The following is a 57,671-nucleotide window of genomic DNA, read 5'->3' as shown; positions in this document are numbered from 1 at the left end:
TTCAGGATTCACAATAAGATCCAGATAGCGCTGACGATAACGTTGTTCAACATCCTTCAAGCCATGAAACTTATCCGGAAGCGGACGCATCGCTTTAGAAAGAATGCTGAAATTGTTTACTTTTATCGAGAGTTCGCCAACATGTGTCTTAAATACCGTACCTTCAACACCGACAAAATCGCCAATATCAATATGTTTGAAAATTTCGTACTGCTCTTCTCCGACGGCATCTTTGCGAATATACAACTGAATCCGGCCACCGAAGTCCTGGATATCAGCAAAACCCGCTTTGCCTTTGCGCCTCTTTGCCATCAGCCGGCCGGCCATAACCACCGGCAGAGCTTCAGCCTCAAGCGTTTCCGCATCTTTGTCTGCGTATAACGAACGAATTTGCGCCGTATCATGCGTACGCTCATAACGGCCGCCAAACGGATTAATTCCTTGTTCAGTCAAAACCTTCAGCTTCTCGCGCCTGGCTTGAAGCTGATCGGTCAGATCTACTTCCTGACTCATTATTGTTCTACCTCCAGTTGTATATCCTGCAGCATCACAAAAGCCTAAATCCAATGATCTTCCAACTGCAGTATGAGAAAACTTAGCTTCGCCAAATCCCTCCAGCACAGGCGAAGTCTAAGTTACCTTGCGACAATCCTTAAAAGTTTCAGTATAAAGAAAACTGCCAGTAATACCACCGGCAGTTTGGATATCTAATCGAATTATAGAGAATTAAAAAATGACTGTCAACCTCAGACCGTTACCGGTAAATCATACGACAGCCGATCCCTGAAATCAATAAGAATCTGCCGCAGCTCAGCGGCTGTCCCACACTGATTAATCTGCTTGCGCACCTCATTGCCGCCGCGCAGTCCTTTCATATACCACGCAGCATGTTTGCGCATTTCAAGCGACGCAATGTGTTCACCCTTCAGTTTCGCCAGTTGATCGAAGTGGATCAGGCAGACCTCCGCTTTTTCCTTTGCCGTCGGTTCCGGAGGCAACACGCCGCTCTCCAAGTATTTTACTGTCCGATAGAGCAGCCATGGGTTACCCAGCGCGGCACGACCAATCATGACACCATCTACCCCGGTTTCATCAAGCAACCGCTTCGCGTCCATCGGTGTCCGAATATCTCCATTGCCAATCACCGGAATGCTTACGGACTCTTTAACCCGACGAATGATCTCCCAGTCCGCACGGCCTTCATACATCTGCACGCGGGTACGACCGTGAATGGCTACCGCGCTCCCACCCGCACACTCAACCGCCTGAGCGTTACGCACAGCATAGATATGATCGTCGTCCCAGCCTTTGCGCATTTTAACGGTTACCGGTTTTTCTACCGCATCAACTACCGCCGCAACCATTTCATATATCTTGTCCGGATCAAGCAGCCATCGTGAACCGGCATCACATTTTGTTACTTTCGGTACCGGGCACCCCATGTTTATGTCAATGATATCCGCATTCGTATGCTGATCCACATATTTTGCAGCCTGAACAAGTGTTTCTTTGGAACCACCAAAGATCTGCAGGCTGAGCGGTTTCTCACGTTCGTCAATGTAAAGCATATCCAAAGTCCGCTGATTATGATGAATGATGCCGCGGTCAGAAACCATTTCGGCACAGACAAGACCCGTGCCAAAGCGTTTGGCGATCAAACGGAACGCTGAGTTGCAGACGCCGGCCATCGGTGCGAGCACGACTCGATTTTTCATTTCAATTGAACCGATCTTTAGCATCAAATTATCCCTTCTTCATCGTTAATTCCTTCATTTCCTGAAGGGTTATTCCCAGCGTATCACAAATTTTGATCACAAGTTCTGCTTCGGGCTCCCGGCTTTCTCTTTCAATTTCTCCCAAAAGTGTCAGAGAAATGCCTAATTCCTTAGCAAGTGCGGCCTGAGTGTATCCTTTTAATTTTCGAAAAGCCCGAATTTTCCTCCCCCATTGTTCGTTCTCCATAATTGCACATCCTCTCCCCCATTGAGATTTTGCCACAAATCCATGACTGATCGATGGAGACCCGGAACGACCAAATGAGGCGCAATCTCAACAAGCGGTTTGAGGACAAATGCACGACGCGCAATTTCCGGATGGGGCAGTGACAACGCTTCAGAGCAGGTCACCTTTTGACCAAAAACTAAAAGATCAAGATCAATCGTTCTCGGTCCCCAATGCACTTCCCTCGCCCGGCTCAGCGCAGTCTCAATCTCCTGCAGTTTTCTCAAGAAAGGAAGCGGGGGAAAGAACGTTTCAACCTGCGCGACCATATTTAAAAAATCAGGTTGCCGGACCGGGCCATAAGGCTCCGTTTCATATATGGACGAGCAATGCACTACTCTAATCTTTTGTTCCGCTTGCAACGCCTCGAGCGCACGTTCCAGATAACTTTCCCGATTGCCAATATTTGATCCAAGTCCCAGATAAGCGGTCGTTCGGGAACGCTCAATTTCTACGGAAACTGATTCATAATGACCCGCAATCGGTGGATTCGGTTTCATGACTTTGACCAGGCATTTCGTTACTTTTGAAAAGCTGATCAAGACACGCTCTGCAATGTTTTCCGCCAGTGCCTCAATGAGCATAAACGGAGGTCCCTCGACAATTTCTTTCACCTGATCAAAAACAGCAGCGTAATTCACCGTTTGATCAAGCTGATCGGTTGTCCCGGCCTGATACAAATCGCAGCTCAATTCCAGATCGACAGCAAAAAGCTGACCCAGTTTCCTCTCCTCGGGCAAGACGCCGTGGTAACCATAAAACTGCATCCGATTTAAGCGTATTCTATCAGCCAATGTCTGCCTCCCGCATCATTGCGTCCATCATTTTCGCCATACGCGCAATCGGAAGAACATCATGCACACGCATCAGCTGACATCCCTTGGCAATTCCGAGGCAAACAGTCGCACCAGTACCCTCTACACGACGATCCACAGTTAAATTTAATGTTTTTCCGATAAATCCCTTACGTGATGTACCGAGCAGAAGGGGATAACCCAATTCATGAAAAGCCTCAAGATGATTCATGACATAGAGATTCTGCCTGTAATCCTTCGCAAAACCAATCCCGGGATCAAGAATAATTTTCTCAGGTGCAACACCGGCATTCAGGGCAATTGTAATACTTTCTCGCAGATCGCTTTTCATATCTTCAATAATATCCTGATAATGATTATCATCACGATTGTGCATGAGAATAATTGGTGCCTGAAACTCGGCAGCTACCTTCGCCATATTCGCATCAACCTTGGCTCCCCAGACATCGTTAATAATATCGGCACCGGCATCAAGCGCTCGTTCCGCCGTTTCCGCCTTATAAGTGTCGATCGAAAGCGGGATGTCGGTTGCCTTGCGAATCGCCTTAATCATCGGAACGACACGGGCAATTTCTTCATCCGCAGTAATCGGTGTATGTCCGGGCCGTGTTGATTCTCCGCCGACATCGATAATGTCAGCGCCTTCATGTTCCATCTCCAGCGCATGCTCCACTGCCAGATCTGCCTGGTTGAAACGTCCGCCATCGGAGAAGGAATCCGGAGTCACGTTCAATATGCCCATAATTACAGTCTTTTTTCGATAGTCAATCGTTTTATCTCTGATCTGAAGTAGATGGTAAGGTGAAAGATGAAAGGTATTCACAGGCTATATGATCCTCCTGAAATCTTCGCTTAATAAAAACAGTATAGCACAGATAGCTGACCAGCCTTAGCGAAAAAGACGCTTAATCAAAGTTAAAATGAATTTCCGGATGCACCAGGCTGCATCCTGCGGTACCTTTTTATTGTTCGTGCAGAAACCATTTTTCAACTGACTGATTCGCAAGGTTGACAACGAAAGCCATCCTGTACTTCAGCAGATCAGCGAATTGTTCAGCAGACCAAAAGGCATAAACAATCTGCATGTTCACTTATGAGCGTGGTAAAAAACGACCGGTCCCCCATCTCCGACTATGATTTATTGTTTTATGCCTGTTGATGCATTACCGCTACGACTGCTCACTTGCCGCGGGCGATCCGGAAGCCTCCGTGGGCAGGTAAATTCCTGCGGGGTCTTCCTAGGCTCGCTGATCAACAGGAATGCTCCGCAGGCGCCAGCGCACCTTCGCTTTGATTTTCGGTAAGACACTGGTTTATTGGTTTTCATATGGGTCAAAATCTTATACTTTATTTACTTGCTAGAAAACTTGGCTTTGCCAAGCCTCTGGCGAAGCCAAAGTCGCCATCGCACTTATACGATAATTTGCTGAATTTTAAACTTTCTTATAGTACAAGAAAAAAACCGAGCAACAGCGCCCGGTCCTTCAGAATTCTATATATTGTTCTCAGCTGATCCTGTGTGTTTAAGACGGCCCACACATTTTAATCTTCAACTTGATACAGCGGTGTACTCAAATAACGTTCTCCATTATCCGGGACAATGACAAGGACTTTTTTACCCTTACCAAGTTTCTTTGCTACCTGAACGCCACCGTAAATCGCAGCGCCTCCGGAAATACCGGCCAGAACGCCCTCTTTTTTGCCAGCCAGACGGGCATACTCAAATGCCTGTTCATTCGCTACATCAATCACTTCATCGTAGATTTCCGTATCCAGTGTATTCGGAATGAAGCCCGTACCGATGCCTTGAATCTTATGCGGACCACCCTTGCCTCCGTTTAATACCGGAGAATCTTTCGGCTCAACTGCATAGATACGAATGTCCGTGAATTTTTCCTTCAGGGCCTTGCCACTGCCGCTGAGCGTACCACCGGTTCCGACACCGGCCACAAAAGCATCTAACGAATCAAATGCTTCCGTGATTTCTTTTCCGGTTGTTTCATAATGTATTGTAGGGTTAGCAGGATTTTTGAACTGTTGCGGAAGGAAATACCCCTTTTCTTTTGCAAGTTCCTGAGCCTTCGCAATTGAGCCCTTAATCGCCTGTGCACCTGGCGTCAGAATAACCTCTGCCCCGTAGGCTTTAAATAATTTGCGCCGTTCAATACTCATCGTCTCCGGCATGACCAAAATGGCTTTATATCCCTTTACAGCCGCCACAAGTGCCAGACCGATACCTGTGTTGCCGCTGGTCGGTTCGATAATCGTATCATTTGGTTTTAGTTTTCCTTCTTTTTCCGCCGCTTCGATCATTGCCAGCGCAATGCGGTCTTTAACACTGCTGCCCGGGTTAAAATATTCCAGTTTTGCATAGAGTTCCGCATCATTTTCATCCGTCAAATGGTTCAAACGGACAATCGGTGTATTCCCAATTAATTCAGTAACCGAATTTGCAACAGTCATTTTCCATCCTCCTTATAATCCTCAGTTGTCAGATGAGATTTATATATTATATTATCAGTAAGTGTGCGGACCGTCAATAATAGTGATACGCAGAATTTGCGCACACAATGCAATCTGTTAGTGACTCGGGAGCAGTTTTCTTAATTCGTCAGCGGTAAAAGTGTAGTGCGTTTGGCAAAACTGGCAAGTGATTTGCGCTCCGCCGTCTTCATCGATCATCGCCTGAATTTCCTTTGCACCAATGCCGGCGATTGATCCGGCAAACTTTTCTTTAGAACACCCGCAGTGAAAGGCCACCGGTTTTTTTTGCAATACCTTATAGTCCCTGTCCGGAAAAAGGTCATCAAGCAGTTCTTCCGGAGAATGCCCGGCATCAATTAACTTGGAGATCGGGGGTATAGTGTTCAGTCGTTCTTCCAGCCTGCTGATTACTGCGTCCTCCGCTCCGGGCAGTACTTGAACAATGAATCCACCCGATGCCTTAACTGACTGGTCCGGGCTGACCAGAACGCCGACTCCTACTGCAGAGGGCACTTGTTCAGATCGCGCAAAGTAATAAGTGAAGTCATCACCGATTTCACCGGAAGTCATCGGCACGCGCCCAATAAAATTGTCTCTTAATCCAATGTCTTTGACAACACTGAGAAAACCGGTATTTCCGACTGCGCGTGCCACATCAAGCTTTCCATGCGCATTCAGTTGAAAATGGACTTCGGGGTTGGTTACATAGCCCCGCACCTGCCCCTCTGTATTGGCATCCGCAACAATCGCACCGATTGGCCCGCCACCTTGAACGGTAACAGTCACTTTTTTATCGCCTTTCTCCTGCGCCGCCATCATCATTGTTGCGGTCATTGTTCTGCCCAATGCTGCCGTGGCCGTTGGCCAAGTACCATGCCGCTTTTGCGCTTCTCCTATGGTTTCGGTTGTTATCGAAGTGATCACTCTCAGCTTCTCGTCACACGCCAGAGCCTTAATAAAATAGTCACCCATTTTATTCACCTCTTTCTTTTAGATTGACACCATTACTTTTGTTTTTCGATTTACTTTTCACAAGTCTCTGAACCCCGTGATGAAAACCGGCACTTTTCATGAGTGAGCCAGTGTCCATTCACATGGCCTTTTATAGATCAGCAATTACGTTGATAGATAAGAAAAAGTCCTTTGAGTGTTAACAGTGGGTCAACATGATCAATTATATCCGTCTCATGAGCAATCAGCGTGCAAAGCCCTCCGGTTGCTACCACCACCGGGTTGACCACTGCCTGTCTTTTCATTCGAGTGACAACACCTTCCACTTGTCCGACATAGCCGAAAAGCACACCGGACTGCATGGCATGAATCGTATTGCGTCCGATGATGCTGGGGGGTTTTACTATCTCAATTCTTGGCAGCTTAGATGCCCTTTCGTAAAGTGCTTCAGTTGCAATATCAATGCCTGGTGCAATCGCCCCGCCGATATACCCCTTTTGTTCATCAATATAGGAATAAGTGGTGGCTGTCCCGAAATCAATGACAATAATCGGTGCCTGGTATTCATGGACTGCCGCAACAGCGTTTACAATTAAGTCTGCACCGAGTTCTTTCGGATTATCATATTTTATATTCAATCCCGTCTTAATCCCCGGGCCAACAATGATCGGCTTCAGATGAAAATACTTTGTGCATAAACGTTCAAGTGCAAACATAACGGACGGAACTACCGATGAAAGAACAACTCCGTTAAAGTGGGAAAAAGAAAGCCCTGAATACGTGAAAAGTTCATGGATCAGCATACCGAATTCATCTTCTGTTCGCTCGCGATCCGTTGACACGCGCCAATGATGGGTTAGCTTTCCTTCGTCAAATGTACCGAGCACTATATGTGTGTTTCCAACATCACAAACAAAAATCATCGCCGTTTCCCCCTGTTTACCCGTTTGCTTATCAGAATTGTTGCCTGAACGGGTAAAAGCTTTTTTAACCTGCAAAAAGGAGGCACCCCCATCCAGAGAAGCCTCCTTTTATCACATATACGCTCAATCCGCTTAAACATTAAAGCTTATCGCCGTCATCATCTTTCTTCTCGGATTCAGACGGCTTCGTCGCTTCGGCCGTTTTTTGGATTGCCTCTTCATCTTTCGGATGGATCGTTACTTTAAGATTTGTCCCCGGTTCAGCCGCAGATTCAGATGGCTCTGATGAAGGGGCTTCTTCTTCATGATCCGTCTTCGAAGAAGCATAGCGATTTTTGCTTGGTTCAATGTATTTACCCGTTTCGTACAGTGATTTAATCTGCTCTTCTTCCAATGTTTCCACTTTAAGCAGCGTCTGGGCAATCAATTCCAGTTTGTCTCGATGCTCAAGAAGCAGTTGCTTGCATCGTTCATATTCATCCTTCACGATACGCTGTACTTCCTGATCGATTTCAAATGCAATGGCATCACTGTAGTTCTGTTCATTTTGAATATCACGCCCAAGGAAAACCTGGCCGCTGTCATTGTTCCCAAACTGCATCGGTCCAAGCTTATCGCTCATGCCGAATTCCGTCACCATTCGACGCGCTAAATTCGTTACGCGCTGCAGATCATTGCTTGCACCAGTCGAAATTTCACCGAAAGTAATCTCTTCCGCAACGCGTCCTCCGAGCAGTCCGCAAATTTTTTCCAGCAATTCCGGTTTAGTCATGAAATAGCGATCTTCTTTGGGAAGCGAGACTGTATAACCGCCCGCCTGACCACGCGGAATGACGGTCACCTTATGCACTTCATCAGCGCCTTTCAGTGCCAGACCGATAATCGTATGACCCGATTCGTGGTAAGCAACAATATTTTGCTCTTTTTTCGAAATAACACGCGATTTCTTGGCAACACCGGCGATCACGCGTTCAACAGCTTCGTCAATGTCTTCCATATTAATGACTTTTTTGTTGGCACGCGCAGCAACGAGCGCTGCTTCGTTCAACAGATTTTCCAGGTCAGCCCCGGAAAATCCCGGTGTCAGTTTTGCCACTGTCTTCAAGTCAATTTCTTTTGCCAGTGGTTTGTTGCGTGCATGAACGCGAAGCACAGCTTCACGGCCAATAAGATCCGGACGATTGACGGGAATCTGGCGGTCAAAGCGCCCCGGACGCAAAAGTGCCGGGTCAAGAATATCCGGTCGGTTCGTTGCCGCAATGATGATAATCCCTTCGTTTGCCCCGAAGCCATCCATTTCAACAAGCAGCTGATTCAAAGTCTGCTCACGTTCATCGTGACCGCCGCCGAGACCCGCACCGCGCTGACGGCCGACCGCGTCAATTTCATCAATAAAAATAATACATGGTGCATTCTTTTTTGCTTGGTCAAACAGATCCCGAACACGGGACGCGCCGACACCGACGAACATTTCAACAAAATCCGAACCGCTTATGGAGAAAAACGGCACACCGGCTTCGCCCGCAACAGCACGTGCGAGCAATGTTTTACCGGTACCGGGAGGCCCCTCAAGCAAAACACCCTTCGGAATTCTGGCACCAAGTGCAACGAACTTTCTCGGGTCTTTCAGAAAATCGACGATCTCCACCAGTTCCTGCTTTTCCTCATCTGCACCGGCAACGTCTCTGAAGGTCACTTTCTTTTTATCCTCAGAGTACAGCTTCGCCTTGCTTTTGCCAAAGTTCATCACTCGGCCGCCGCCGCCCTGTGCCTGGTTCAAAAGGAAGAAAATCAGGAAAAAAATAATGGCAAAGGGGATGAGCGAGGTCACAAATGTAATCCAGCCGCTTGTCCGTTCTGCGGGTTTCACATCCAGATTCAACTGGTTCGCCAGATCAGTCACCTGATTTACCGCTTTGTCGCTCGCAGGCAGATACGCTTTGAAAGTTGTATTTTTATCAGCACTCTTCAAATGCCCTGTTGCCGAGTAAACGCTGCCCTCCGGTTGTAAGGTGAGTTCATCCACGTTTCCTTTGCTTAAGTTGGTTTGAAAAGCGCTGTAAGTCATCGGTTTTACAGTTCTGTTGGTTTCTGTCAGCCAACTGACGATGCCGATGATCACTAAAGCAATAAATAAATATATAATAATGTTTTTAAAAAGTCGATTCATGCCTTACCTCCTCCCGCTCTAAAAGCAAATCATACTTTATAGTACCACATAGCAATGTAGCCGCCAAACCAATTGCATTGAGCAAACAGGTTGCAAAAATATTGAAAAACGCTTCATATTGATTGCTTATACACTAGCCTTAAAATTATATACATTCCCACAGTACAAAAAGATACTGTACAAAACGTTTTTTATTTCCTGTATATTTCAGGCTTCAGTATACCAATGTATGGAAGATTTCGGTATTTTTCCGCATAATCCAGTCCATAGCCCACCAGAAACGCATCAGGAACTGTAAATCCTGACAGGTCGGGAACAATATCCGCTTTCCTCCCGGACGGCTTATCGAGCAGCGTCACGATTTTAATTGATTTTGCCCTTCTCGTTTTAAATAATTCGACCAGGTAGCTCAGGGTCAGTCCGCTGTCAATAATATCCTCAATAATCAGAATATCTCTGTTTTCCACAGATGTATCCAGATCCTTAAGAATTTTCACTTCGCCTGAGGAAACCGTAGAATTCCCATAGCTGGAGACATCCATAAAATCAATTTCAATCGGGGTCGTAATACTCTTGATCAGATCCGCCATAAAGGGAAGCGCACCCTTGAGCACACCGATGACCAAGGGAAATGTATCTGCGTATTCCGCGGACAGCTTTGCCCCAAATTCATGTACCTTGCTCCGGATCTCCTCTTCCGTAATTAATATTTCCTTGATGTCTTCCTTCATCCCTGAGTCCTCCCAAAATCCGAAAACGGTATGAATTTAAGTTTTATATAATTTTTTTTCTCTGAATATGGAGGAGATGGAAACGGGACCCCCCTCTTCAACAATGGCAGCCAAAGCACACGCCCTTTTGCGTCCGTTATTACAGGCCACACCATTCGCTGCATACGATCAATTTTTTCATTTATAAATATGCGTTGCACTTTCTGAATACCCGTCATCCCGTTCGGACGCATACGGTCACCCTCGCGCCATGTCCGCACGTAAAGAGGGAAAACAGCATCATCTTCTTCAATAATGAGACTGTCACCACCTACCGAAGCACCACCCCGCACTGATTCAGTACTCACGTAAACGGTATCAAAGATACCAGTCAAAAATTCCGTCTGTCCCGGAACAAGAATGATCTTTTGCCTGGGTTCGATGTCGCGCTTCCGTGAAAACCCGATTTGGCAGCAATTATAGGATTTTCTGGCGACCAGACCATGCGGAAGAAAAATACAGCCTGACGAACGCTCAGAGCGCAGCAATTGTAATGATTGTTCTATATGTATTGGCTGGTGCATCGGCTGCAGCTTTTGATTTGTGTACAGATAACATAATAGTAGATGAATTATTCGTCTTTGTAAAGCCGGATGGATACTCAGAAAATCGGGTATAGAAAGCGTGCATTCTGTGTTTCTTTTGCTGAGCATCACGCTGGCAAGCTTTTCCTCCGCCAATTGTCGCAGCAATGCTTCATCCTCGGTCATTCGTTCGCTTTCATATTGAAATTTCAGATGAACCTCGGGATTCTCACGTTTCAGAAAGGGAAGTACGTATTTTCTGAAGCGATTTCTTGTGTGTGCATCCGAAGCATTCGATTCATCCTGGCGCGGATCAATGCCGTGTTCCACGCAATAGCGTGACAACTCTTCTTTAGTCAGTGCCAGGAAGGGGCGAATTAATCTCTTCCCATGAAAAGGTCGCTGCACAGGGATGCCTGCTCTTCCGGGGCCAACCGTCCCCCGCACCTGCCGCATCAGCATAGTCTCCACCTGATCATCCCCATGATGCGCCAAAACAAGCGCATCCGCGCGAAAGGAGTCAACAGCTTCAGCAAATGTTTCATAACGCAATTCACGGGCCGCTACTTCAAGGCTAATCTTTTTTTCACGGCTGCGTGCCTGCACATCCACGGTTTTCCCAATAAAAAGAATACCCCATTTGCGGCAAAATGATGCGACAAAATTCAGATCTTCTGCACTCCTCGCCCCTCTAAGCATGTGGTCAACCGAGCAAACAGCAAGAGTCAGATGCCATGTTTCTTTTTTCGAATTAAAAAAATGGAGGAGAGCCATCGAATCCGCTCCGCCACTGACACCCAGCACGAGCCTTGCGCCTGAGTGAACCAGATCATGCCTTTTAATAAACTGCGTGACACGCTCTGAAAAGTCCATTACTGATTTCTCCTATCGCCGCATGAATGATGTCGTATATTCACGATACCCCATTTTTTACATCACGTAAATAACGACGAAGACGATGTATGCTGTAATGATCATCGATGCTGCAAGCCAGGCAGGCGTCCAGCCATTTGATTTGCGCTTTGTTCTTGGACGCGGATAGCGGGCAGCTGCGGCATGAGAATTGTGCCGCTCATGTGATTCAACCGCCATCATCGCACGAACCAGTTCTTTTCTCATTTGTTCCGCACTTGTATAATCGCTACTCAGTGCGCTTAGAAGGAAATGCCGATACGGCACCAGTTTTCCCTGACTGTCAATAAAGTGTTTCAGTTGATTTTGAGGTTCAGACGAACGTGTTATTCTTCGTCCCGCCGCTGCATAAATAAGAATCATTGCACATGCAAACAGATCATAAGAAGGTTCTGCCCGTCTGCTTCCAAGCCCCCAGTAACCACGATCATAGAATTCGGTATACTCACGAACAGAGCGGCCGATTTTGGTCGCACCGCCAAAATCCAGACAGCGGATCGAGTAGCCTGGGCGTATGAGCATCAGATTTTCCGGTTTCAGATCACCAAATATATATCCGGTTTTGTGCAGCTGAGCCAGCTGTTTCAGTAATTGAAGTACATAAACCAGCGACCAGTCAAATGCTTTTTTTTTCAAAACTTCGGATAAAGAAGTACCCTCCAGGTACTCCATCACACAAAATCCAACCGTGCTGCCTCCGGTGACCCAATCATCGCTGTCATATAAAGATGGCCCCAAAGGGTCCCCCTGGAGCCGTCCGAACTGTTCAAGTATATGTGCTTCCGAGATGAGTGAGGAACGATCTTTGGCCAGCTTGATGGCAACTGGATGTGCGTCGCCAGAATGGCCTAAGTAAACCGTGCCCTGCGCGCCACTGCCCAGCAACCGGATCAGCTGATAGCGATTTCGGTGCCATTTGCCAACAATCATTGTACCTGGCGCGTAGCAAAGATTATCTGGGTCCGTCATCATAAGCCTCGTCGTCTCCATCATAAAATGCGCGCTTGTGGGCGATCGATGCGAAGCTTTTAATAGCTTCTTTAATTGCAGGTCCTGTCGGTGTCACACCATGCGAGCTGATTTTCTCAAAAACGCGCTCAATACTGTCCAGCTGCGGCGTCCATGCAATCACTTTTTGCACCGGCTTTCTTTTCCCGGGAAATAAAAACAGACAAAATTGGTTTTCACCCATTCGCGCAGACAGACTCAGCGACAGATCGGTCAACGCTTCTCGCACCGTCGGCAATTTGTTTTTCATACTGGCACTCGTATCAACAAGAATACATACATTCAAGTCAGCTGTTTCTCCAACCTCATCCACGACTTCCATCACTTTGCCGCGTTTTTCCGGAGGAAGATCCTCTACCGTTTCTCCATCGCCTAAGATATCCTGTAATTGCTGATTGATCACACCCTTGATCGTTTGTGTCATCGCCTGCTTAGTGACCATTTGCACCGTCTGCGCCAGCTGACGGGTCTGGACAATCTGACTGATGCCCCCGCCTGACTGCGCGATTCCTTCCACTTCCTGTAATCCATGCCCACCCTCAGAATCATACTGATCGAGCACACCAATGACATTGACCGTGATGCCCTGTTCCCGTGCAAGGGCTGCCATGGCAACAGGATCTTCACCCTCATTCGAACAACCGTCCGTGATTAACAGAATCTGCTTTAAAGTGCCTTTCTTCATTAAATCTTTCAGCTCCTCCCTGAATCTAGCATCATCATGGACAGAAAAGCTAGATTCTATACCGCCCCCCATGTAAAATTTGTTGCAGAGCTGCCTTGCTGGCCAAAATTCAAAAGGTTGTTCAGGCTCTGGATGCGCGCCGATCATTTTGCTCAGAGGAAAAAGCAGACCATTCTGGAATATGGTGGTTGATTCGGGCAGCAATCACCGTCATGTCATCCTGGATGCCGCCATCTCCAGCACGGATCACTTCCTCAAGCAGAAGATCAGCAATTTCCTGAGGATCATTAGTCTGCAATTCTTTTATTTTTCGCTTTACCCACGCTTCCTTGTTTTCAATGTGTACCGGTGCATCAAAAATACCGTCACTCATCATAATAAGTAAATCACCCGATTTCAGTTGCTGTGTTTTGGCATCCACCTCAACGTGACGGATCATGCCAATCGGCAAATTGGCTGCATCCAGCATGATGACATGTCCTCCGCGTTTGATAAAACTCGGATTCGACCCTATTTTCAGAAATTTTGACTTTGCATTTTGCAGATCAATCAGCGCCATATCCAGGGTTGCATAGATTTCCTCCGTTGAGCGCAGCGACATAATCGAATTAATGGACTTGATCGCAAGCGTCTCATGAATGCCTGATCTCAGCACTTTATTCAGCAGCTGCAACGTGTCCTTGCTCTCCTGATCCGCTCGTGCCCCATGACCCATACCATCGCTGATAGCCATCACATATTTTTTGGAACCGATTTCAAAAAGGGAATAATTATCTCCGGAAATACTGCCGCCTCCACGCGCTGCGGTTGCAACACCTGTTTCAAGGTCATATGCTCTTGCAGAGATAAAAACAACGCGACTCGGTCCGCCCGGTAAATCAGATGCCTGCTTTTTCTCAACCACAATGCTTTCACCGAGAATATCCGATAAAAGCGGGGCAATCACTTTCTCACATGCACCGTAATGATCTACCGGCAGTATGGCCTCGATATCAATGGCACCGGATTCCAGATTATATATTTCAATACTCTCGACATGCACGCCGATCCCATTGAGCCTTGCTAAAATCATTTCTTCCTGCCACTCATGCAGGCCACGTTCACGTTTCATTTCACCAGCGAAATCACCCATTACTTGAGAAACACCTTTGAGCTGATCAGCAACAAGCCGCCGGCTTTCTATAACATTCCTTCGCATTTTTTCGTTGAGCTCCGCCAGTCGCCGCTCTCTTTGGATCGCTTCCAATGTATGATCTGCTTTAGAGCAGAGTCCGCGCCACTTATGTTCCAGACGGGCACAATCACTGCGCCCCCCATGATGAGATATATCGCGCAATTGCAGCATCATTTGCTGCGTCCGCTCAAAATTATTCACCCAGCAGAATTTCTTTTTAAAGCAATTCTGGCATGTTCTTGCGGTCACTTTACTTAGAAACTCGCGATCATCATCATGTATTTCGTTCTCTGCGGCTGGATAAAAGCTTTTTGCAAGCGTCTGGAAAAGCCCGGCAAACTGTTCCACTCGGCTGACCGTCACATCGCGGAGCTTGCGGACATATTGCTGTTGCTCCGCCTGATATTCACGCGTTCCCGGGATAAAGGAAGCCATTTGCTTAATCATGCTTTTCGGTGTCAAAAGAAACAGAATAATGGCCACAATCGAATCAAGTGTCTCACTGCCAAGCCCTGCGTACCCGCCCCCATAGACACCAATCAGCAGGGTAGAAATCAACAGCCCAGAAGAGACACCGATTTTCCCCGCTTCTTTCAATAAACCGCCAAGCACGCCCGAAAACGCGAGCAGGCTCATCTGGTAAAGGCTTGATACGCTGGCCATACCCAGAATCAGACCGATAACGACGCCGACCGTCGATCCGATCGCCGCCCCGCCTGCATAAGCAAACAGCAGGACAGCATATCGAGCAAGTACATGATCAACAGATAAATTATAGATATGCCACCCAATCGTGCCGGCAATCACGGATGAAATCAGAATCACGAAACAAATAATTTCTTCATTACGAAAAAGTTTATGGCTGACACGCGTCGACATGAGCGGAACACTCTGCATGAAAATCAGGGTGACCAAAGCCGAAAGTGATGCCTCCGCTCCGCCCGTCAATACATCGGTCCATACGAGATTCAATGAAAAAGCAGCCTGATAGAGTAGCCGTACAAGAAATCCGGCAATAAAAACGAGCGCCGGAAGCCAGTGTTCCTCCCGCAAAGAATGAGAAAAGGCCTTTAAAATTCGGCGCCCCGCCAAAAAAACAATCAGACCGAGCAGCGCATAAAATGCTTGCCCAACCGAAAGCGTCAGCCCACCGGCAAGTACCGCCATTGAATCTGCCCATCTGCGCTTGCGCTTCATCCAGAATACAGTTGCAAAGAAAGGAAGAACAAACGGAGTCAGACTGGTTATGATAACAGCTCGTCCCAATAAAAAACCGGCCGTCATGAAAAACAGATCGGTTCGAAAAAGCATGCCAAGCAAAAAGGTTTGGAATGAACGGTTCGTTTTCGCTCGTTCTTTAAGCGGGCCTTTTTGCAAATAGGAATCAAGCACACCTGCCGCTACACTGCCATTTTTTTGAATCATAACGCTCGCCGCCTTTAACTTATGATTGTATGATCCATTTAAGCACATCAGACATTCATAATTTGTCAGAATTGCATACGTGCTTTCAAAAAAACTTCGACGGCATTCATGCTGTTCGATCATAAATGACAGGTGATCAGCTAAAGAACGATCGGCAACTGGCTGTTTGCGTCTATAAAAAACGAAGAAGCAGGAGATTAGGGTCATTCATCGACAGGCTTTTTTGTCTGCGGATTTTCAGAGCGCTTTTCACGGAAAACAGCAAATAATGACGGCCAGTCACCTCAAGCGCTCATCCGCAACACTGCTTTATGAGTTGCTGCAGAGCCATTTTTCTTGCCAGCAAAAAACACTCAAATTCCCTTTCGGAACTTGAGTGTTGGCTTTTAAATCTGTATATAGATATGCGAAAGCAGCGTTCAGCCTCTGCGGGCACCGCGCCCTCCGCGTTTAGACTCTGTCTGGCGCTTAATGGTCGAAAGTCGATCCTCGCTGTCCTTCAAATATTGAGAAAGCTTATCTTCAAAACTGGGTTCGCGTGTAAACCGCTTCCCTCCGCCATACCGGGATCCCCTCGGTGACGATGCAACCTTTGGTTTATCGACAGCTTTTCGAATCGACAGACCGATCTTTCCGTCAGGAGCGACTTGCAGCACTTTAACGGTTACTTCATCTCCAACCGACAGAACATCATGAATGTCCTTCACGTACCGATCCGCAACTTCACTGATATGAACCAACCCTGTTTTGCCGTCCGGCAAATCAACGAAGGCTCCGAAGTTCGTAATTCCTGACACTTTACCCTTCAGCTTGCTGCCTGCTTCAATTGACATAAAAAAAAGCTTCCTCCTAAATTGGTATCAATAATTATAATATTATACAAAGCAAAAAAAGTGCCTGTCAATCCTTGCTGCGCTCGGGCTTTGCAAAAATAATCTCGCCTTTTTTGGACAGCAGATAATCACGTCTTGCAACTTCTCCAATATATTCTTTATTATGCAACAACTGAATCCGTTTTTTTAAATCAACAGCCTGAGACTTCGATTGCGTGAGCTGCTTTTGCAGACTAACTTTTTCCCGGCCGGCCTGGCTAAGCTTATGAGACTGGGAAAACAATGTTGTGATCATGAAAGTGCAGGCAAGAGCAAAAACGACGAAAAAAGCGATTAAACGCCGAATCAAGCCTCTTCGCCGTTTTCTTTTTCTCTTTTCATCCAGTTCATGCGTGTGTAGATACTGCGTCTGCAATCGTGTGACTCGCTCTGCGCCGGCACTTTCCATAGGGCTCCCTCCGATCATTTCCGCTTCACTAATAATGATAGCCATTGCCGAAACTTCTGCTGAATCCGGATCCTTTTCTTTGCTGCATAAATCAATAAGCGCTCTGGAATAATAAGCCGAACAACGCCTCTGAGCAACTTCAAAGGAATCAAAAACAGAAAGCGCATAATTTTCAGTAAGGTATATACTGTCATTCTACACAATCTATAGGCAAGCATCAATAGAAAAAAAAGCGGATAGATCAATAAATGATAGACAGTTTTTGCAATAAAACGCCCTGTTCGAACAACCGTTGCAACGCATTTGCCGAAAAAACGCATAAACGGTCTTTCAATGAGTGCCTTATAGAAGGAAAATCCCAAAGCAATGGCTAAAAAATAATAAAAGCGCAGTTGTCCCTGATTAACAGGCAGGAGCAGTGCAAAAAGAAGAACGGCCTGCAGGATCCAAAAAATGGGGTCTGAAATCAGCAAAAGCAAGCGACGCTTTTTTTTCGGATGCACAAAATACTGATACACCGAAAACGAAGCGCCAAACCATACACCCATGACAAGCATCAGCATCAGTGACATGGATTGCTGATGCAGTGTCATCGAAACAATTTGCTGAAGAAGCCCTTGTGTGCTTCCCCGCCCTGATCATCCAGATAGCTGATTTCAATGATTTGCCCCTCGATCAGCACTTGTCCCTGTTCTACGTTGAGATTCTGCATTTTCAGCCCGGATCCTCTCACGGCAAGATAGCCCAGCACGGTTTCAAGCAGAAATTCTTCATGATCAAAGCTTTCAACATGTTTCACGCCGGTGATCTCTATGGATCTCCGACTTTTAACGGTAATATTCTGGTTTTGCGCCGGCTTGTCTTTATTAGGGATCTGAGACGAATAGAATTGACTCATTGAATTCCCCTCCTCTGCTTCCTACATTATGAAGAAGCTGTCCTATTTAGAACAGGGAAGGAGATTCATGAGCAGATACACATTTCAACGATTAATTACTTGGCGGATCGTTAATAACCTCATAAAGCGATGCGGCTTCCTCTTTCTTGACCGTTTCCTTCAAAAGCAGCACGCGAACAACCATTGGTTTCTGACCGAAATGAAGCGTCAGGACATCGCCAACTGCCACACCTGAACTTGCTTTCCCAGGCTGCCCATTTATATCCACACGTCCCTGATCGGCCAGTTCCTTGGCCACCGTTCGCCGCTTGATCAGGCGGGAAATTTTCAAATATTTGTCCAGCCTCATTTTTTCACAGCATCCTTAAATTTATTTCCAGCTCTGAATCCAGGTACACGTGTAGCCGGAATCGTAATCGTTTCACCTGTTTGCGGATTGCGGCCGGTCCTGCTCGCGCGCTCGCGAACCTCAAACGTGCCAAAACCGACAAACTGAACCTTATCATTCGCCTCCAAGGCCTGGATCACCTGATCCAGTGTTGCATTGACCACTTTCTCAGTATCTTTTTTCGAAATGCCTGTCTTCTCTGATACTTGCTGAATCAATTCATTTTTATTCATGTTAATCATTCCTCCAAATAATAGTGATCATGACTCACAAAATCCCTAAGCAGTATTTTTTTTATTCTAACATAAGTCACTGGCGGTTCACAGCTTCCAGAAGCGCTCGGTATCCTTCTCATCATCAGCTCCCCGAGTCGCATGATGCATGAGCAAGCCCGACAATGGAAGGCGCTTCGCGTCGTGCCTGTCCAGAAAACGGACCCCATAAAGCAGCACCAGAAACACCGCACCTCCCGCAAAAGTACAGCATACAGCGGTCAATGCCGCGGCCGGCCGCAGTGGCATGGAAACGATAAAGCGACTTATAAACAATTTGCATACATAGACGGATGCCAACATTCCAATAACAGCAATACCGATTTTAACAATTACTTGAGAGGAGAGCCGTTTAATCAGATGCCGGCGATACATATAAATCAGACACAGCCACACCGCACATGCTGTACCTGCACATGTTGACGCAGCGGCACCGGCAATGGACCATTGCGGGACGAGAAGAATATTCAAAGCTGCTTTCACAATCGCTCCGATCACCAAAAAACAAACAGGCAGCCATGGCTTGCCATCTGCCTCCAAAATCCCTGAGGAAGTCAGAAGCACCGAAAGCGTCAGCATAGTCAGTGCAGCAATCGTGAACGCCCCTGTCCCAGCGTCATTCCGGAACAACATGATGTTCACTTCACGGCTGATTGCCATCAGCCCGGCGGCAGCAGCGGCACCGAATGCCACACTGATTTTGATGGCAAGCGTGCTCTCCATGCAAAAATCATGATGCCTGTGCAAAGCCGCCAGATGAGCAAGACGCGGAACGATTGCTGCTGTCAGCGAGGTGCTGGCGATCATCCCAAACTGTGTCAGGATATAGGCACGATCATAAATCCCCTTCATCGCTCGCGGATCATCAAGATGCATCTTCCCTAACAGGCGCAGCATGGTCATTGAATCAATAAACTGAAAGGCAAGCAGTGGCACGGAAAGCAAGGAAAACAGGCAGCCGGCAACCAGAATCGATTTGATGAACGACCAGTTGACCGCGACTTTCTTCGAAGAAATCAATCCGTGAAAAAAAGCCTTCTTTTCAGGAAGACAGAAGGTCAGAATGGCCACAGTGATCAGAGGTGCAAATACCGATCCCGATGTTGCGGCAAGCCCGAATTGATAGGCCGTACCGTGGTTAAAAAATAAATAAAGAGAAACGCCAAGAATCAGACAAACGCGTGTCACCTGCTCACCAATTTGTGATAATGCGGTCGGCAGCATATTTTCTTTTTCGCCTTGAAATGTGCCGCGCAAAAGTGAGATGAAGGGTACCAGCAGATAGATCAGCGCAGCCATGCGTATCAGATTTTCCAGATGGCGATCGCCCGCAAGCTGTGATAATGGCGCTGCAAAAAGAGTGAGCATCACAAAGAAAAAAGCACACAAAATAATGAGCGCGAGCAGCGCATGCCGCTGCACCGATTTTTTGTCGTTCTCCTGTTCCCCTGCCGCTGCCATATATTTTGAAATCACGATCGGAAAACCCGCGCCGCCGAGTGCAACCGCCAAGGCATAGAACGGATAGACCTGCTGATAAACATAGAACCCGACATCGCCGGCGAAATTCTGATAAGGCAGCCGGTACAGAGCGCTCAGCAGTTTGACCAGCAAAGCAGCTCCTGTCAATATTGCTGCACCTCTCCATACGCGGTGGCTGCCTCTTTTTTCATTCCCCATATGCTCGCTCGCTTTTCCCATCATTCTAAATTGGATTATAGCATATCTTGAGCAAAACAACGATCAGCCTGTAATTTTCAAGTTGCGAAATATCCGCAGTGTAACGAAGCCAAACGATGATTCCCCGCAAGCACTTCGTAAGTTTATCATTCACCACAGGGATCGGCCTAATAAAGTCGCAATGGCACGTATGGATTTGCCCAAAGTGACCTGTTCCAATATATTTTCCCGTTCCAAGGGATTAAGATGGTGATAGTGTCTCATTGCTGTTTACCTGTTTCAATAGTTTCCGCAGATCCTATTTGTACAGGGAAGGCTCAGCAATGAGTCCTTTTATTTTCTAAGTGTTGCACTTAAAGTGTAAATTCAAGAGTATAAAAAAAGGCGGTAATCCGCCTCTGTTTTCTTCTTTAATGCTCCATCTGTCTGCCGAGAAAGCCGGCCGCAGTTTCCGCAAGTTTTACTTCGATCTCGCTCATTGACTGCTTGTCTTTATCAATCAGAATAATCGTACCGATTGGATCACCGCCGGCAATAATGGGTGCTACAACATAAGGATCAGACATATTTTCATGGCCCTCCAGCAGTGGATCGCCATGATTTTGCTCCAGAATGGTCTGCCTCTGTTCCATAGAACGTTCAGGAACAGAAAGTAGCCGCTTCTCTAAATAATCCTTTTTTGGACCACCGGCAACCGCAATCACGGCATCGCGGTCACTAATTAAAGTCAGTTTCCCTGAATTTTCCGCTAATGATTCCGCATATTCTTTTGCAAAATCGCCGAGCTCGCTCATCGGCGAATATTTTTTTAGAATGACTTCTCCGTCATGGTCAACAAATATCTCCAACGGGTCGCCTTCACGTATACGAAGAGTTCGCCTTATTTCTTTGGGAATAACTACCCGCCCAAGATCATCGATTCGGCGGACAATACCAGTTGCTTTCATACAAGGATGTCCTCTCTTTCCGCTGTCGCAAAAATCTTTTACTCCTTGCATTATTATTTGCGCCCTTGGCCAAAGTATGCATTCCCCGCCAAATTTATCCTACCTTCTCTGAAAGCTTCTGCAACTGTTCCATGCGGCTCAGCAATTGGCTTACTTCCTCAAGCAGGGATGCCGCATTGCGTTTATTCTGCTTAATCGTCACCTTCATTTTCGATCCCTCTGTGCCAAGTCCAACTCCGGAACCCATTCGACTTATCGCCTTGAACATGGCTTCTCGATCCAGTGACTTCCAGCCTGTTTCCGAGAAAATAATTGTAGCCTCCGAACCACGCTGCTTAATTTCTTCAATCAACAGGCGATTGGCGGTCACGCGTACCTCGGCCACTTTAAACAGATCAGCAACTTCTTTCGGATAATCCCCGAAACGGTCGATCATCTCATCCTTCAATTCATCAATATCCTGAATCGATTCAGCAGCTTTAAATCGCTTGTACATATCAATTTTCTGCAGTGAATCTTCAATGTAAGCATCTGGGATATAGGCATCTGTATCCATTTCAATCGTTACTTTCGGTGGCTGCGGTACGGATTCAGTGCCATTTTCGTGATTACGCTTAGTGATCGCGTCCTGAAGCATCTGTGAATAGAGATCAAAACCAACCGAATCGATAAACCCGTGCTGCTGCGCACCAAGCAAATTGCCGGCACCACGAATCGACAGGTCGCGCATCGCGATCTTGAATCCAGAGCCAAGCTCAGTAAACTCTTTAATTGCCTGTAACCGTTTTTCCGCTACCTCGTTCATCACCTTGTCGCGCTGATACGTAAAATAGGCATACGCGACACGGCTGGACCGCCCTACGCGGCCGCGCAACTGATACAGCTGCGCAAGCCCCATCCGGTCCGCATCATAGACAATCAATGTATTGACATTTGGAATATCAACACCGGTCTCAATAATGGTCGTACTGACAAGAACATCTGCATTGCCATCGAGAAAATCAATCATTGCAGACTCCAGTTCCGACTCCTTCATTTGTCCATGTGCATACGTGACGGATGCATCGGGAACAAGGTTTGAAATCACGTCCGCCATACGCTGAATGGTTTCTACGCGATTGTACAGAAAGTATACCTGTCCGCCACGCGACATCTCGCGTTCGATTGCTTCACGGATCAGCGAAGCATTGTATTCCATCACAAACGTCTGCACCGGAAAACGGTTCTCAGGTGGCGTTTCAATCACCGAGAGATCGCGGACACCGAGCATCGACATATGCAGCGTACGCGGGATCGGCGTCGCCGTCAATGTCAGTACATCAATATTCGCCTTAAGCCGCTTGATTTTCTCTTTATGTGTCACACCAAAACGCTGTTCCTCGTCCACGATTAACAAACCAAGATCCTTATATTGCACATCTTTCGACAGCAGACGGTGCGTCCCGATCACTAGATCAATCGTGCCCGTTTTCAATCCCTTCAGCGTCTCTGTCTGCTCTTTGCGTGTTCGGAAACGACTAAGCAAGCCGATCGATACAGGAAAATCTTCAAACCGTTCACTTGCCGTCTCAAAATGCTGCTGCGCCAAAATCGTGGTAGGCACAAGAAACGCGACTTGTTTTCCGTCAGCAATCGCTTTAAAAGCGGCACGCAGAGCAACCTCTGTCTTACCATATCCGACGTCACCGCACAGCAAGCGATCCATCGGTTTTGGTTTCTCCATATCTTTTTTTATTTCTTCTATAGCCTGGAGCTGATCAACCGTTTCCTGATAGGGGAACGCGGCTTCAAATTCCTGCTGCGCATCCGTGTCCTTTGAAAAAGCATAGCCTTTGCTGGCTTCACGTTTTGCATACAGCTTAATCAAATCATCGGCAATATCCTGAATGGACGAACGTGCCTTACTCTTTACTTTTTTCCATTCGCCACCGCCAAGCGCATAAATTTTCGGTTCCTTGCCTTCGGAACTGACATATTTCTGGACTTGGTCAATGTGCTCTACCGGCACATAAAGCTTGTCGTTCCCTTTATAGATGATTTCCAGATAATCCTTATGCGTACCGTTCACTTCAAGGGTTTCGATGCCTGCATACCGGCCGATCCCGTGATCGACATGCACCACGTAATCCCCGACTTTGAGCTCATTGTAATTTTTCAGGCGTTCTGCGTTTGACAGCCTTTTCCCCCGGTGGCTCATTTTGGCAACTTTTTTGGTAAAAACTTCACGCTCAGTCACCACAGCCATTTTCTTCAGAGGCAATTCAAACCCGTTTTCAAATTGACCAACCGTAATTTGACTGATTCCCTGAACCGGGAGTGTATCCGGTGTCACGAGCTCTGCTGAAATCCCGTAATCAGACAATACCTGATCTAATCGCTTCGCACGCTCCTTGTCTGATGCAAGGAAAGTAACTGAAAAACCGCTTTTTTGCCAGCGTTCGACTTCTGTTTTTAACAGAGGAATTTGACCGTGAAAATTCTGCATCGCCCGGCATGTGATGCTGACAACATTCTGTGGCTGAAACTGGCCATGATACCTGAGAAATAAAGAAAGTAACAGAAGCGGATGCGACAGTCGGTCCGTCAGCCGTGTCCAATCCATTGTCAGCGGCAAATCGCCGACCAGCTCACCCCGCTGCAACAGATCAACGCGCCATTCCGCCTCTTCGCGATCCAATTGGGCGGACATTTCCTGAATTCTGCTGATTTCATCAAAGATGATTAACGCATTCGCTGGTAAATAATCGTTGATTGTTGTCCATTTATCATAGAACAAAGAAACGTACTTATTTATGCCGCTCACAAACTGCTTTTGTTTCAGCGCTTCAATGTCAGCCGCGCAGTGCTCACTCAGCAGCTCTTTCGCTTTTGCATCGCTCATTTTGTCCAAAGCGCGAGCGAGTTCCCGCCCCAGCCCTTCCGCCGCTGCCGTAAAATGTTCATCGTAGAGCACCCATTCACGTGCCGGTCCAACGAGCAGGCTTTCCCGGATCATGTCCAGAGAACGCTGGGTGTCGCTGTCAAAAAAGCGCACGGAGTCAATCTCATCATCGAACAGCTCGATACGAATCGGATGTTCCTCCGTTAATGGAAAGAGATCAATGATGCCGCCGCGAATGCTGAACTGTCCCGGGCCGGAAACCATCAGTTCACGCTCATAGCCGAGTGCCGTTAACTTTCTTGGAACCTCATCCAGATCCAGTGTCTGTCCGGTCTCAAAACGCATTAAGCTCGCCTTCCACAAGTAACGCGGAGCGAGCAGCTTTTTCAATCCGGCGACCGGTATGATCACAAGTATTTTTTGTTCCTGAACAAGCCGATTCAGTACATCGATCCGCTGCGCGAGCAGTTCCGGACTCGCAACAGCAAGTTCTGAAGCAATCAGATCATTTGCGGGATATAAAAATAATTCTGCTGTATCAATCAATCCCGACAGATCATTATAAAGCTTCTGTCCCTGATATAGATTATGGGTGACCACCACCGTGGTCTGCTGTCTCTTTCGATAAAGTGCCGCAATCCACAATGACTTCGCTCCGCCGGAAAGACCGGAAACGAACTGCTGCTTCATGCCCCGCTCATAACCTTCAAGCACCGCTTGAAGTTCATCTACTTTTTGCTGATAGTACTGGCTCAGACCAAGCATTGACTACCCTCGCTTTCTGAAAACCGAAAACCTCTGATACCTTCGAAGCTTTGCAGACATATTCCCCAAGAGCCGGTAAAGCGGGATAAAACTTCTATGATTATACCCTCGAGGTTTTCTACTTATTCGCATTATACCTATTCATAACCTGCGGAAACGGAACGGTCAGCCAGTCCTTCGCTGCATCAGCGGCACGCGTAATTGCCGAATCGATTAGAATCTGTTCATCATTCGAAAAGCCCTGAAGCACGTAACGAACAACCGATTCCCGCGTATGCTGTGGATGGCCGATTCCCACTTTAATTCGTGCAAATTCCTGCGTTTTGATGTGCTGAATGATCGACTTTATCCCGTTATGACCGCCGGAACTGCCCTTCTGGCGCAATCGGATTTTACCGACGGGAAGATCCATATCATCATGAATGACAAGCAAGTCACCTGCTGTCACTTTAAAAAATCGGAGCAGCGGTGCTACCGCTTCGCCTGAAGCATTCATGTAAGTAAGCGGCTTCACCAGCAGAAGTGTTTCTCCGTTCACTGTGCCTTTTCCAAACAGAGCGTTAAATTTATTCTTTTGCAAATGAATCCCGCTCTGCCCCGAAATAGAATCAATCACTTCAAATCCTATGTTATGCCGTGTATGTGCATATTCAGAACCGGGATTGCCCAATCCGACAATCACTTTCACCGTTGTTCCCCACTTTCACCGAAGCAAAATTCCTGCCGTACTGTAAACCAGCGCATGTGGTACTGCAAATCGCTAATAAGAACAATTGGCTTTGCCAGGCCTCTGGCGAAGTCAAAGCCGCCGTCGCACTTATACTATTTTCCTTAAATTTTATATACTTTCTTATAGTATAAAAAAGACGTAACACATAGGTTACGCCCTTTTCAACCCCGGTAATTCTTATTCTGCAGCATTTTCACCGGCAGGCTCAGAAGCAGCATTATCAGCAGCTTCTTCTGTCGTTTCGGCTTCTTTTGCCCCATAAGAAAGCGTAACGATAACGTCTTCCGGTTCACCAAGAATTTTATACTCTGTGTTATTGGTTGCCAGATCGCTCACACGAATCGCTTCGCCAACCTTTAATGAAGCAACATCGACTTCAATCGCACTTGGCAAGTTATTTGGCAATGCACGAACAGTCAGCTCTGAGATCTGGTGATTGAGCACAACATCGCCGGTCTCAACTTGCTCTGCATTTTTAAGAACGACCGGTACGACTGCATCGATGTCTTCATTCAAGTTAATTTCAAGGAAATCAATATGCCGAACTGTTCCCTTGATCGGATCATACTGCAGTTCGTGGGCCATGACCGTATATTTCTTTTCTCCTTCAATATCAAGATTAATAATTGCATTTCTGCCTTCGCTGTTTAAAAGTTTGTTTACAGCACTGGCTTCAACGGCTACGGATTGATTGCCAACTGTTTTACCATAGACTACAGAAGGAATCTTACCTTCTTTTCTCAGCTGCTTTGCGTAAGATTTTTTGAATTCTCTGCGAATAGTCGCATTTATTGTTGCCATGCGTCTTGCACTCCCTTTCAATTAAATCCGCCTTATTCATCAATATTAGACGGAAAATCTATCACCTAACCCTGCAAGGCATTCAAACCGATAAATCAATCGTTAATTAAACAGCCGGCTAACCGACAATTTTTCATGAATGCGAATAATCGCTTCGCCGATCAGCGGGGCAACAGACAATTGTACAATCTTATCACTTTTCTTTTCCTCAGGAAGCGTAATCGTGTTCGTCACCACGAGTTCGCTGATTGCAGATGTCTGAATACGTTCGATTGCGGGACCCGACAGAACAGGATGTGTACAGCAAGCATACACCTTTTTTGCTCCGCGCTCAACCAGCGCGTTGGCGGCTAATGTAATCGTTCCCGCCGTATCGATGATATCATCAACAATGATGCATGTCTTGTTCTGAACATCACCGATAATGTTCATCACCTCAGCAACGTTCGGCCGTGGGCGGCGCTTATCAATAATTGCGATCGGTGCTTTCAGTCGATCAGCCATCTTGCGGGCACGCGTGACACCGCCGTGATCCGGTGAGACAATGACGATATCGCTCAGCTGTTTGCTCATAAAGTATTCTGCTAAAGTCGGAACGCCAAGCAACTGGTCAACCGGTATGTCAAAGAAACCCTGAATTTGCGGCGCGTGCAGATCCAGAGTAAGCATTCGGGTGGCACCTGCCGTTTCCAGAAGATTCGCGACCAGCTTTGCGGTGATCGGTTCGCGGGCACGTGCCTTACGATCCTGACGCGCATAGCCGTAGTATGGAATGACCAGGTTAATGGTCTTGGCCGACGCACGCTTCAGTGCATCAATCATGATCAGCAGTTCCATTAAATGCTGGTTGACCGGATCACTGGTCGATTGAATCACGTAAACTTCACTGCCGCGAATACTTTCTTCAATGCTGATTTGAATCTCACCATCACTGAACGACGTAACCAGACATTTTCCGAGCTTAATGCCAATGTGCTCGGCGATTTGCCTGGCAAGATCAGGATTGGAATTGAGGCTGAATACTTTCAAATTTGGATCTAAATAACTGACCATCGAGTGGTTCCCTCCAGTTAATGGTTTACCTGTATCTATTATTTTGTGTTTATTGTCCGGATCTTGCGTTGGACTCGCCGATTGTCTTTAGCGTTCGGTCCCGCCCCGTTCTCCAATATCCATGTTCCCGGCATCGACAGAATGTCCCGCATTTACCCGACCATGGACCTTGGACAGCGGGCGAATATGGGCAAATGGACCGATCTGTACATCATTGCCTATGGTTACACCTTCAAGTACAGACTGGTCGATCTGTACACTGTTGCCAATGATACAGTCACGAATGTATGAATGCGCACCGATGCGGCAGCCGTTGCCAATGCGGGTGTTTCCCTCAATTACTGCGCCCGGATAAACAACAGTATCTCCGCCGATAACACAGTCAGCTGACAAGTACGTTGTACTCGGATCGATCAATGTGACGCCATTTTGCATCACCGCACGATTAATTCGATCCTGCATATATTTCCCTGCAGCAGCCAATTGCATTCGGTCATTGACCCCAACCGTTTCTTCAAAATGCTCCGTCGCGTAGGCGATCACTTTTTCAGACTTCTGAACCAGGAGCCCAATGACATCAGGGAGATAGTATTCCCCCTGAGCATTATGGTTAGTTACTTGTTTTAAAAGAGCAAATAATTTACGGTTGTCAAAGCTATAAATACCCGTATTAATTTCTTTTACTCTTTTTTCATCCGAATTTGCATCTTTATCTTCGACAATTTTCGCAACATGACCGGAGCGGTCCCTGACAATTCGTCCATAACCTGTCGGGTCTTCCAGATGAGCGGTAAGCACTGCCGCCGCCGCATGATGCTTTTCCTGGACCTGCATGAGTCTTTCGATGGTCTGATACGTAATCAGTGGTGTATCACCGCAGAGAACCACGGTTGTGCCTTCCTGCTCGGATAATCTGCCTGCTGCCTGTAGAACGGCATGACCGGTTCCCAGTTGCTCCCGTTGCGTCAGGCATTCAGCATCTGTGCCAACTGTAGCCTCTACTTGCTCAGCGCCATGACCGACAACCACATACACCTTTGAAAAATCGGCGTTTTTTACAGTGTCAACAACGTGGCGAATCATCGGTTTCCCGCAGACTGGATGCAGCACTTTATATAATTTTGATTTCATTCTCGTCCCTTTACCCGCAGCAAGAATGACCGCAAACCGCTTCGACATAACAAACCCCCATAGTTTCCACTGATCCTTGAACGTCCATTTTAGACTATAGCTTAAAAGCCCCCTATTTTCAAGACGGCAAAGATGAAATTTACATGCGCTGTTCCGTATCTTTCAATTTGCTGGAGCAGCGCCTCTGCAAAAGAAAAAAGAACCGATTCGGTTCTTCCTGATCCAAGCGTACGGCGGCAATGAGCTGTTAAGAAGCTCCTGCCTGTTCAAAAGTGGGATCACTCTCACATGCATGTTCATATTCATTAAGTATGGCGGACTGTATTTTCTCTCTGGTCTCCGGAGTAATGGGATGGGCAATATCCCGAAATTCTCCGTCCGGTGTCCGTTTGCTTGGCATAGCAACAAACGTGCCATTATTACCGTCGATGACACGAATATCGTGAACAACGAACTCTTTATCCAGCGTTATAGAGGCAATCGCTCTCATGCGCCCGTCCGTATGCACAAGCCGCAATCTGACATCCGTTATTTCCATTAATTAGACACCACCCTTTTCCCTAATGCGTCACTCGTAGCACATACTACTTGTTTCAACAAAATGGGTGGGAAATCCTGCTAGCAGTGAAAGAAATTTCGTTGTTTTTATTATTTTCGGATGTTTCATTCATATAGCATTATGTCCTTGATTCCAAGGTACCTGCTCCTGATAACCACTTATATACATTGCCGTTTTCGATGGACAGCATCTCTTTCTGCCCGGGTATGGATAGCTTAAGGAGCGACACATAGTGGTCAACCAGCTTCGGGTGCTCATCTTTCGTCTCAACAAACACGGCAACTCCAGCGACCTCGGCGCCGAACTCCGCAACCAGATTGGCCATTCCCTTCATCGTACCGCCGGCTTTCATAAAATCATCTACGATCAAAACACGCGCATGCGCTTTTAAACTTCTTCGCGGCAAAACCATCGTTTGAATTCTCCGTGATGATCCGGAAATATAGTTAATGCTTACCGTTGATCCCTCAGTCACTTTGCTGATCCGGCGTACGACAACAACCGGAACATTCTGCTGCGTAGCCACCGCATAAGCAAGTGGTATCCCTTTGGTTTCCATCGTCATCACCGCATCAACATGTTCATCAATAAATATCGAAGCAATTAATCGTCCGATTGCGTTCACATAGTCCGGCTTCCCGAGAATATCCGTCATGTAAAGATACCCGCCTGGAAGCAGCCGCTCTTTCTGGGCCATTTGTTTTTGCAAATGTCCAAGCAATTGTTCGGCTTCCCTGCAACCCATGGAAGGCAAGTAGCTGACTCCTCCAGTCGCCCCCGCCTGCGTCTGAAGCCATCCAATCTCTTGGGATTCAAAGTTCTCCTTGATAATTGTCAGGTCTTCGCTGATCGAGGATTTGGCAGATTCATAACGCTCCGAAAAATAAGAAAGCGAGATCACCTGATGAGGATGCCGCAGCAAATAAGCCGTCATATCGACAAGTCTACTGCTTCGCTTAAGTTTCATGATAATCCTCCAAATCCGAATAATTTAAAGCAATTCTACACCATTATTCGTATTCAGACAAGAGGGAGACAGTTTTGCACGGGCGTACGGCAAAGACTTGAGAACAGTATCCTCTCATGCCATTCATCAGGCGTTGCATGCGGGATTCATGCTGCGTCAGGGCGAACACGGTCGGACCGCTGCCGCTCATCAGGATGCCTTCTGCACCGATCACTTTCATATGCGCTTTAATTTTTGCAATATCGGCAACCTTGCGCATCGTTGCTCCCTCCAGCGCGTTTCCAAGAAGGCTGCAGATGGACGCGAAGTCTCCGTGTTCGATAGCACGGATCATGGCATCAACATTCGGATGAACAATCGGCAGACTGTCTATATCTTTATAGATCTGTGCTGTTGAGACAGACACCGGCGGCTTAACTAATACGACCCAGCACGGCGGCAGCGGCGGCAGCGGTTCAATCTGCTCCCCTCTCCCGGTAGCAATGGCTGTGCCGCCCTTGACACAAAATGCAACATCAGATCCGATCTTCATCGCGATCGCCAGCATTTCTGAATAGCTCATGCCAAGGTCCCATAGTTTATTCAACGCGCGTATCGTTGCCGCAGCATCCGTACTGCCGCCGGCAAGTCCCGCAGCAACCGGAATGTTTTTTGTGATCGTAATCTCCACACCGCGATCGATGTGATAGGTTTCTTTTATGTACTGAGCAGCCTGATAAGCGAAGTTTCGATCATCTTCTGGAACATAAGAGGCGGAAGTCCGAATAACGATTCTGTTTCCCTTCAGGTCACCACATTCTACACGATCCGCCAGGTCGATCGACGTCATCACCATTTTAACTTCGTGATAGCCATCACTGCGTATGCCAAGCACATCCAGAGACAGATTGATTTTCGCCGGCGCTTTCTCAAGTATTTTCAAACAGCTCCCTCGCTTCTGTTAAATTGCACAGTGGCACTCCTCTTTTTTACTGTCTCTAGTGTAAAGGAAACACGCTTGAAGAAAAAGGGGGTCCCATCCGTTTCATGGACAGAATCCCCTTTTTTTATGCTCAATCATTGTGCTGATTTTTAATGCCGGCAGTTGCTGACTCAGCTTTCTCAATGGCCAGGCGTACCATGTTACCCGCATCGCGGGCTTTTATGCCACCCCAGCCCTCTTTCTTAACCGTATCATAGAATCCCAGCTCTTTGGCAAGTTCCTCTTTAAACGATTCAGACATAATGCCTCTTCGTCTGGACATGATCGGCACAACTCCTTTCCAATGGTCGAGCAGAAATAGGTTGTGTCAATTTACTTTCTTCTATTCGCGAAACGTGCTAAAATAAGTCTGATGAAAAAGATGCAGACAGCATAAACGCGCATACCTTTTTCATTGCCTGCATGCCAGACCATGAGGGTGCGCGCATCCGCTGTAAATAGTGATCAGTTGTCAGGGAAATGAGATGAGTCTTCATGATTATTGACCGCTTGCCATTTCCTCCAAAAAGGTGAGTTCCACCGAGTCTGTGAGCACATCCGTATAACTGTAGGACACACGTTCGTATGCATTCGAATCTTTGTCCAGTCTCACAATGAATACCGACGGATAGGTCCCCTCCAAAACACCAATGCGTTGAATGGTTTTGCGTCTGCCGCCGTTTGCTTTCAATGTCAAACGTTCGCCGACGCGTTCATCTAGAGCGCCTTTGATATCGTTAATGGTTTTTCCCATCTCGACAATCCACCTCGCTTAATTATAAGTATACCACAATAAAGGTCAAAAAATCAAATAGTATGAATTATATCAGGAAATCAGAGTGACTGTCAATACATTTTAAAGAAAACTTAGCTGAATGATCGTGTTACATAGAAGGCCGCTCCTGATCGTACCTGCACCATTTCCCTGAGCATCTCTTTCCTGCAGGGCAAGGAACCCGCAGATTATTCAGCCGGATAAGGCAGTCCAGTACGCAGCATGCCGCGGCTTTCAACACCGCCGAGGCCGCCGGCGCCAGTCAATGTATTCCGCAGTACCTCCCATACATTAACGCTTTCCATAAATGATGTGAAGCTGATCCGGGCCGCAAGATATACCGGATCAAGCGCATGGATGTTCACGCGATCAGGCGAGCTGGCAAAATTTGCGCCGGCTCGAATTAAATATTCAAAATGAGATTGGCAGGCACCCGAAAAAATGATCATTTGATCGAGACTGGGCCAGTGATAACGAATTTCTTTAACCGTACGGATAAAATAACTTGAATTGCGATAAGCTTTTAATTCATTCGCATTGCCCTTGTTTTTCATAAATGCATCATGGCCGGTCAGGACGAGAATGTCCGGCCGGATCTGTGCCACCAGTTTAGGTGCAAGGTCAGGCATATCCGTCTCCGGCATATATTTTCCAATAACCGGAACGCGTAACTTTTCATAAAAGGACAGACATTTTTTTAAATAATAAGAATCGCCATCAATATGCAGCACTCTGCCCGGCATCTCAAAATAAGAAGCACCCTCCCGGTAACCGTTTGTCGCCGTGTAGCCTCGTTTCAATTTCATTTGTTTATAGTCCTGCCGAAACAACTTGAAGGATTCAGCTTCTTTGGAGCGCGTCACTTGATCATACTTTTCCCGTTCATCCTCAGTTACCGGAACCAAATCATTCAGCGGTGCATCAGCATAAAGGCGCAGATCATGTCCGTTCAGTTCTGCCATTTTTGTCTCTGCATGAATCGCCACCACACGAAAAGGAAGGTCGCAATGGTACGACGTGCGCGCCACAAGATCCCCGACCTGTACCGTCATATCCCAATCCCTCTTTTCAATCGCAGCCGTTATTGAGAAAAGTCAAAGCCGTCCTTTTCATACTATGAATAACCATGAATGAATATGTGTGAGCAATATAGCCTCGTGGTGATTTTCACGCACCTGATCCTTATTCACATCACCGAAGACGCCAGGCACATCACGTTTAGAAAAACCAGGCCACGCCTAACCCTACTTTCACAGGATGTGATGGCTCTCGCGTTGCATACAGGACGTACTTTCACAGGACGTGATGGCTTTCGCGTTGCATACAGGACGTATGCGCACTTAGCGAAAGTTCCATATAGTCATTGAAAATTCCCTTACATTAGCGAAAGTTCCTTCTCGACCATGATTTATTGATTTATGCTTGCCCGATTGCCTCGGCGCTGCCGCTGCTCGCTTGCCACAGGCCTGGGTCGCGCTGGCACCTACTCCCGCAGGCGTCAGCGCGCCTTCGCTTTGATGTTTAGATATGTATGTTTTGTTGGTTCCTGCAGAGCAAAATCATATACTTTTGCGCGTAAATACCAGTCTTTATCCCATGACATTTTCATTCAAGCCGTCATGGATATTTCTTTACTCCTGCAAAAAGAGGACGTCTCAAAAGTCAGATTTTGACTGTGAGGCATCCTCTTCGGCCGTACGAAATCTCGCTGCATCGATCGTTTAACTCATATCTGTCAGCTCACCGAGCGCATCGCTTAAACGAGCAAATTCTTCGATCGTTAATGTTTCTCCGCGTCGTCCCGGATCAATCCCAACACGATTAAGAATGTCCAGGAGAAGTTCTTTGTGATTTTTGTTATATAAATTATTAATGAGATTATTAATTAATGTCTTTCGGCGTTGGGCAAAGCTGGCTCTTACCAGCCGGAAGAAAAATGGTTCATCGATAACCCGAACCTTTTTCTCTGTTCGGATGTCCAGACGAATCACCGCTGAATCAACATTCGGCTGCGGCACAAACACTGTCTTTGGAACCGTCATGATGATACGTGGTTCAGCAAGGTACTGGACCGCAATGGACAACGATCCGTAACTTTTTTCGCCCGGAATGGCCTCCAGACGGCTGGCTACTTCTTTCTGAATCATCACCACCATTTTATTAATGGGAAGCCCGTCCGTCAGTAATCGCATCAAAATCGGTGTCGTCACATAATAAGGCAAGTTAGCAACAACGGTCACTGTGGCATCCGCTGGAATTTCTTTGCTCAGAATGTCATGAAGATCCAGTTTCAGTGCATCGCCAAAATAAACGGATACATTATCAAAACCATAAAGAGTGTCGTTCAAAACCGTCTCCAGCCTGCGATCAATTTCTACAGCTACAACTTTCTTTGCCTGATCGGCAAGCACCTGAGTCAGTGCGCCTGCTCCCGGACCAATTTCCAGCACATAGCTTTCTTCATCAAGGTCAGCGGCAGAAGCAATCTTATTCAGGATGTTTTCATCGACAAGAAAATTCTGTCCCAGGCTCTTCTTCAGTGTAAATTGATGCCTGCGGATCATATCCTGCATCACTTTCGGTGATGAAATTCTTCGGTTCACGATGCTCACCCCTCTGATTGAATGGCGTGAAGCGCCTGCATCAGGTCACTTTCAGTAATTTGAAACATACGCAGCCGTTTATACAACTGTTTGCCATTTGCATAACCAATATTCAGGTAATCGCACAGCCGTTCACGAAGCGATCGTGACGCTTTGCTTCCAAGAAGCCCGAGCTGGCGAAGTGTCTGCATGCTGATTAACTCTGCCGGCTCTTCAAACTGAGTATAAACTTTTGCCAGCGCCTGCCGGATGATTGGCGGCGCAGCATGCTCAATTCCCAGGCTTTCGCCGTCTTTTCCTTTTCCCTCAGCACGCGTAATAAACGCATGCTTACAATTTGGAACCGCACGGCTGACGATCTTCCGAATGCGTTCACCCGGATAATCCGGATCTGTAAAAATGATGATGCCACGCCGGATCTGTGCATTTTGAATAGCATGTATCGTCCGTCTGCTGACGCGTGAGCCGTTCGTCTCAATTGTATCCGCGTCAATTGCCCGGCGAATTGCCTCCGTATCGCTTCTTCCTTCAACGACAATAATTTCTTTAACAATCATATAAAAGCTCCTTAGCCATGTTCATGAATATGAAAACAACGCTGTGCATTTTCTGTCGTCGCCTGTGCCACTTCCTCAAAAGATAATCCTTTCAGTTCGGCAATTTTTTCAGCGACAAGGCGGACACGCGCCGGCTCATTGCGTTTTCCGCGAAACGGATGCGGACTCAAAAAAGGGCAATCTGTTTCAATGATCAGGCGATCAAGCGGTACCTGGACCACTGTCTCCCGCTGCAGCGCCGCATTTTTGAAGGTCACCGGCCCCCCGAAGCTGATATAGAAATTAAGCTCGATAAACCTTTGCGCCCACATCCAGTCGTCACTGTAACAATGCATGACCCCGCCGACTGTCTCGGCATGCTCCTCTTTGAGGATTCGAAACATGTCTTCAGTGGCCTCTCGATTATGAACGACCAGCGGCAGTCCCGCTTCTTTTGCCAATTGAATTTGCCTGCGAAAAACCGTATGCTGCACTGAATACGGCGACTTGTCCCAATGATAGTCCAAACCGATTTCGCCAAGCGCGACGATGCCCGGATGCGAAAGATTCTGCTTGATGAACCGGAAATCGTCTTCGGTCATGTCCACTGCATCCTCGGGGTTCCAGCCGATCGCGCCATAAATATGCTGATGTTGATCAATGATGGGAAAGACCCGTTCAATGGTTGAACGATCAACGCCAACGACAATCATCTGTCTGACACCGGCAGCCTCGGCACGATGCAGTACCTCGGAAAAATCTGTATCAAATGCTTCATCATTAATATGGGTATGCGAATCAAACAACATGGACATCCCCACCTTTACACCTTCGTATTTAAGCAGAAAATCTATATAAAGGCATGCCCCATTCATGAGTCAAAATGGAGCTGCATCCAAGAAAAAAGCGGGAGTTCAAGACTCTCCCGCCAGTTCACATTTTAGTCTCTCAGCGAATTTTCGTGCCGTTTGGAAGCGGACCGGAAACGGTCGCAACCTTAAGTTTTCCCTCAGCGTCCCCCGCCAGCAACATGCCTTGTGAAATTTCACCGCGCAGTTTCACTGGTTTTAAATTAGCAATCACAATAATCTTCATGCCAACCAGTTCTTCCGGCTTGTAGTACTCAGCGATCCCAGACACTACCTGTCGACGTTCATAACCAAGATCAAGCTGAAGCTTAAGCAACTTGTCAGCACCTTCGACCTTATCCACCTGCAGCACCTCGGCTACACGCAGATCAATTTTCTGAAAGTCGTCCAAATTAATCTGCGCAGGTGCCTTTGCCACAGTTTTTGACTTTTTCTCTTTATTGCCGTTTGGTTTTGTCTCCGCTGCACCGCGCATTTGCGATTTGATGTATGCAACTTCATCTTCAATATCCAAACGCGGGAAAATAGGCTCTTCCTTGTGCACGGTCCACTGACCGTGGTTCACAGCTAAGTCACGAATAGAATCCCACGCCTGATCCGCTGATTCCTTCACACCTAATTGACGGAACATTTTCGCTGGCGTAGACGTGAAGAACGGCTGAATCATGATCGCAACGCTGCGAATCGTATTGGCCAAATGCGCCATCACTGATGCAAGCACGTCACGCTTTGTGTCATTTTTTGCCAAAACCCAAGGCTGTGTATCGTCAATATACTTGTTGGTTTGGCCAATGAGTTTCCAGATTGCTGACAGTGCAACAGAGAACTGCAGGTTTTCCATCTGTTCTTCAACCGTTGCTACAGTGTCCGTCAATGCCTGCTCCAGTCTGGCATCGAATTCAGTGATCTGACCTGTATAAGCAGGAACTGCCCCTTCAAAATACTGACTGCACATTGCGACCGTACGGTTCAGCAAATTGCCAAGGTCATTAGCCAAATCAAAATTGATCCGTTCGACAAAAGCTTCCGGCGTAAACAGACCGTCCGAACCGAACGGCACTTCCCGCAGCAGGTAGTAACGGAGCGCATCCAGACCGTAACGGTCGATCAACGGTTCCGGATCGACAACATTTCCCTTTGATTTGGACATCTTGCCGTCCTTCATCAGCAGCCATCCATGTCCGAAAACCTTTTTCGGCAGCGGCAGGCCAAGCGCCATCAGCATAATCGGCCAGTAAATCGTATGAAAACGAACAATTTCTTTCCCGACTAAATGAACATCCGCTGGCCAGAATTTCTTATAATTCGTCTCATTTTCCGAACCATATCCAAGCGCAGTAATATAGTTGGTCAGCGCATCAAGCCATACATATACTACATGTTTCGGATTATTTGGTACTTTAATTCCCCATGAGAATGAGGTACGCGACACGGCGAGATCTTCCAGGCCCGGTTTAATAAAGTTGTTGATCATTTCATTCTTACGTGACTCCGGTTGAATAAAATCCGGATGTTCATCATAGTATTTTAATAAACGGTCGACATATTTGCTCATTTTAAAGAAGTAGCATTCTTCTTTGACCTTCTCAACCGGGTGGCCGCTGTCCGGACTTTTGCCGCCGATCACTTCACCTTGGTCATTCTTCTCAATGTCGACAAGCTGAGATTCCGTATAGTAGGTCTCATCAGGTATGCTGTACCAGCCTTCATATTCGCCAAGATAAATATCCCCCTGGCGTTCCAGCTGTGCAAAAATTTTCTGGACGACCTTCGTATGACGATCCTGTGTCGTACGAATGAAATCATCATAAGAGATGTCAAGCTTCTTCCATAACTGCTTAATTTGTGCCACCATATCATCAACGTATTCGATCGGTGAAACACCTTTTGCCTTGGCTTTTTCTTCAATTTTCTGGCCATGTTCATCAGTTCCCGTCAGGAACATGACATCGTAACCGCGCAGCCGTTTATACCGGCACATCGCGTCTCCGGCCACCGTTGTATAGGCGTGACCAATATGTAGTCTACCGCTCGGATAGTAAATAGGCGTTGTCAGATAAAAAGATTTCCGTTCCTCTGTCATGAGCCCGCATGCCTCCTTATTCTATACCGCTTCCAAAGAACCCTGTCTTTAAAAACTATACGTTTCACATGAGTGAATGTCAAGAAAGCGAAAGGGCACGTGTCACCCGCACTTTTCCACAATTAACTCAGTTTTTCCCATAAATAATCGCTGTTATTCAAAAATATATTCTGGACCAGGCTGCGCCGCGGCAACTGTCGATTCATTCGCCACAGAAGCAGCGTGAGCATCCTCGGCAAGTTGGAATCTATGGGGCTCCTTTGACCTGCGATCAACAGGAACGTTCCGCGGGCATCTCGTGCTTTCGTGTCTGGCTGGCTAAAATCATATGCTTCCTTATCATGTTAGAAAACTTGGCTTTGCCAAGTCTCTGGCGATGGGATGGCAAAGCCGCCGTCGCGCTTATACAATTTTCCTTAAAATTTATATGCTTTCTTATAGAGTACAAAAAAGATTCGCCCGTGACGAATCTTTAATTTTATTCGTTATCAATTTGATGATAGATACGATAAATTTCTCGTTTCGGCTGCAGGCGATCCGCTGCTGCCTGCTTAATCGCTTCTTTGACATTCCAGCCCTTTTCATGAATATAATGATCAACATGTTCCCGAACGGTGAGTGCCGACCACCATACTGTCTCAGCACGCGGCACCTCTAATTCATCACTTCCATTAACGATGAGGCAGAATTCACCCTTCTGCGCGTCCTCCCTTTCCAGAAAAGCAGCAACCTCTTCAATCGATCCGCGTATAAACGTCTCATAACGTTTTGTCAGCTCCCGCGCCAATGCGACATTTCGATTGCCGAATACAGCTGCAATCTCTTTTAAAGTATCTTTGATACGAAACGGCGATTCATAAAAAATAAGTGTATAAGGAAATGTGCGCAGTGACTTAAAAGCTTTTGCGCGCTCTTTTTTTACTCTGGGAAGGAAGCCATAAAAGAGAAAATGATCCGTGGATAAGCCGGACGCGATCAGGGCAGTTAGCGCTGCATTCGCGCCAGGAAGCGGAACAACCGGGATGCGGCGCCGCACACACTCAGCTGCCAGATCCGTGCCAGGATCAGAAATACCCGGGGTTCCCGCATCCGTAACAAGCGCTACCCTTTTCCCGGACTCCAATTCAGCAATCAGATGCGCCCCGCTCTTTTTTTTATTATGTTCATGATAGCTGATCAAAGGTGTGTGAATATCAAAATGTGTGCACAATTTCATCGTATGCCGTGTATCTTCGGCTGCGAGAATATCGGCGTGTTTTAAAACATCGAGCGCTCGATAAGTAATGTCATCTAAATTGCCGATTGGCGTCGGAACAAGATAAAGACACCCTTTATAGTCATCCTGAAAACTTCGCTGCTGCCACATCCGTGCCGCTCTCCTTAATCAATTTCAGTTTCTGCTGCCGTGTCAGGTGCTTTATTGCCCATTCCCGCTGCATCGCTGCCTGCTTATCCGCCAATCTTTCTTGATAAGCAATGCGCACCGGTTTATGACTGCGTGTGTATTTTGCGCCTTTTCCGCTTTGATGAAGCGCAAAGCGCTTCGCTACATCGGTGGCGTAGCCTGTATAGAGGCTGCCGTCAGCACATTCAAGAATATAGACACTATAGCCCTTCATGATTTCGGCAACACATCCTCAGTATAAGTGCCGTCCTGATGATAGACAATGATCGGTGGCAGCACGGAAAGTCCCGGCCGACCGCCTTTGGTTCCTTCAACAAGCACCATATTTGCCGGTTTATGCCGATATGGATGGACGTATTGCATCCGTTTCGGCTCAACTCCCTGGGCGCGAAACCCTTCTATAAGATCCGCCAATCGCTCCGGGCGGTGAACGAGCGCCATTTTCCCGCCATATTTAAGCAAGCGTCCGCCAACCGCAAGCACATCCTGAAGAGCGATCAGCACCTCATGGCGGGCAATCGCCAAATGGTGGTTCAGCTTCACGTCACGCGCGGCGTTCGTTGTAAAGTAAGGCGGATTGCAGGTGACCACGTCACAGCTGCCTCTGCCGATTTTTTCGTCAATCTGTTTGGCATCTGCACGTAAAAAAGTAACACGTGCCTCCAGATGATTCAGAGCCGCGCCGCGCTGCGCCAGCGCGCACACTTCAGGCTGAATCTCAACGCCCGTGATCTGTCCCTTTGTCCGCTGCGACAGTAAAAAAGGGATCACGCCATTTCCGGCACAAAGATCAACCAATTTTCCCTTCTGAATGGGCACATAGACAAAGCGCGCCAAAAGCACGGAATCCAGTGAAAACGGGAAAAATCTGCTGGATTGAACGATTTTTAAATCTGTGTCAAAAAGATAATCCACACGTTCGTCATGCCGCCCATGCTGTCCGTTCATTCGCTCCATCTGCTGCACCATCACTTTTTATTCAGAAACGAAAGACAGAACAGACAGTCGCCGTCATTTCGAACACTGCCGTAATGGAGATTGCATATATGAAAGCCTTCTTTATAAAGCCGCGCCAAATTATCATAGCCCTCGCCGATATCCGGCTCAGACATTGTTCCGGTACTTCTCGGCGACTGCTTCGGGGCATCCTGCAGGCGCATATTGGAAGACTCCAGCCGCTTCCTCAAATTCTCGTTTTCTAAAGTCAGATTCTGATTTTCTTCAAGCAATGCGGCCAGCTGCGCTTTCAAATGCCCGAAATCCACATAAATCTGTCCCAGCTGTTCCTCCAAATGACTGACTTGTGAGAAAACATCCTTCTTCTCCAAGCTCATCCACCTCTTATTTAGTGGCTTCTGAAGAAATAACCCCTTCTTCGATAAGCTCATCTAGTGTATACTCAACGACTCTGTTTTGTTCCTTGAGCTCAATCTGAACCAGATGCTCCAGTATATTCAACCCGACGACTCGCCCCGGTCCGTAATGGACATTAATGGGCGCGCCAATATCCGGCAGAGCCTTTTTTGCCGACTCATATTGATCGTTTTCATATTTCAGACAGCACATCAGCCGCCCGCATACGCCTGAAATCTTCGCCGGATTTAAGGACAGGTTTTGATCTTTGGCCATTTTAATCGACACTGGCTCAAAGTCGCCAAGAAAAGTCGAACAGCAGAGCATTCGTCCGCATGGACCGATACCGCCTAACATTTTCGCTTCGTCACGGACCCCTATTTGCCGTAATTCAATTCTTGTCTTGAATACAGCCGCAAGATCCTTGACCAATTCTCGAAAATCAACACGGCCGTCAGCCGTAAAATAAAAAATAATTTTATTGCGGTCAAATGTATACTCAACATCCACCAGCTTCATTTCCAAGTGGTGATTGTATATTTTCTGTAAACAGATATCCATAGCTGCCTGTGCGTCTTCTTTGTTCCTGCGCACCTGCAGTTCATCAGATTCCGTTGCAATCCGCAGCACCTTCTTAAGCGGCAGAACAACATCTTCCTCATTTACCGTTTTTTTCCCGATCACTATGGTGCCGCATTCAATGCCGCGCGTTGTCTCGACAACGACATGGGCGCCTTCTGAAACAGCCAGCTGATCGGGATCGAAATAGTAGATTTTACCGGCCTTCTTAAAGCGAACGCCGACAATATCATAATTCATTTATGTTACCTCCTAACTTGATTGCCAACCGCTCCATTACACTCACACCGTTCACATGGGCATCCAGCTGTCTGCGGGCATCCATGACCAGAGACATTGCCTGAATCGTTTGTTCCGATGACCACAGAAGTAGCTGCTCCTTCAGTATATCCATCTGATCTTCGTAGACGACTTCACTCTGGCGACCCAGGTGAAGCGACAGAAGATCTCTATACCAGAAAAGCATTAAATCCAGGCCGACAGTCAGTTTCTGATTATCATCAAAGTTGGGAGAGAATTTTTCGTAAATAAAGGGTAGTACAGACGAAAAAGATTTGAACAACCTTTTCATTAATTGTATCACTAGCGAACGCGCCTCGGCAAACCATTCCATTTTACATAACTGGGCCGCTGACTCATAATCGTGCGTCAGTGCGGCCGATGCCTTCAGCAATGCGTTCGGAAGCCCGTCCTGTTTCAGTCGCTCGCGAAGCTCCTGATCAGAAAGCGGAGCAAAGGAAAGAATCTGGCACCTTGAAACAATGGTATCCAGGAGCTGATGTATGTGCTCGGTAATGAGCAAGGCAAGCGTACCTGGATGCGGTTCTTCAATAAATTTAAGCAGACTGTTTTCCGCCTGCGCCGTCAGCTTTTCTGCCTGATCAATAATAAATACTTTACGGCTCGATTCCACGCCGCGATAAGCGAATTCTTTCATCAGATAAGCGATCTGTTCTTTTTTTATCGACGCCGCGCCCTCTTCAGGCGCGATCCAGACAACATCAGGATGATTGCCAGAAGCAATGCGCCGACAATTTCGGCAGGTCATGCACGGGCGCTCATTCTCTGGCGACTGGCAGAACACCGTCTGCGTTACCAGTATGGCTGCCTCGCGCTTTCCGGTTCCGCTTGGTCCTTCAAACAAATAGGCATGGGCAAGTGCATGGCGATCGATTGCATGGCGAAGCACCCGCGCCGCTGTTTGCTGCTGTTTGGTTAATTTCTGCCAGTCCATGCTTTTTGCTCACTTTCTGATTGACTTAGTCTTGACTTTTATATATACAGATTAATCAGCATACCACGTATTTCATCCAGCTGATCAAGTAATTCGAGTCCCTGCTTGTTTTTATCCAATACATCATTCGTCAGTGCGATCAGTTTCTGGTCCACAGTCTTAACCAGTGTCTGCTGCGTTCCCCCCTGCTGCCAGGAAAGAGACTGCGAGGTACCCAGCCCGGTCTGCACGGCTTCCCGAAGAAAAGACTGCACATACTTTTTATACAATTGCAAATCGCGGACCGTTCGCGAAGCCAGCACACGTTTTGCCTGCTCGTCAACCTTATTAAGCAGCGTCTTAAGTGCATCTCCGTGCATGGCTTGCTGTTCCGTCTTTAACGTCAGATCAAATCCGGCACGCGGCGCAGCGGACGTGTTTTCGCGCTTCGTCACCGACTCTCCGAGATGGGTGGACTGATTGATTTTTATCGCCATGGATCACAAACCTCCTATTCATTACCGTACAAATTAGAAATGCTTAAATTGATCAACGTCAAGTACAAAGACGGTTGCGCCGCCAACCTCCACTTCAACCGGATGCATCATATATCCGTCCGTGTTGGCGTCCAGCGAAGAAATCGGTGCGATCACCTGATTACGGCTGTGGCAGTGCTCCCGAATCAGGTCAAGCAGCTTGTCTACACGAATATCCTCGGTTCCAATCAGGAACGTTGTGTTCCCAGAACGAAGAAAGCCTCCCGTACTTGCCAGTTTCGTTGCATGAAAATTCGCATCCACAAGTGACTTCTGCAGCAAATTACTGTCTTTATCCTGAACAACGGCAACAACCAGTTTCATAATATACTCATCCCTTTCATGCGTTTATCAAAATAACCTCATCTCAGTTGATTTATCAATGAAAAAAAATCGGATACAATCGTCTGGAAAATCTGTTCCGGTTCCTGTTCACCATTAATCAGGCGGATTCTCTTTTTATTTTCTTCATAGATGGCAAGAAATCCTTTTCGCACACGCCGATGATAGGCGAACGCCCGGCTCTCAATCCGATCCAGCTCATCTGCAGCCTGTGTCGCGCCTGCTTCCGGTGCCCCGGCTCTGCGCTTCATACGTTGTCTGCCCACTTCCGGGGAAACGTCGATCAGATACGTTCGATCCGGTGACATACCGCCAGTCGCAAAGTCATTAATCTGTCTGACCATCTCAATCGGTTGCTCCAGCCCATAGCCCTGATAGGCAATGGATGCATCAATATAGCGGTCGCACAGCACGACCTGCCCCTTTTGGATTGCGGGCATTATTTTCTGAGCAATATGCTGGCTTCGCGAAGCCGCATAAAGCAGGATTTCTGTCTTGTCGGTCAGCTCACTATGAGCGGGGTTCAGAACAAGCGTCCTTATCTGATCACCGATTTCCGTTCCTCCTGGCTCCCTGGTCAGAAGGTACGGAATGCCCCGGCTTTCCAATTCCGCTGCAAGTCGCTGAATCTGTGTTGTTTTCCCCGAACCGTCCGGACCTTCAAATGTTATAAAAAGTCCTTTATGTGTCATGCTGATTGCTCCCTTGACTGATAAACCTTTATTTTTCCTTGATGAATGCCTTCATTTTGAAAAGTAGCGCCCGCGCGTTGCCAGAAATGAATCAACTCCAGACTGCGCTCGGTTATGCGTTCGCCCCCCAAAACAATTGGGATGCCGGGCGGATACGGAACTACCGGTTCCGCTGCAATGGCGCCAACTGCCTGATCGAGCGCTGACCAGCTGCTGGCTAGATTCTTAAAGTGCCGGTATGAATCTGCGAGCATGGTTATTGGCGGAAACTCAGTAATCAAAGTGCGCACTTCCGATTGGCCGGGCATCTGGTGTGCCAGTGCTTTTTCTATTTTTCGCACTGCATTCTGGTAATTAATTGAATCCGACAGTCCAAGCGTCAAAAGAATATGGCGGGGATCCGCCATTTCAGGATAAAGTCCCAATTGAATGAACCGGCTTTGCAGCTCAAAGCCGCTCACCCTCGTTTCCGGCTGCAGCACTATTTTAAAAGGATCGACTAAAAAATGTTCGGGATCTGCTTCTAGGACGGTGAGTAGATTCATTGACTTCAATGCCTCGACAAATGCATCGCGACGATTCAAGACATCGGCAAAAAACTCAGAATCCATCGTTGCCATGAACGCACGCGCTAAATCCAGCGAGGCCATAATCGGGTATGACGGGCTTGAACTCTGCAGCATCTCACGGACCATCTTTACCTTCTCTATTGAAATCCGAGTGGAATTAACATGAAGGTAGGCGCCCATGGTCATGGCAGGAAGCATTTTATGCGCCGAATGAACGACCAGATCGGCACCCATGTCCAAAGAGGACGGAGGCACAGGCGCGCCCATCCTGAAATGCGGTCCGTGCGCCTCATCCACAAGAACGTTCATCCCCGCCTCGTGAGCTTGGACAATCAGGCGGCGCACGGTGCACGGCGCCACCCCATAGTAACTGGGGTAGGTCAAAATCAGCGCTTTAGCATCTGGGAAGCGGCGCAGCGCTTCTGAAAAAGTCTGCGGTTCAATACCTGTCGCAAGTCCCGACCGTGTATCAACGGAAGGCGCCAGAAACACCGGACGCACGTCGGCCAATTTCAATGCATTAAAGACAGATTTATGACTGTTACGCTGAACAAGGACAACATCGCCTGGTGCACACGCAGCAAGTACCATGATCAAGTTACCGACTGTTGACCCGTTCACTAAGAAACAGCTCATCCTCGAACCATAATAATTGGTAAGCAGCTGTTCTGCTTCACGGAGCACGCCCTCAGGATGATACAGATCATCTAAGTCAGCGACCTCCGTTGCATCCAGTGCCAGAATCGACTGAAAAGAGAGCAATGCCTTTTCGGGGAAAACAAGACCGTCTTTATGGCCGGGAACATGAAAAGAATACGCTTGATCTCTCCCATACCTGATTAAGGCATCGTAAACGGGTGTTTGATGCTGATCCATTGGCGCTCTCCCTCGAAAGAAATAAGATAGCTTTATTTTAGCATAGTCGGTAATTTTTCAGCTATCGAAACACTAATCTTTCTTTTGTTCAGCATAGACCAACGCGATCTTTAAAGTGCAGGCATCCTGTTTATTTTTTTCCCATTTTCATTGACAGCTCACTAATGACAATAACAAACAGAGCAGCAATGAACAGCGACAAAGCCGCCGCGCTGCCAAATGAATCGTAATGAAACATGATAAGGCTGAGCACGAAAAGTAAACTGCCAATAATATATCCGGTTGAATGCTTCATAACTATCAGCTCCAGAAGATTAGAAAACTTGGTTTTGCCAAGCCTCTGGCATAGGCAAAGGCTTAGTTGCACTTATACTATTTTCCTTAAAATTTATATACTTTGTTATAGTATTAGAAAACTTGGCTTCATCAAGCCTTTGACACGGGCGAGGTCGCCATCGCGCTTATACTATAATCCGCTGAATTTTAAACTTTCTTATAGTATAAAAATTCAGAGTGGTTTGAGGAAATCACGGAGGAAATCGTACTGCTCACTACAGGTCAAAAAGATAAACATCTATTTTTTTGATATGTAATCCTTTATTTTGTAGACATTGTTTCTGAGATATACTCTTTCATCCATTGCTTGCTTTCCATCCAGCTGAAAAGGACACAACCGAGGAAAACGCCAAACCCGTTAAGAATCAGTACATCCAGATCAAAGAGATGTTTTGGAAAATGCGGGATATGATTCATCACGTAAAGCATCACTTCAATAATCAGGGAAGCTGTAAAACCAGTAACAAAAAGATTGGAGAATCCAATTTTTCCGCGCCGCAAAAAGCCGACAAAGAAGATAAACGGAATCGGCAGGAAAATACTCCACATAAGCAGCCAATGCCCCTGTACACTTTGCAGCATTAACGTGATGATACGAAAAGGACGAAGATTGACTAGAGGACTGCCAGGTACGACAATCGACCATTCGGCAGGACTCATCGGCTGAACGGTCAGCAGCAGCGTCAGCAGCATGTAGCCTGTGAAAAGTGACAGAAAAACGCCTCGGTTATAAGTCAGCGTTCGCCGCACCCATTTCTCCCACAGCACGCAGACACCAAACAAAATAATGTAAACTGTAAAAAATTCAAAAATGGTTGGATTAAGTATATGGTTCATTTGCAGGCCGCCTCCCAGCGTTTGCAGAATCCCTTATACTTATCTTAATATAGATAGGCCCGCACAACCCCGCATATTTCATGCGTGATCACGCATTTTTTGATGCGGGATCACGCATCATCTGGTCGCAACGCGTGCACGCAAGCATCATGCAGGTATTCATTTGCTAATAATCCCCAGTTCGTTTCCCTTTTCAACAGCCTCAACTCGTGAGTGGACACCCAGCTTCTGGAAAATACCCGTCAGATATTTTTCCACGGTCCTTTGTCCAATCAACAGATGATGTGCAATCTCACGATTTGTCTCACCGCGCATGACCGCTGCCAGAATTTCTCGTTCATTCTGATTCAGATGTACCTTTGCCGCTGCTTTCTGTGCAGAATCGTTTACACGCAAACGCTGAAACAGCCAGATTGGCAGCAATACTTCGTCCCGAAGCGCTGCGTTCAGCGCGGCAATCAATGAATCAATAGATGCAGATTTGCTGACAACGCCAACAATTCCTCGGCTGATCATTGATGCAAACAACGGCTCGATTTCCGTTTCATAGCCTGTATAAATAATAATCTTCGCATCCGGATCCAGATCAAGGATCAGATCGGCAGCCGCCATACCATCCATATCCGGCATATTCAGATCAATCAAAAAAAGATCAAAGTGCCGCTGTTCCAAAAGAGATGCAACCGTTTGTGTCGATGTTCGGGTGTCCACTTCAAATCCCGCATTCTGAAGCACTGTTTTTGTTCCGCTTGCAACAACCGCATGATCGTCAATAACTAATACTGATGTCATATCTTCAGCCCCCTCTATACTGAATTCCTGCATATTATAATGACAATGGCAATTGAATGAATACCGACAAACCATGGACAGTCTGCCCCTCATCCGGACCACCAAAAGAAATGCTGCCGTTCATCCCCTCGACGCGGCTCACAAGCCCCGACAGTCCCGTTGTACTGAATAATGAATCAATGGCAGATTCATGCAGGCCTACTCCGTTATCCTTATACAGAAGGTTGCACTGACTGCCGTCATAGGTCAGGGTCAGCTGGACCTGTGTTGCTCGGGCATGTTTGATCGCATTACTAAGCAACTCCTGAGCCGCGCGGAAGACGCAAAGCCCTGTTTCTTTCGCCAAATCACTAGGTGCGTGCGCCACATGTGTTTCCAGTCGAAAATCTGCTGACAGATTCACCCTTCGAAACAGTGCATCTAATGCCTGCTCTAATCGGCCATGAAAAATCTCGGCAGGGTACCACTCCCGAATCGTCCGACGCATTTCGTTTGCATTGTCCAATATGCGCTCACGAATAAAACGCAACCGCTTAGCCGTCTCTGGATGTCCAATGGTTCTGACCGCCGCATCAATTTCACGGGCAATGGCTAATTGATCCTGAATATTTGTATCATGCATGTCTCTTGATAAGTGCGCGCGCTCTTGTTCAGAAATCGAAAACAGCCATCGGTTCATTGCCTTTGGAATGCGGTCTCGATCATCTTCCATGTTCTGAAACTCCTGCATTAGTCCTTCAATTTTGTAAAGATTATCGACAATAACCCGTGCATAACTCACTAACGTCTCAAACCAGATGTGCTCATCCAGATTCAATGTCCTTCCCGGATTCATCCACCGGCAGGTAAACAGCACGTTCCTGTTTTTGTCTTTTTTAATCCATACAGTGAAGCCATTACAGGTCTTCCTGATCCTGCCTTCCTTATCTTCGGAGACAGGCACAGGCCCGGCTTCTTGAAACGAACTGCTGATCGCGTGTGCATCACCGTTTTGATTCACCAGCAGCAGACCTGCCGCCTTCATCGGAAGCTCAGTCAATACGGTACGGCGCAGCATCATATCAACATGGCGCAGTGTGTACTCTGTCGTTGATTCTTGCAGAAATCGCTTTAGCGCTTCCTGACGTACCTTTTGTTTAGGGTGAAGATAGTCCATCAGTCGGTCGTCCATATAGTCCTTGAAATACAGAATCATTACACTGATAATAAAACAAGCCACACCAAGCTGAGTCACTTCAACAGGATTTTGGTTAATATCCCTCTCGACAAGGACAAGAAATCCAAACAGAATCAGCAAAGTGCCCACGAAACTGATGGCACAGTAATAACCCAGGCGTCCGATATAAAAGGACATATCGATCAACGTCGATGAGAGCACAATATAGCACAAGGTGATCGGCAGCATGATCAGCCAGGGCGTCGTCCATTCCACAGGAACAAGAGACGTTCGAATAAACATGTTCGGAACCGCATAGAAGGCGATAAAAGGAAACATGGCGATCCATGCCCCGGCTATTAGAAGATGAATAATGCGGCTGTACTCTGACGTGCGGATCTGGTAGTAAAGCCGGGTTAGCTGGATACACAGCAAGCCGAAGATAAATACGGAAAAAACCAGTTCCTGCAAGTAGTAGGCGCTCACTTCTCTCGAGGTCAGTAAGCAGCTGTTTATCACAATAAATGTGCCGCAAAGGTAGAGACACCCAAGCATCCAATTGGAAACAAGTAAGAATCCGCACACGGAAAAGTACGCTCTTAGAAAATGAACGAGAAAAATCATGCTGAATACGATCGCCACACTGGTCAGGCGCAGACTCCAGCTGTCGTGTCGTGCATTGGCAGCCATTTCAAGAAGCACCGGACTGATCGCAACCAGAAAAGCGCTCAAAGAACGGACGACCGGACCGCTCTCTTTGCGCAGATAAAGAAACAGAACCGCAACAAAACAAGTGGTAAAGAAAGCAAGCGGGATCATCAGATAGAAAAACAGTGCACCTTTTGAGACGCGATTATCAATCGTTAAAAAGAATACGGAATCCCCCTTTGCCAGTTGCAAGCTTTTTGCCTGACCGACCATGGAAAAATGGGTGATCATCCGGTTCTCTGCCGGAGATTTCCCATCAACCCCGAGGATCATATCACCCGGCTTTATACCGGCAGATGACGCCCAGCTATATGGTGCAACAGATCGAACCGATACCTGTTCTCCTTGAGTAACCGTATAAATGCCAACATATGGCCGATCAAGGATCACCATCATAAAATGAATGGCAAGCACCATAGAATATACAAGTGCAACCAGAATGAGCAGTGAGCGTACCCATCGTTTATTGTATATATCGGTGATCATTCCGCTCTCCCCCTGCTTCATGAGCAATCGCGCTCTTTATCTGCCCATTGAATCACAATGGACACGCCCTTGCCCTTCTCTGATTCGATAGCTGCCTGCCCGCCAAGCCCCTCCACACGTCCGATCATGCCTGGAAATCCCATTGTCCCAAAAGAGTATCCAATCCCGGAAACGTCCATCCCGATGCCATCATCGGCATAGGCCAGCAGAAAACGTCCATCCTTCTTTCTCAGATCAAGTGTTACAAGCCTTGCTCGAGAATGCTTTTGGGCATTATTCAGCAATTCTTGAACGATGCGATAAACTGCCATTTCCCAATCATGCTGAAATCCGTCCAGATGCTCATCAATTGACCACCGCAGCGTAAAATCTGCGCGCAGATTAGCCTTATCAAAAAGGTCAATCAAAGCTTTTCGAAGCCCCGTCCGATAAATAAATTCCGGATGAAGATCATTAATCACCTGGCGAAGTACAAAAATACTGTCTAAAATCCGTTCACGAATATTGACCATCAACGCTTTGTTTTGCGCATCCTCCGTTTCTGCAGCCCAGACATCCAGCTGACGGGCAACGTCAAGCTGATCCTGCATGTTCTGATCATGCAGCCTGCGCGACAATTTCCAGCGCTCACGTTCCGAAATACGCAGCATCATTTTTTTTATGGTCAGCGGAAGGGATGTACTCGGTGCAGAAGCTTCCTCCAGGTTATCAAGCATGTCCTGCGTATTCGTCAGATTTTCAATCACGATTTGTGCATAGTTGATCAAGGCATCAAGCCATGCGCGCTCGTCAGGATTCAGACGTCTGCGTGGCATTTTCCACTTTCCCGTTAACGCAACTTTCGTCTTCACACTTCGGGCCAGTAAAATGCGAAATCCATCCTGATTCGTTGCCATTTTCCCAAGTTCTTCCTGTTTTGAATCCTCAGAACACATCACATCAGTCTCATTGCGCGTGTGCTGAACAAGACTGACACCCTCCACCGGCAGAGAAGCCTCCATTTCTCTGGAGAGGATGCGTCCGATTTCCGACCGGTCACTCGTTGATCTCATCCATTGGAGCAAGCGGTTCAGACTGGCCTGAAAATCCAGCCGTTTCGGATAGAGACGCTTTCTGAGCGAGTAATCAAGATATTTCTTTATATACAATGCTGCGAATAAAACAACAAAAACAACAGCAGAAAAGCGATAACTGTCCAGACCGTTCACGTCAAAAGTCATCAGATCCCACTGATTCAATATGTAGAAGAGTGCGCCAAGCAGAGCAGCCATCGGTGCGGCAATAGCGGCACAATAACACACACGCGTCATGAAATACGATATGTCGATAAAATGTCTGAATACAATTATATAAAATATAAGCAGCGGCAGAATCATTGTAAAAATGCCGGCCAGCTGACTGAAAATCAGTTGGTCCGAAAAGATGGACGGAAAGACGGATAAGCCGAGATTTGGAAAAAACGCGAACACCAATCCGAGCAGCAAGGTTTGCAGCAATGGCTGATAAGCGGCATTTCTGTAACGCCTTAGAATACGGAACGTGCAAAAGACCGCAAACAGTGTGGCCGCACCGACAATCAACATTGCCAGCCGGGCGGCATTTGCAGTATGAGGTGCGAATGCCGCAAACATCATAGCCGCTGCAATACTGCCATATAATGTTCTTTCCTCTCCCCGACTCATCCATCTAAGACGCGAGCGGCCGAAAAATTGATTCAGCACCCGCACGCAAAGCAAAAGGCTGACTGCATAAATACCCAGGCACAGGAGATTCTCGATCTCAGAATGCCCCGTTCCCCAGACAAACCATAAAAGGCTGATTATGGACTGGAACAACATTAGCGTATCCCAACGTGTTTTCATAAACCATAAGCTGACACCCATACCAAAGCACACAAGAAAAAAAACAACTGAAAGAACCACATGGAACAATGAATCGCCGTTCTTAACACACATAATTGATAAAACAACAGCGGCAATTAGTGCAATAGCCTGTCCGGAAAAAAGCAACCACTGTTTTTTCTGAACTTTTGAATTGCCACGCACCGAAACCACCCCCAGATATCGCTCAGCCGATTTCCTTTCTTCAGTGTAGCAAAAAGCGCAGGCGCATAAAATACTTAATTACATGGAGTGACGCTGACATTCAAAAGATTTAGCTTTTTTTCAGTTTATTCTTTGAACACAATGACCATTTTTCGGCTTATCGCGCAAAAAAAAGAGAAGCATCACGATTTACCTGCTTCTCTTCCCGAACCCGAGCCAATGCCGATTGCCTTCATCGAAACAGACTGGCTGATTTTCAATTTGGCAAGTTTATTCATGTAGAATCTATATTTCCAGTCCATTACATCAGTTTCAACAATTTTTTTCTGACAAGAATCACAGATTAATTGATCACAGATATGAATGCCTTCAACCTGCGTCTTCCCGCAGATTAAGCAGCGTTCTTCGCCCCGTCCCTGTTCATGTACCGCCACCTGACTCACCTCCGCTTTCTAGTTTTCCCATACATTCAAAAACTATTCATCCTACCGCTAGCAAACTATGTGCACGTCTTCAGCTGTCAACTGTCCTTCTCAGTGTATGTTTTCCAGGCTTGCCCCGTGTGATTGACAGTGCAGAAAACCCAGGCATAGCCAGATCTTACTTCCACGGATTGGGATATGCGGGATCTACCCTGGCTCACCATCACCGAAAACGCCCACGAGCAACTCCGCTGATTAATCAGCGGGCAAATCCATAATAAAAATTTACCGGCACCAACAAAAAAGCAGACGTTTCGACTCTCTTACGAAACGTCTGCTTTTTCAGTTTAAGAACTTAAGTATATTTTGAATGCCATGTGTCGCGCCTTGCGCCGCCGCCATCCGGTCTATATAGTCGTACCGGTTCCTATATACTTCGGTAAGTGTACGCTGCAGTTCCTCAGACGTCAGCGTATCATTGTCCAGCACTTCGCACAGACCTTTCTTTTTAAATGCTTTCGCATTGAGAATCTGGTCACCACGGCTTGTACTCAGCGGCAGCGGAATTAGAATCATCGGTTTTCTCAGAGCCAGAAATTCAAAAATCGCATTGGAACCCGCCCGGGACAGAATCATTGATGAGGCAGCCATGACGTCCGGAAGCTCCTTGTCAACATACTCAAATTGCCTGTATCCAACCGTCGAAGCAAGTGTCTCATCGACATTGCCTTTACCACACAGATGAACAACTTGATAATTTTTTACCAGCTGTGTGAGCGAAGCGCGCACCACTTCATTGATTTTCTTCGCCCCAAGGCTGCCGCCCATAATCAATAGTATCGGTTTGTCTCTCTGAAATCCGAGAAAATCCAGTCCTTTTCTTCGATCTCCCTTCAACAATGCATCACGAATAGGCGCTCCGGTATAAACCACTTTATCCTTGGGAAGATGTGCCCCCGCTTCTTCAAAGGTTACAAACAGTTTTGTAGCGAATCTGATCGCAATTCGATTCGCCAGTCCCGGTGTGATATCCGACTCATGAATATAAACCGGAACACGATTCAGCCATCCGGCAATCACTACCGGAACAGACACGAATCCGCCTTTTGAGAAAATCACATCCGGCTTAATTTTTCTTAAAATCAGATAGGCCTGCATCACACCGGCAAGTACTTTAAAGGGATCCTTGAAATTTTTCATATCAAAGTATCTGCGCAGCTTGCCACTGGAGATCGCATAATAATCAATTCCATGATCCTGCACCAGTTTTTTTTCCATCCCTTCTTTTGAACCAATGTAAGTCACGTCGCAATCTTTCAACTCATCAATAAGCGCAAGATTCGGGGTCACATGTCCCGCTGTACCACCGCCGGTGAACACAATTCTTTTTGTCATCATTCTGCCTCGCTTTTTCAATCTTCACTTAAAAAGTTTAATATATTTGCCCGTAAAGTAAAACTGGAAATAAAAAAAGCCGAGGAATGGTTTCGGCTTAGGGCATGCTTAGCCAATTTCCTGCTGATGCACCGCATCGACAAATTGGCTGTTATACAAATCTGCATAAAATCCTTGTTTCTCAAGTAACTTTTGGTGTGTTCCCTGCTCAATCACACGTCCGTGATTCATGACCAGAATCAGATCCGCCTCTTTGATTGTCGAGAGTCTGTGGGCGATCACGAAGCTTGTGCGATTCTTCATCAGGGTGTTCATTGCCTTCTGTATATGCATTTCTGTCCGCGTATCCACACTGCTCGTTGCCTCGTCCAGAATAAGGATCACCGGATCAGCCAATAAAGCACGCGCGATAGTCAGCAGCTGCTTCTGCCCTTGTGAGATATTCGTACCCTCTTCATTGAGAATGGTATCATAGCCGTCCGGCAATGTACGAATAAAGTGGTCCGCATTGGCTGCTTCGGCAGCACGGACAATCTCCTCTTCCGTTGCATGCTTGCGGCCGTAAGCAATATTCTCCCGAATGGTTCCCTTGAAAAGCCATGTATCCTGCAGAACCATGCCGAATAATTGATGCAGCCGCTCTCTTGACAGGGAACGGATGTCTGCACCGTCAATCAAAATGCTGCCTGAGTTGACCTCATAGAAACGCATCAGCAGATTGACAAGTGTTGTTTTTCCTGCTCCGGTTGGTCCGACAATCGCAATCGACTGACCCGCCTTAGCATGAACAGAAAGATCTTCAATCAGCGGCTGGTCCTTTTTATATCGGAAGCTAACATGGTTGAAAACGACTTCTCCTTTTGGATGGGGCAGCGTCACTGCCTTTTCGGCATCCTGAGTATATTCCTCCTCATCAAGAATCTCAAAAATACGCTCTGCAGAAGCAATGGTCGACTGAATAATGTTTGAGATATTGGCAATCTGGTTCAAGGGCTGCCCGAACTGACGCGCATACTGAATGAACGCCTGGATATCGCCAATCTGGATGGAACGTTTGACAACCAGAATGCCCCCGACAACCGAAATCAGCACATATCCAATGTTGCCGACAAACATCATCAGTGGCATCATAATACCGGACAGAAACTGTGCTTTCCATGCGGAATGGTACAGCTTTCCGTTTATATTTTTAAACGTATCATAGGATTCCTTTTCTTTTCCAAATGCCTTAATCACCTGATGACCGGTGAACATTTCTTCTACGTGCCCGTTCAAGCGGCCAATTTGCTCTTGCTGCTTCTTAAAAAAGCCTTGTGAGTGTTTGGTGATCTGCATAATTCCTACCAGGCTGAGTGGAATCGTCACAAGCATCACTACCGTTAATAGTGGGCTAATGGTCAGCATCATCACAATCACGCCAAGAAGCGTCACTATGGAAGTCACTGACGTAGCCAGGCTTTGCTGCAATGTATTGCTGATATTCTCTGAATCATTAACTGCGCGGCTGAGCACATCTCCATAAGGATGCGCGTCATAATAGCGAATCGGCAGCCGCGCCAGCTTCTCATTCACCTGTTTACGAAGTGTGTACACCATTTTCTGTGATACACCGCTCATTAAGTATTGCATCATGAACGTAAACAGCGAACTTAGTACATACAAAACGATTAGTATCCAGACGATATTCCAAATGTAGTCAAAATCAATATGCGCCCCCGGGATCCCTTTAATCCGCATCATCATACCTTCAAATAGCTTTGTGGTCGCATTACCCATTAGTTTCGGTGCTATAATGGTAAATACCGTACTCAGAATGGCGGTGAAAAAAACGACAAGCAAGGTACCATAGTGGGGACGAAGATAACTTAGCAGCCTGCGAAATGTCTTTTTAAAATGCTTCGGTTTTTGGACGGGCACGTGCATCCCGCCGCGAGGGCCAAACCCGCCCTGTGGCCGGTTTTTTCTTTTTTCACTCACGCCAGCTCCTCCTTTTTCAATTGTGATGCCACAATTTCCTGGTAAACATCACATGTTTCCATTAACTCCTGATGTGTACCATAACCTACAATTCTGCCGTCATCCAGGACAATGATCTTATCGGCATGCAGTACCGTACTGACACGCTGCGCAACCATAATAACAGCCGAGTTCTGTGTCATCCTGCTCAGCTCTGCCCGTAAGTGCGCGTCTGTCCGATAATCCAGCGCAGAGAAGCTGTCATCAAGCAGATAAATCGGTGCTTGGCGCACTAGTGCGCGGGCAATGGCCAGACGTTGCTTTTGTCCGCCAGAAACATTTTTTCCGCCTTGAGTGATGAGCGACTGATAACCGGCACTCATTTTAGAAATAAATTCAGCCGCCTGTGCAATACGCGCGGCTTCCCTTATCTCTTCATCCGTAGCCTGCGCATTGCCGTAACGAATGTTGTCAGCAATCGTCCCTGTAAACAGCACCGACTTCTGCGGGACATAGCCGATTTGCGCGCGCAGACTTTCAACAGGCAGCTTGCGGACATCAACACCGCGCACGAGTACCTCCCCACTCACCGCATCAAAATAGCGCATGATTAAATTCAACAGCGTTGACTTTCCTGCGCCAGTCCCGCCGATAATGGCAGTGGTTTCACCCTGATTGGCCGTAAATGATATATTCGACACTGCTGGCGCTTCAGCACCCGGATAGGAGAAAGTCACCTCTCTGAATTCGATGCTTGCTGGTTGCTTACTGACGGCGGAGGATGCACTTGTCTTCCCATCTTTGACCACGGGGACAATATCAAGCACTTCGTTGACACGGCCCGCAGAAATTTGTGCTCGTGGGATCATGATAAACATCATGATTCCCATTAAGATCGAAAACATAATTTGCATCGCATATTGAATAAATGCCATCAGATCGCCGACTTCAATCGAACCGCTGTCAATGCGCAAGCCGCCAAACCAAACAATGGCGACCGTCGATAAATTCATAATCAGCATCATGAGTGGCATGGCAAGAGACATAAATTGATTAATTCGGATCGAGATCTGCGTAATATCCTTATTGGCCTGATCGAATCGTTCTGTTTCATGCGCGGTGCGATTAAACGACCGAATGACGCGAATGCCCGTTAGTTCTTCCCGTAAAATCAAATTCAATCGATCCATTTTCTTTTGAATCACCTTAAAAAGAGGCAGAGCCCTTGCCGCAATTAATAAAATCGAGATAATCATGATCGGCAGGGCAACAACCAACACTAAGGACAGCCGGGAATCTTTAGAGACGGCCATAATAATACCGCCAATCAACATCAGAGGAGCCATCGTCATCATTTTCAGGATCATCATATACACTTGCTCAATTTGTGCAATATCATTCGTTGTTCGGGTAATCAGTGAGCTTGTTCCCACTTGGTCGAACTCATTAAGCGAGAATGTCTCAACATGTGCGAACATCGTATTCCTTACATCCCGACCAAAACCCGAAGCCGCTTTCGACGCTAAATAGTTAGCTGCAACCGTCAGACCCCCAGCAACAAAGGTCACTAGCAGCATATAACCGCCCATTTTATAAATATAAGGTAAATCACCCTTCACAATACCCGTATCCACAATATCCGACATTAATGTGGGTAGATACAGATTTGCCAATGACTGAAAAAAAACAAAAAGAATAGAAAATAAAGCCGGCCATAAATACGGCCGCATGTATTTTGCCAGACGGATCATTCATTCATCTCCAATCTTAAATTCAGACGCGTTGCTATGACCTAGTGTAACGTTACAATGTGAACCGATTATGAATACATTAGCTGATTTTTCACTGATTAACAATGTGCTAAACGTTGAGCTTGAAAATGCGTGTCTGCTGTTGACTGCACGTCTCTTCGATGCATACCGGAGACTGCGCACGTGCCTCTAAGCAGCCG

57 protein-coding genes (1 of these 57 running past the window's edge) are annotated in these 57,671 nt (G+C 46.9%); all 57 read right to left on the bottom strand.

The window, feature by feature from the left end; all coding sequences use genetic code 11:
• Positions 1-513, bottom strand: the 5' portion of a protein-coding gene (gene lysS, locus M3N64_RS11225) for a lysine--tRNA ligase (RefSeq protein ID WP_249102236.1). It extends 978 nt beyond the left edge of the window; 513 of the gene's 1,491 nt are visible here — the first part of the coding sequence; it begins with the start codon at positions 511-513; its stop codon lies beyond the left edge, outside the window.
• A gap of 233 nt (positions 514-746) precedes the next feature.
• On the bottom strand, positions 747-1,739 hold the full coding sequence (gene dusB, locus M3N64_RS11220; RefSeq protein ID WP_249102234.1) for a tRNA dihydrouridine synthase DusB: 993 nt from the start codon (positions 1,737-1,739) through the stop codon (positions 747-749).
• Between the two features lie 4 nt (positions 1,740-1,743).
• Positions 1,744-1,962, bottom strand: coding sequence for a helix-turn-helix domain-containing protein (locus M3N64_RS11215; RefSeq protein ID WP_249102233.1), 219 nt, complete (start codon positions 1,960-1,962; stop codon positions 1,744-1,746).
• Positions 1,914-2,795 carry a 2-amino-4-hydroxy-6-hydroxymethyldihydropteridine diphosphokinase gene (gene folK / locus M3N64_RS14210; RefSeq protein WP_368389916.1) on the bottom strand — a complete coding sequence of 294 codons (882 nt, stop codon included), beginning with the start codon at positions 2,793-2,795 and terminating at the stop codon, positions 1,914-1,916. The genes M3N64_RS11215 and folK overlap by 49 nt, the downstream gene beginning before the upstream one ends.
• Positions 2,788-3,639, bottom strand: coding sequence for a dihydropteroate synthase (gene folP / locus M3N64_RS11200; protein WP_249102232.1), 852 nt, complete (start codon positions 3,637-3,639; stop codon positions 2,788-2,790). Before folP ends, folK begins: the two co-directional genes overlap by 8 nt.
• 719 nt (positions 3,640-4,358) lie before the next feature.
• Positions 4,359-5,279 (bottom strand): cysteine synthase A, encoded by a 921-nt coding sequence (cysK, locus tag M3N64_RS11195; protein ID WP_249102231.1) that lies wholly within the window; start codon positions 5,277-5,279, stop codon positions 4,359-4,361.
• 117 nt (positions 5,280-5,396) lie between these two features.
• Positions 5,397-6,272 (bottom strand): Hsp33 family molecular chaperone HslO, encoded by an 876-nt coding sequence (gene hslO / locus M3N64_RS11190; protein WP_249102230.1) that lies wholly within the window; start codon positions 6,270-6,272, stop codon positions 5,397-5,399.
• 137 nt (positions 6,273-6,409) lie between these two features.
• On the bottom strand, positions 6,410-7,174 hold the full coding sequence (locus M3N64_RS11185; protein WP_249102240.1) for a type III pantothenate kinase: 765 nt from the start codon (positions 7,172-7,174) through the stop codon (positions 6,410-6,412).
• Positions 7,175-7,313: 139 nt separating this feature from the next.
• On the bottom strand, positions 7,314-9,344 hold the full coding sequence (gene ftsH, locus M3N64_RS11180; RefSeq protein ID WP_249102229.1) for an ATP-dependent zinc metalloprotease FtsH: 2,031 nt from the start codon (positions 9,342-9,344) through the stop codon (positions 7,314-7,316).
• A gap of 191 nt (positions 9,345-9,535) precedes the next feature.
• Positions 9,536-10,075, bottom strand: a complete 540-nt coding sequence (hpt, locus tag M3N64_RS11175) for a hypoxanthine phosphoribosyltransferase (RefSeq protein ID WP_249102228.1) — start codon at positions 10,073-10,075, stop codon at positions 9,536-9,538.
• The gene (gene tilS / locus M3N64_RS11170) at positions 10,072-11,511 is read right to left on the bottom strand and encodes a tRNA lysidine(34) synthetase TilS (protein WP_249102227.1); all 1,440 of its coding nucleotides are present in this window, start codon (positions 11,509-11,511) and stop codon (positions 10,072-10,074) included. Before tilS ends, hpt begins: the two co-directional genes overlap by 4 nt.
• A gap of 57 nt (positions 11,512-11,568) precedes the next feature.
• Positions 11,569-12,522, bottom strand: coding sequence for a serine/threonine protein kinase PrkT (gene prkT, locus M3N64_RS11165; protein ID WP_249102226.1), 954 nt, complete (start codon positions 12,520-12,522; stop codon positions 11,569-11,571).
• Complete coding sequence (locus tag M3N64_RS11160; RefSeq protein WP_249102225.1) at positions 12,503-13,243, bottom strand: vWA domain-containing protein; 741 nt, start codon at positions 13,241-13,243, stop codon at positions 12,503-12,505. Before M3N64_RS11160 ends, prkT begins: the two co-directional genes overlap by 20 nt.
• A gap of 121 nt (positions 13,244-13,364) precedes the next feature.
• Positions 13,365-15,842 (bottom strand): stage II sporulation protein E, encoded by a 2,478-nt coding sequence (gene spoIIE / locus M3N64_RS11155; RefSeq protein ID WP_249102224.1) that lies wholly within the window; start codon positions 15,840-15,842, stop codon positions 13,365-13,367.
• A 419-nt stretch (positions 15,843-16,261) separates the two neighbouring features.
• Positions 16,262-16,675, bottom strand: coding sequence for a S1 domain-containing RNA-binding protein (locus tag M3N64_RS11150; RefSeq protein ID WP_249102223.1), 414 nt, complete (start codon positions 16,673-16,675; stop codon positions 16,262-16,264).
• Between the two features lie 67 nt (positions 16,676-16,742).
• Positions 16,743-17,168, bottom strand: coding sequence for an FtsB family cell division protein (locus M3N64_RS11145; protein WP_249102222.1), 426 nt, complete (start codon positions 17,166-17,168; stop codon positions 16,743-16,745).
• The gene (yabQ, locus tag M3N64_RS11140) at positions 17,138-17,716 is read right to left on the bottom strand and encodes a spore cortex biosynthesis protein YabQ (RefSeq protein WP_249102221.1); all 579 of its coding nucleotides are present in this window, start codon (positions 17,714-17,716) and stop codon (positions 17,138-17,140) included. The genes M3N64_RS11145 and yabQ overlap by 31 nt, the downstream gene beginning before the upstream one ends.
• Positions 17,713-18,021, bottom strand: a complete 309-nt coding sequence (gene yabP, locus M3N64_RS11135; protein ID WP_249102220.1) for a sporulation protein YabP — start codon at positions 18,019-18,021, stop codon at positions 17,713-17,715. The genes yabQ and yabP overlap by 4 nt, the downstream gene beginning before the upstream one ends.
• A gap of 91 nt (positions 18,022-18,112) precedes the next feature.
• Positions 18,113-18,370, bottom strand: a complete 258-nt coding sequence (locus M3N64_RS11130) for an RNA-binding S4 domain-containing protein (RefSeq protein WP_249102218.1) — start codon at positions 18,368-18,370, stop codon at positions 18,113-18,115.
• Positions 18,367-18,642: an HU family DNA-binding protein gene (locus tag M3N64_RS11125; RefSeq protein ID WP_249102216.1), complete on the bottom strand. Its 276-nt coding sequence runs from the start codon at positions 18,640-18,642 to the stop codon at positions 18,367-18,369. Before M3N64_RS11125 ends, M3N64_RS11130 begins: the two co-directional genes overlap by 4 nt.
• A gap of 87 nt (positions 18,643-18,729) precedes the next feature.
• On the bottom strand, positions 18,730-20,361 hold the full coding sequence (locus M3N64_RS11120; protein ID WP_249102214.1) for a putative polysaccharide biosynthesis protein: 1,632 nt from the start codon (positions 20,359-20,361) through the stop codon (positions 18,730-18,732).
• A 150-nt stretch (positions 20,362-20,511) separates the two neighbouring features.
• Positions 20,512-20,625 carry a helix-turn-helix domain-containing protein gene (locus M3N64_RS14205; protein ID WP_368389915.1) on the bottom strand — a complete coding sequence of 38 codons (114 nt, stop codon included), beginning with the start codon at positions 20,623-20,625 and terminating at the stop codon, positions 20,512-20,514.
• A 146-nt stretch (positions 20,626-20,771) separates the two neighbouring features.
• Positions 20,772-21,308 carry a stage V sporulation protein T gene (gene spoVT / locus M3N64_RS11115; protein ID WP_249102212.1) on the bottom strand — a complete coding sequence of 179 codons (537 nt, stop codon included), beginning with the start codon at positions 21,306-21,308 and terminating at the stop codon, positions 20,772-20,774.
• A gap of 94 nt (positions 21,309-21,402) precedes the next feature.
• On the bottom strand, positions 21,403-24,954 hold the full coding sequence (gene mfd, locus M3N64_RS11110) for a transcription-repair coupling factor (protein ID WP_249102209.1): 3,552 nt from the start codon (positions 24,952-24,954) through the stop codon (positions 21,403-21,405).
• 118 nt (positions 24,955-25,072) lie between these two features.
• Positions 25,073-25,642 carry an aminoacyl-tRNA hydrolase gene (gene pth / locus M3N64_RS11105; protein WP_249102207.1) on the bottom strand — a complete coding sequence of 190 codons (570 nt, stop codon included), beginning with the start codon at positions 25,640-25,642 and terminating at the stop codon, positions 25,073-25,075.
• A 219-nt stretch (positions 25,643-25,861) separates the two neighbouring features.
• Positions 25,862-26,485 carry a 50S ribosomal protein L25 gene (locus M3N64_RS11100; RefSeq protein WP_249102206.1) on the bottom strand — a complete coding sequence of 208 codons (624 nt, stop codon included), beginning with the start codon at positions 26,483-26,485 and terminating at the stop codon, positions 25,862-25,864.
• Between the two features lie 102 nt (positions 26,486-26,587).
• Positions 26,588-27,538, bottom strand: a complete 951-nt coding sequence (locus M3N64_RS11095; RefSeq protein WP_249102205.1) for a ribose-phosphate diphosphokinase — start codon at positions 27,536-27,538, stop codon at positions 26,588-26,590.
• Positions 27,539-27,625: 87 nt separating this feature from the next.
• On the bottom strand, positions 27,626-28,717 hold the full coding sequence (gene glmU, locus M3N64_RS11090) for a bifunctional UDP-N-acetylglucosamine diphosphorylase/glucosamine-1-phosphate N-acetyltransferase GlmU (protein ID WP_283163418.1): 1,092 nt from the start codon (positions 28,715-28,717) through the stop codon (positions 27,626-27,628).
• A gap of 199 nt (positions 28,718-28,916) precedes the next feature.
• Positions 28,917-29,207 (bottom strand): septation regulator SpoVG, encoded by a 291-nt coding sequence (gene spoVG / locus M3N64_RS11085; RefSeq protein ID WP_249102204.1) that lies wholly within the window; start codon positions 29,205-29,207, stop codon positions 28,917-28,919.
• Between the two features lie 139 nt (positions 29,208-29,346).
• Positions 29,347-30,195, bottom strand: a complete 849-nt coding sequence (purR, locus tag M3N64_RS11080) for a pur operon repressor (RefSeq protein ID WP_249102202.1) — start codon at positions 30,193-30,195, stop codon at positions 29,347-29,349.
• Positions 30,196-30,238: 43 nt separating this feature from the next.
• The gene (gene ispE, locus M3N64_RS11075; RefSeq protein ID WP_249102200.1) at positions 30,239-31,117 is read right to left on the bottom strand and encodes a 4-(cytidine 5'-diphospho)-2-C-methyl-D-erythritol kinase; all 879 of its coding nucleotides are present in this window, start codon (positions 31,115-31,117) and stop codon (positions 30,239-30,241) included.
• Positions 31,118-31,247: 130 nt separating this feature from the next.
• The gene (locus M3N64_RS11070) at positions 31,248-31,439 is read right to left on the bottom strand and encodes an alpha/beta-type small acid-soluble spore protein (protein ID WP_249102198.1); all 192 of its coding nucleotides are present in this window, start codon (positions 31,437-31,439) and stop codon (positions 31,248-31,250) included.
• Positions 31,440-31,655: 216 nt separating this feature from the next.
• Complete coding sequence (locus M3N64_RS11065; RefSeq protein WP_249102195.1) at positions 31,656-31,910, bottom strand: Veg family protein; 255 nt, start codon at positions 31,908-31,910, stop codon at positions 31,656-31,658.
• Positions 31,911-32,119: 209 nt separating this feature from the next.
• The gene (yabG, locus tag M3N64_RS11060; RefSeq protein ID WP_249102193.1) at positions 32,120-32,983 is read right to left on the bottom strand and encodes a sporulation peptidase YabG; all 864 of its coding nucleotides are present in this window, start codon (positions 32,981-32,983) and stop codon (positions 32,120-32,122) included.
• A 669-nt stretch (positions 32,984-33,652) separates the two neighbouring features.
• The gene (gene rsmA, locus M3N64_RS11055) at positions 33,653-34,534 is read right to left on the bottom strand and encodes a 16S rRNA (adenine(1518)-N(6)/adenine(1519)-N(6))-dimethyltransferase RsmA (RefSeq protein ID WP_368389914.1); all 882 of its coding nucleotides are present in this window, start codon (positions 34,532-34,534) and stop codon (positions 33,653-33,655) included.
• Positions 34,535-34,539: 5 nt separating this feature from the next.
• Entirely contained in the window at positions 34,540-35,091 is a 552-nt protein-coding gene (rnmV, locus tag M3N64_RS11050; protein WP_249102190.1) for a ribonuclease M5, read from the bottom strand.
• Positions 35,092-35,102: 11 nt separating this feature from the next.
• Positions 35,103-35,879 (bottom strand): TatD family hydrolase, encoded by a 777-nt coding sequence (locus M3N64_RS11045; RefSeq protein WP_249102188.1) that lies wholly within the window; start codon positions 35,877-35,879, stop codon positions 35,103-35,105.
• A gap of 139 nt (positions 35,880-36,018) precedes the next feature.
• A complete protein-coding gene (gene metG / locus M3N64_RS11040; RefSeq protein WP_249102186.1) occupies positions 36,019-38,022 on the bottom strand; it encodes a methionine--tRNA ligase in 2,004 nt (667 codons plus the stop codon).
• A gap of 478 nt (positions 38,023-38,500) precedes the next feature.
• Positions 38,501-39,388, bottom strand: coding sequence for a 16S rRNA (cytidine(1402)-2'-O)-methyltransferase (gene rsmI / locus M3N64_RS11035; RefSeq protein ID WP_249102185.1), 888 nt, complete (start codon positions 39,386-39,388; stop codon positions 38,501-38,503).
• Entirely contained in the window at positions 39,360-39,641 is a 282-nt protein-coding gene (locus M3N64_RS11030; protein ID WP_249102184.1) for a GIY-YIG nuclease family protein, read from the bottom strand. The genes rsmI and M3N64_RS11030 overlap by 29 nt, the downstream gene beginning before the upstream one ends.
• Positions 39,638-40,375, bottom strand: coding sequence for a tRNA1(Val) (adenine(37)-N6)-methyltransferase (locus M3N64_RS11025; RefSeq protein ID WP_249102183.1), 738 nt, complete (start codon positions 40,373-40,375; stop codon positions 39,638-39,640). The genes M3N64_RS11030 and M3N64_RS11025 overlap by 4 nt, the downstream gene beginning before the upstream one ends.
• Positions 40,376-40,395: 20 nt before the next feature.
• The gene (gene yabA, locus M3N64_RS11020; RefSeq protein WP_249102182.1) at positions 40,396-40,755 is read right to left on the bottom strand and encodes a DNA replication initiation control protein YabA; all 360 of its coding nucleotides are present in this window, start codon (positions 40,753-40,755) and stop codon (positions 40,396-40,398) included.
• A gap of 13 nt (positions 40,756-40,768) precedes the next feature.
• The gene (locus tag M3N64_RS11015; RefSeq protein WP_249102181.1) at positions 40,769-41,599 is read right to left on the bottom strand and encodes a PSP1 domain-containing protein; all 831 of its coding nucleotides are present in this window, start codon (positions 41,597-41,599) and stop codon (positions 40,769-40,771) included.
• Positions 41,589-42,593 (bottom strand): DNA polymerase III subunit delta', encoded by a 1,005-nt coding sequence (gene holB / locus M3N64_RS11010; RefSeq protein ID WP_249102178.1) that lies wholly within the window; start codon positions 42,591-42,593, stop codon positions 41,589-41,591. The genes M3N64_RS11015 and holB overlap by 11 nt, the downstream gene beginning before the upstream one ends.
• 38 nt (positions 42,594-42,631) lie before the next feature.
• Entirely contained in the window at positions 42,632-43,069 is a 438-nt protein-coding gene (locus M3N64_RS11005) for a YaaR family protein (RefSeq protein ID WP_249102176.1), read from the bottom strand.
• Positions 43,070-43,102: 33 nt separating this feature from the next.
• Complete coding sequence (gene darA, locus M3N64_RS11000; protein WP_249102175.1) at positions 43,103-43,432, bottom strand: cyclic di-AMP receptor DarA; 330 nt, start codon at positions 43,430-43,432, stop codon at positions 43,103-43,105.
• A gap of 38 nt (positions 43,433-43,470) precedes the next feature.
• On the bottom strand, positions 43,471-44,142 hold the full coding sequence (gene tmk / locus M3N64_RS10995) for a dTMP kinase (protein ID WP_249102174.1): 672 nt from the start codon (positions 44,140-44,142) through the stop codon (positions 43,471-43,473).
• Complete coding sequence (locus M3N64_RS10990; protein ID WP_249102173.1) at positions 44,139-45,587, bottom strand: aminotransferase class I/II-fold pyridoxal phosphate-dependent enzyme; 1,449 nt, start codon at positions 45,585-45,587, stop codon at positions 44,139-44,141. The genes tmk and M3N64_RS10990 overlap by 4 nt, the downstream gene beginning before the upstream one ends.
• Positions 45,588-45,717: 130 nt before the next feature.
• A complete protein-coding gene (locus M3N64_RS10985) occupies positions 45,718-45,882 on the bottom strand; it encodes a hypothetical protein (RefSeq protein WP_249102172.1) in 165 nt (54 codons plus the stop codon).
• Between the two features lie 302 nt (positions 45,883-46,184).
• A complete protein-coding gene (locus M3N64_RS10980) occupies positions 46,185-46,760 on the bottom strand; it encodes a VanZ family protein (protein ID WP_249102171.1) in 576 nt (191 codons plus the stop codon).
• Between the two features lie 159 nt (positions 46,761-46,919).
• Positions 46,920-47,552 carry a response regulator transcription factor gene (locus tag M3N64_RS10975; RefSeq protein WP_249102170.1) on the bottom strand — a complete coding sequence of 211 codons (633 nt, stop codon included), beginning with the start codon at positions 47,550-47,552 and terminating at the stop codon, positions 46,920-46,922.
• A gap of 34 nt (positions 47,553-47,586) precedes the next feature.
• Positions 47,587-49,902 carry an ATP-binding protein gene (locus M3N64_RS10970; RefSeq protein ID WP_249102168.1) on the bottom strand — a complete coding sequence of 772 codons (2,316 nt, stop codon included), beginning with the start codon at positions 49,900-49,902 and terminating at the stop codon, positions 47,587-47,589.
• A gap of 17 nt (positions 49,903-49,919) precedes the next feature.
• Positions 49,920-51,947 carry a sensor histidine kinase gene (locus M3N64_RS10965; RefSeq protein ID WP_249102165.1) on the bottom strand — a complete coding sequence of 676 codons (2,028 nt, stop codon included), beginning with the start codon at positions 51,945-51,947 and terminating at the stop codon, positions 49,920-49,922.
• A gap of 182 nt (positions 51,948-52,129) precedes the next feature.
• Positions 52,130-52,381: a sigma factor G inhibitor Gin gene (locus M3N64_RS10960; protein WP_249102162.1), complete on the bottom strand. Its 252-nt coding sequence runs from the start codon at positions 52,379-52,381 to the stop codon at positions 52,130-52,132.
• 330 nt (positions 52,382-52,711) lie between these two features.
• Entirely contained in the window at positions 52,712-53,764 is a 1,053-nt protein-coding gene (murG, locus tag M3N64_RS10955) for an undecaprenyldiphospho-muramoylpentapeptide beta-N-acetylglucosaminyltransferase (RefSeq protein WP_249102159.1), read from the bottom strand.
• A gap of 108 nt (positions 53,765-53,872) precedes the next feature.
• Entirely contained in the window at positions 53,873-55,741 is a 1,869-nt protein-coding gene (locus M3N64_RS10950; protein WP_249102157.1) for an ABC transporter ATP-binding protein, read from the bottom strand.
• Positions 55,738-57,471 carry an ABC transporter ATP-binding protein gene (locus M3N64_RS10945; protein ID WP_249102156.1) on the bottom strand — a complete coding sequence of 578 codons (1,734 nt, stop codon included), beginning with the start codon at positions 57,469-57,471 and terminating at the stop codon, positions 55,738-55,740. The genes M3N64_RS10950 and M3N64_RS10945 overlap by 4 nt, the downstream gene beginning before the upstream one ends.
• Positions 57,472-57,671 lie beyond the last annotated feature (200 nt).

The organism is Sporolactobacillus mangiferae (genome assembly GCF_023336505.1).
GTDB classification, from domain to species: Bacteria; Bacillota; Bacilli; order Bacillales; family Sporolactobacillaceae; genus Sporolactobacillus; species Sporolactobacillus mangiferae.
The sequence above is the reverse complement of the archived record's forward strand: the minus strand, read 5'-3'. Positions and strand labels throughout refer to the sequence as shown.

Coding starts and splice junctions, on each gene's coding strand:
- prkT (WP_249102226.1), bottom strand. CDS start 12,522: ATGATGACGGACCCAGATAATCTTTGCTACGCGCCAGGTACAATGATT.
- M3N64_RS11215 (WP_249102233.1), bottom strand. CDS start 1,962: ATGGAGAACGAACAATGGGGGAGGAAAATTCGGGCTTTTCGAAAATTA.
- hpt (WP_249102228.1), bottom strand. CDS start 10,075: ATGAAGGAAGACATCAAGGAAATATTAATTACGGAAGAGGAGATCCGG.
- purR (WP_249102202.1), bottom strand. CDS start 30,195: ATGAAACTTAAGCGAAGCAGTAGACTTGTCGATATGACGGCTTATTTG.
- murG (WP_249102159.1), bottom strand. CDS start 53,764: ATGACAAAAAGAATTGTGTTCACCGGCGGTGGTACAGCGGGACATGTG.
- M3N64_RS11070 (WP_249102198.1), bottom strand. CDS start 31,439: ATGTCCAGACGAAGAGGCATTATGTCTGAATCGTTTAAAGAGGAACTT.
- M3N64_RS11025 (WP_249102183.1), bottom strand. CDS start 40,375: ATGAACGGACAGCATGGGCGGCATGACGAACGTGTGGATTATCTTTTT.
- tilS (WP_249102227.1), bottom strand. CDS start 11,511: ATGGACTTTTCAGAGCGTGTCACGCAGTTTATTAAAAGGCATGATCTG.
- M3N64_RS11130 (WP_249102218.1), bottom strand. CDS start 18,370: ATGAGGCTGGACAAATATTTGAAAATTTCCCGCCTGATCAAGCGGCGA.
- cysK (WP_249102231.1), bottom strand. CDS start 5,279: ATGACTGTTGCAAATTCGGTTACTGAATTAATTGGGAATACACCGATT.
- M3N64_RS11015 (WP_249102181.1), bottom strand. CDS start 41,599: ATGAATTATGATATTGTCGGCGTTCGCTTTAAGAAGGCCGGTAAAATC.
- M3N64_RS10980 (WP_249102171.1), bottom strand. CDS start 46,760: ATGAACCATATACTTAATCCAACCATTTTTGAATTTTTTACAGTTTAC.
- yabP (WP_249102220.1), bottom strand. CDS start 18,021: ATGAGTCAATTCTATTCGTCTCAGATCCCTAATAAAGACAAGCCGGCG.
- M3N64_RS11145 (WP_249102222.1), bottom strand. CDS start 17,168: ATGGCTATCATTATTAGTGAAGCGGAAATGATCGGAGGGAGCCCTATG.
- M3N64_RS11160 (WP_249102225.1), bottom strand. CDS start 13,243: ATGAAGAAAGGCACTTTAAAGCAGATTCTGTTAATCACGGACGGTTGT.
- M3N64_RS11150 (WP_249102223.1), bottom strand. CDS start 16,675: ATGTCAATTGAAGCAGGCAGCAAGCTGAAGGGTAAAGTGTCAGGAATT.
- M3N64_RS11100 (WP_249102206.1), bottom strand. CDS start 26,485: ATGGCAACAATAAATGCGACTATTCGCAGAGAATTCAAAAAATCTTAC.
- spoVT (WP_249102212.1), bottom strand. CDS start 21,308: ATGAAAGCAACTGGTATTGTCCGCCGAATCGATGATCTTGGGCGGGTA.
- darA (WP_249102175.1), bottom strand. CDS start 43,432: ATGAAACTGGTTGTTGCCGTTGTTCAGGATAAAGACAGTAATTTGCTG.
- holB (WP_249102178.1), bottom strand. CDS start 42,593: ATGGACTGGCAGAAATTAACCAAACAGCAGCAAACAGCGGCGCGGGTG.
- spoIIE (WP_249102224.1), bottom strand. CDS start 15,842: ATGATTCAAAAAAATGGCAGTGTAGCGGCAGGTGTGCTTGATTCCTAT.
- M3N64_RS10945 (WP_249102156.1), bottom strand. CDS start 57,471: ATGATCCGTCTGGCAAAATACATGCGGCCGTATTTATGGCCGGCTTTA.
- glmU (WP_283163418.1), bottom strand. CDS start 28,717: ATGTCGAAGCGGTTTGCGGTCATTCTTGCTGCGGGTAAAGGGACGAGA.
- M3N64_RS11065 (WP_249102195.1), bottom strand. CDS start 31,910: ATGGGAAAAACCATTAACGATATCAAAGGCGCTCTAGATGAACGCGTC.
- ftsH (WP_249102229.1), bottom strand. CDS start 9,344: ATGAATCGACTTTTTAAAAACATTATTATATATTTATTTATTGCTTTA.
- M3N64_RS10990 (WP_249102173.1), bottom strand. CDS start 45,587: ATGGATCAGCATCAAACACCCGTTTACGATGCCTTAATCAGGTATGGG.
- rnmV (WP_249102190.1), bottom strand. CDS start 35,091: ATGATTGTTAAAGAAATTATTGTCGTTGAAGGAAGAAGCGATACGGAG.
- M3N64_RS10985 (WP_249102172.1), bottom strand. CDS start 45,882: ATGAAGCATTCAACCGGATATATTATTGGCAGTTTACTTTTCGTGCTC.
- spoVG (WP_249102204.1), bottom strand. CDS start 29,207: ATGGAAATAACGGATGTCAGATTGCGGCTTGTGCATACGGACGGGCGC.
- dusB (WP_249102234.1), bottom strand. CDS start 1,739: ATGCTAAAGATCGGTTCAATTGAAATGAAAAATCGAGTCGTGCTCGCA.
- M3N64_RS14205 (WP_368389915.1), bottom strand. CDS start 20,625: ATGAGACACTATCACCATCTTAATCCCTTGGAACGGGAAAATATATTG.
- M3N64_RS11030 (WP_249102184.1), bottom strand. CDS start 39,641: ATGAAGGGCTATAGTGTCTATATTCTTGAATGTGCTGACGGCAGCCTC.
- M3N64_RS11095 (WP_249102205.1), bottom strand. CDS start 27,538: ATGGTCAGTTATTTAGATCCAAATTTGAAAGTATTCAGCCTCAATTCC.
- M3N64_RS11005 (WP_249102176.1), bottom strand. CDS start 43,069: ATGGCGATAAAAATCAATCAGTCCACCCATCTCGGAGAGTCGGTGACG.
- hslO (WP_249102230.1), bottom strand. CDS start 6,272: ATGGGTGACTATTTTATTAAGGCTCTGGCGTGTGACGAGAAGCTGAGA.
- M3N64_RS11045 (WP_249102188.1), bottom strand. CDS start 35,879: ATGTTGTTTGATTCGCATACCCATATTAATGATGAAGCATTTGATACA.
- M3N64_RS11185 (WP_249102240.1), bottom strand. CDS start 7,174: ATGATTTTTGTTTGTGATGTTGGAAACACACATATAGTGCTCGGTACA.
- rsmI (WP_249102185.1), bottom strand. CDS start 39,388: ATGTGGCAGCAGCGAAGTTTTCAGGATGACTATAAAGGGTGTCTTTAT.
- mfd (WP_249102209.1), bottom strand. CDS start 24,954: ATGCTTGGTCTGAGCCAGTACTATCAGCAAAAAGTAGATGAACTTCAA.
- yabG (WP_249102193.1), bottom strand. CDS start 32,983: ATGACGGTACAGGTCGGGGATCTTGTGGCGCGCACGTCGTACCATTGC.
- M3N64_RS11120 (WP_249102214.1), bottom strand. CDS start 20,361: ATGGGGAATGAAAAAAGAGGCAGCCACCGCGTATGGAGAGGTGCAGCA.
- M3N64_RS11125 (WP_249102216.1), bottom strand. CDS start 18,642: ATGAATAAAAATGAATTGATTCAGCAAGTATCAGAGAAGACAGGCATT.
- metG (WP_249102186.1), bottom strand. CDS start 38,022: ATGACAGAGGAACGGAAATCTTTTTATCTGACAACGCCTATTTACTAT.
- M3N64_RS10975 (WP_249102170.1), bottom strand. CDS start 47,552: ATGACATCAGTATTAGTTATTGACGATCATGCGGTTGTTGCAAGCGGA.
- yabQ (WP_249102221.1), bottom strand. CDS start 17,716: ATGACACTGCATCAGCAATCCATGTCACTGATGCTGATGCTTGTCATG.
- tmk (WP_249102174.1), bottom strand. CDS start 44,142: ATGACACATAAAGGACTTTTTATAACATTTGAAGGTCCGGACGGTTCG.
- M3N64_RS10970 (WP_249102168.1), bottom strand. CDS start 49,902: ATGATCACCGATATATACAATAAACGATGGGTACGCTCACTGCTCATT.